This is a genomic window from Bifidobacterium aesculapii (assembly GCF_001417815.1).
GTDB lineage: Bacteria > Actinomycetota > Actinomycetes > Actinomycetales > Bifidobacteriaceae > Bifidobacterium > Bifidobacterium aesculapii.
On the sequence record NZ_BCFK01000031.1, the window covers coordinates 1 to 56,958 of the forward strand.

General features: G+C 64.0%; 56 protein-coding genes, 3 tRNA genes, 2 pseudogenes and 1 riboswitch (1 of these 62 only partly in view). Of the genes and pseudogenes, 56 read left to right on the top strand and 5 right to left on the bottom strand.

The window, feature by feature from the left end; translation table 11 throughout:
- Window positions 1–255 precede the first annotated feature (255 nt).
- The 11 genes from BFAL_RS04385 (at window position 256) to BFAL_RS11555 (ending at window position 8,802) form a co-directional block, all read left to right on the top strand.
- Entirely contained in the window at window positions 256–528 is a 273-nt protein-coding gene (locus BFAL_RS04385; protein WP_055427216.1) for a Rossmann-fold NAD(P)-binding domain-containing protein, read from the top strand.
- Between the two features lie 468 nt (window positions 529–996).
- Window positions 997–2,394 (top strand): MFS transporter, encoded by a 1,398-nt coding sequence (locus BFAL_RS04390; protein ID WP_055427350.1) that lies wholly within the window; start codon window positions 997–999, stop codon window positions 2,392–2,394.
- A gap of 398 nt (window positions 2,395–2,792) precedes the next feature.
- Complete coding sequence (locus tag BFAL_RS04400) at window positions 2,793–3,107, top strand: cupin domain-containing protein (protein ID WP_055427351.1); 315 nt, start codon at window positions 2,793–2,795, stop codon at window positions 3,105–3,107.
- Window positions 3,108–3,211: 104 nt separating this feature from the next.
- Window positions 3,212–4,174 (top strand): 3-hydroxyacyl-CoA dehydrogenase family protein, encoded by a 963-nt coding sequence (locus tag BFAL_RS04405; RefSeq protein WP_055427218.1) that lies wholly within the window; start codon window positions 3,212–3,214, stop codon window positions 4,172–4,174.
- An 816-nt stretch (window positions 4,175–4,990) separates the two neighbouring features.
- On the top strand, window positions 4,991–5,374 hold the full coding sequence (locus BFAL_RS11220; RefSeq protein WP_055427219.1) for an ABC transporter permease: 384 nt from the start codon (window positions 4,991–4,993) through the stop codon (window positions 5,372–5,374).
- 140 nt (window positions 5,375–5,514) lie between these two features.
- Window positions 5,515–5,587, top strand: a tRNA-Asn gene (locus BFAL_RS04415).
- Window positions 5,588–6,015: 428 nt separating this feature from the next.
- Window positions 6,016–6,228 carry a helix-turn-helix domain-containing protein gene (locus BFAL_RS04425; protein WP_055427221.1) on the top strand — a complete coding sequence of 71 codons (213 nt, stop codon included), beginning with the start codon at window positions 6,016–6,018 and terminating at the stop codon, window positions 6,226–6,228.
- Window positions 6,229–7,005: 777 nt separating this feature from the next.
- Window positions 7,006–7,200 (top strand): hypothetical protein, encoded by a 195-nt coding sequence (locus BFAL_RS04430; RefSeq protein WP_055427222.1) that lies wholly within the window; start codon window positions 7,006–7,008, stop codon window positions 7,198–7,200.
- Window positions 7,201–7,235: 35 nt separating this feature from the next.
- Complete coding sequence (locus BFAL_RS04435; RefSeq protein ID WP_152973536.1) at window positions 7,236–7,514, top strand: hypothetical protein; 279 nt, start codon at window positions 7,236–7,238, stop codon at window positions 7,512–7,514.
- Window positions 7,511–7,939, top strand: a complete 429-nt coding sequence (locus BFAL_RS11550; RefSeq protein WP_055427224.1) for a helix-turn-helix domain-containing protein — start codon at window positions 7,511–7,513, stop codon at window positions 7,937–7,939. The genes BFAL_RS04435 and BFAL_RS11550 overlap by 4 nt, the downstream gene beginning before the upstream one ends.
- Window positions 7,940–8,046: 107 nt before the next feature.
- Window positions 8,047–8,802 carry a hypothetical protein gene (locus BFAL_RS11555; protein WP_236691670.1) on the top strand — a complete coding sequence of 252 codons (756 nt, stop codon included), beginning with the start codon at window positions 8,047–8,049 and terminating at the stop codon, window positions 8,800–8,802.
- A gap of 185 nt (window positions 8,803–8,987) precedes the next feature.
- Here BFAL_RS11555 and tnpB read toward each other — a convergent pair whose 3' ends face one another.
- Window positions 8,988–10,286 carry an IS607 family element RNA-guided endonuclease TnpB gene (gene tnpB / locus BFAL_RS04450; RefSeq protein ID WP_055427226.1) on the bottom strand — a complete coding sequence of 433 codons (1,299 nt, stop codon included), beginning with the start codon at window positions 10,284–10,286 and terminating at the stop codon, window positions 8,988–8,990.
- A complete protein-coding gene (locus BFAL_RS04455) occupies window positions 10,279–10,860 on the bottom strand; it encodes an IS607 family transposase (protein WP_055427227.1) in 582 nt (193 codons plus the stop codon). The genes tnpB and BFAL_RS04455 overlap by 8 nt, the downstream gene beginning before the upstream one ends.
- Before the next feature lie 119 nt (window positions 10,861–10,979).
- Here BFAL_RS04455 and BFAL_RS04460 point away from each other — a divergent pair, with 119 nt between their 5' ends.
- The 10 genes from BFAL_RS04460 (at window position 10,980) to BFAL_RS04510 (ending at window position 21,704) form a co-directional block, all read left to right on the top strand.
- Entirely contained in the window at window positions 10,980–11,912 is a 933-nt protein-coding gene (locus tag BFAL_RS04460; protein ID WP_055427228.1) for a hypothetical protein, read from the top strand.
- Between the two features lie 535 nt (window positions 11,913–12,447).
- Window positions 12,448–13,032, top strand: coding sequence for a TetR/AcrR family transcriptional regulator (locus BFAL_RS04470; protein WP_236691673.1), 585 nt, complete (start codon window positions 12,448–12,450; stop codon window positions 13,030–13,032).
- 143 nt (window positions 13,033–13,175) lie between these two features.
- The gene (locus BFAL_RS04475; RefSeq protein ID WP_055427231.1) at window positions 13,176–13,976 is read left to right on the top strand and encodes an AzlC family ABC transporter permease; all 801 of its coding nucleotides are present in this window, start codon (window positions 13,176–13,178) and stop codon (window positions 13,974–13,976) included.
- Window positions 13,973–14,305 carry a branched-chain amino acid transporter permease gene (locus BFAL_RS04480; protein ID WP_055427232.1) on the top strand — a complete coding sequence of 111 codons (333 nt, stop codon included), beginning with the start codon at window positions 13,973–13,975 and terminating at the stop codon, window positions 14,303–14,305. Before BFAL_RS04475 ends, BFAL_RS04480 begins: the two co-directional genes overlap by 4 nt.
- A 37-nt stretch (window positions 14,306–14,342) precedes the next feature.
- Window positions 14,343–15,320, top strand: a complete 978-nt coding sequence (locus BFAL_RS04485) for an AEC family transporter (protein WP_055427233.1) — start codon at window positions 14,343–14,345, stop codon at window positions 15,318–15,320.
- A gap of 169 nt (window positions 15,321–15,489) precedes the next feature.
- The gene (locus BFAL_RS04490) at window positions 15,490–16,194 is read left to right on the top strand and encodes a L,D-transpeptidase (RefSeq protein WP_055427234.1); all 705 of its coding nucleotides are present in this window, start codon (window positions 15,490–15,492) and stop codon (window positions 16,192–16,194) included.
- A gap of 135 nt (window positions 16,195–16,329) precedes the next feature.
- Window positions 16,330–17,160, top strand: coding sequence for a histidine phosphatase family protein (locus BFAL_RS04495; RefSeq protein ID WP_055427235.1), 831 nt, complete (start codon window positions 16,330–16,332; stop codon window positions 17,158–17,160).
- 170 nt (window positions 17,161–17,330) lie between these two features.
- A complete protein-coding gene (locus BFAL_RS04500; protein WP_055427236.1) occupies window positions 17,331–18,638 on the top strand; it encodes a uracil-xanthine permease family protein in 1,308 nt (435 codons plus the stop codon).
- A gap of 219 nt (window positions 18,639–18,857) precedes the next feature.
- Window positions 18,858–19,571: an SDR family oxidoreductase gene (locus BFAL_RS04505; protein ID WP_055427237.1), complete on the top strand. Its 714-nt coding sequence runs from the start codon at window positions 18,858–18,860 to the stop codon at window positions 19,569–19,571.
- 198 nt (window positions 19,572–19,769) lie between these two features.
- Window positions 19,770–21,704, top strand: coding sequence for a DEAD/DEAH box helicase (locus BFAL_RS04510; RefSeq protein WP_055427238.1), 1,935 nt, complete (start codon window positions 19,770–19,772; stop codon window positions 21,702–21,704).
- 70 nt (window positions 21,705–21,774) lie between these two features.
- Here the strand turns inward: BFAL_RS04510 and BFAL_RS04515 are convergent, their stop codons facing one another.
- Window positions 21,775–23,064 (bottom strand): alpha-amylase family protein, encoded by a 1,290-nt coding sequence (locus BFAL_RS04515; protein ID WP_055427239.1) that lies wholly within the window; start codon window positions 23,062–23,064, stop codon window positions 21,775–21,777.
- 192 nt (window positions 23,065–23,256) lie between these two features.
- Here BFAL_RS04515 and holA point away from each other — a divergent pair, with 192 nt between their 5' ends.
- The 19 genes from holA to BFAL_RS04605 all read left to right on the top strand — a co-directional run bounded on the left by holA (window position 23,257) and on the right by BFAL_RS04605 (window position 40,412).
- A complete protein-coding gene (holA, locus tag BFAL_RS04520; RefSeq protein WP_055427240.1) occupies window positions 23,257–24,225 on the top strand; it encodes a DNA polymerase III subunit delta in 969 nt (322 codons plus the stop codon).
- 2 nt (window positions 24,226–24,227) lie between these two features.
- On the top strand, window positions 24,228–24,806 hold the full coding sequence (tsaE, locus tag BFAL_RS04525; protein ID WP_152973542.1) for a tRNA (adenosine(37)-N6)-threonylcarbamoyltransferase complex ATPase subunit type 1 TsaE: 579 nt from the start codon (window positions 24,228–24,230) through the stop codon (window positions 24,804–24,806).
- A gap of 70 nt (window positions 24,807–24,876) precedes the next feature.
- A complete protein-coding gene (tsaB, locus tag BFAL_RS04530; RefSeq protein WP_055427242.1) occupies window positions 24,877–25,683 on the top strand; it encodes a tRNA (adenosine(37)-N6)-threonylcarbamoyltransferase complex dimerization subunit type 1 TsaB in 807 nt (268 codons plus the stop codon).
- A complete protein-coding gene (locus tag BFAL_RS04535) occupies window positions 25,683–26,285 on the top strand; it encodes a GNAT family N-acetyltransferase (RefSeq protein WP_055427243.1) in 603 nt (200 codons plus the stop codon). The genes tsaB and BFAL_RS04535 overlap by 1 nt, the downstream gene beginning before the upstream one ends.
- Complete coding sequence (gene tsaD / locus BFAL_RS04540; RefSeq protein WP_055427244.1) at window positions 26,282–27,325, top strand: tRNA (adenosine(37)-N6)-threonylcarbamoyltransferase complex transferase subunit TsaD; 1,044 nt, start codon at window positions 26,282–26,284, stop codon at window positions 27,323–27,325. The genes BFAL_RS04535 and tsaD overlap by 4 nt, the downstream gene beginning before the upstream one ends.
- Window positions 27,326–27,479: 154 nt before the next feature.
- Window positions 27,480–27,552: transfer RNA gene (locus BFAL_RS04545), tRNA-Asn, on the top strand.
- A 186-nt stretch (window positions 27,553–27,738) separates the two neighbouring features.
- Window positions 27,739–27,912, top strand: coding sequence for a hypothetical protein (locus tag BFAL_RS11225; protein WP_160319031.1), 174 nt, complete (start codon window positions 27,739–27,741; stop codon window positions 27,910–27,912).
- A gap of 183 nt (window positions 27,913–28,095) precedes the next feature.
- Window positions 28,096–30,150, top strand: coding sequence for a threonine--tRNA ligase (thrS, locus tag BFAL_RS04550; RefSeq protein ID WP_055427245.1), 2,055 nt, complete (start codon window positions 28,096–28,098; stop codon window positions 30,148–30,150).
- Between the two features lie 154 nt (window positions 30,151–30,304).
- Window positions 30,305–31,060, top strand: coding sequence for a YebC/PmpR family DNA-binding transcriptional regulator (locus BFAL_RS04555; protein ID WP_055427246.1), 756 nt, complete (start codon window positions 30,305–30,307; stop codon window positions 31,058–31,060).
- A 7-nt stretch (window positions 31,061–31,067) separates the two neighbouring features.
- A complete protein-coding gene (gene ruvC / locus BFAL_RS04560) occupies window positions 31,068–31,652 on the top strand; it encodes a crossover junction endodeoxyribonuclease RuvC (RefSeq protein WP_055427247.1) in 585 nt (194 codons plus the stop codon).
- A 124-nt stretch (window positions 31,653–31,776) separates the two neighbouring features.
- Entirely contained in the window at window positions 31,777–32,400 is a 624-nt protein-coding gene (gene ruvA, locus BFAL_RS04565; RefSeq protein WP_055427248.1) for a Holliday junction branch migration protein RuvA, read from the top strand.
- A gap of 120 nt (window positions 32,401–32,520) precedes the next feature.
- Complete coding sequence (gene ruvB, locus BFAL_RS04570) at window positions 32,521–33,603, top strand: Holliday junction branch migration DNA helicase RuvB (RefSeq protein ID WP_055427249.1); 1,083 nt, start codon at window positions 32,521–32,523, stop codon at window positions 33,601–33,603.
- Between the two features lie 49 nt (window positions 33,604–33,652).
- Window positions 33,653–34,084 carry a preprotein translocase subunit YajC gene (locus BFAL_RS04575; protein WP_055427250.1) on the top strand — a complete coding sequence of 144 codons (432 nt, stop codon included), beginning with the start codon at window positions 33,653–33,655 and terminating at the stop codon, window positions 34,082–34,084.
- Between the two features lie 3 nt (window positions 34,085–34,087).
- Window positions 34,088–34,669, top strand: coding sequence for an adenine phosphoribosyltransferase (locus BFAL_RS04580; protein ID WP_055427251.1), 582 nt, complete (start codon window positions 34,088–34,090; stop codon window positions 34,667–34,669).
- A 96-nt stretch (window positions 34,670–34,765) separates the two neighbouring features.
- Entirely contained in the window at window positions 34,766–35,971 is a 1,206-nt protein-coding gene (gene sucC / locus BFAL_RS04585) for an ADP-forming succinate--CoA ligase subunit beta (protein WP_055427252.1), read from the top strand.
- Complete coding sequence (sucD, locus tag BFAL_RS04590) at window positions 35,971–36,894, top strand: succinate--CoA ligase subunit alpha (RefSeq protein ID WP_055427253.1); 924 nt, start codon at window positions 35,971–35,973, stop codon at window positions 36,892–36,894. Before sucC ends, sucD begins: the two co-directional genes overlap by 1 nt.
- Window positions 36,895–36,902: 8 nt before the next feature.
- Window positions 36,903–38,486: a cell division protein PerM gene (locus tag BFAL_RS04595; RefSeq protein ID WP_152973538.1), complete on the top strand. Its 1,584-nt coding sequence runs from the start codon at window positions 36,903–36,905 to the stop codon at window positions 38,484–38,486.
- Complete coding sequence (gene purH, locus BFAL_RS04600; protein ID WP_055427255.1) at window positions 38,473–40,104, top strand: bifunctional phosphoribosylaminoimidazolecarboxamide formyltransferase/IMP cyclohydrolase; 1,632 nt, start codon at window positions 38,473–38,475, stop codon at window positions 40,102–40,104. The genes BFAL_RS04595 and purH overlap by 14 nt, the downstream gene beginning before the upstream one ends.
- Before the next feature lie 20 nt (window positions 40,105–40,124).
- A complete protein-coding gene (locus BFAL_RS04605) occupies window positions 40,125–40,412 on the top strand; it encodes a hypothetical protein (protein ID WP_055427256.1) in 288 nt (95 codons plus the stop codon).
- On the opposite strand, the gene BFAL_RS04610 is transcribed toward BFAL_RS04605, so the two are convergent.
- Window positions 40,326–41,315, bottom strand: coding sequence for an MIP/aquaporin family protein (locus BFAL_RS04610; protein ID WP_055427257.1), 990 nt, complete (start codon window positions 41,313–41,315; stop codon window positions 40,326–40,328). The two genes, BFAL_RS04605 and BFAL_RS04610, sit on opposite strands and share 87 nt — an antisense overlap.
- 153 nt (window positions 41,316–41,468) lie before the next feature.
- Here BFAL_RS04610 and BFAL_RS04615 point away from each other — a divergent pair, with 153 nt between their 5' ends.
- The 9 genes from BFAL_RS04615 (at window position 41,469) to BFAL_RS04655 (ending at window position 48,998) form a co-directional block, all read left to right on the top strand.
- Window positions 41,469–42,245 (top strand): pseudouridine synthase, encoded by a 777-nt coding sequence (locus tag BFAL_RS04615; protein WP_055427258.1) that lies wholly within the window; start codon window positions 41,469–41,471, stop codon window positions 42,243–42,245.
- Window positions 42,242–44,371, top strand: a complete 2,130-nt coding sequence (der, locus tag BFAL_RS04620) for a bifunctional cytidylate kinase/GTPase Der (RefSeq protein ID WP_055427259.1) — start codon at window positions 42,242–42,244, stop codon at window positions 44,369–44,371. Before BFAL_RS04615 ends, der begins: the two co-directional genes overlap by 4 nt.
- A 264-nt stretch (window positions 44,372–44,635) precedes the next feature.
- Window positions 44,636–44,712: transfer RNA gene (locus BFAL_RS04625), tRNA-Pro, on the top strand.
- A 463-nt stretch (window positions 44,713–45,175) separates the two neighbouring features.
- Entirely contained in the window at window positions 45,176–46,237 is a 1,062-nt protein-coding gene (locus BFAL_RS10635) for a tyrosine-type recombinase/integrase (protein WP_160319032.1), read from the top strand.
- 442 nt (window positions 46,238–46,679) lie between these two features.
- Window positions 46,680–47,012 carry an HNH endonuclease gene (locus BFAL_RS04635; RefSeq protein ID WP_055427260.1) on the top strand — a complete coding sequence of 111 codons (333 nt, stop codon included), beginning with the start codon at window positions 46,680–46,682 and terminating at the stop codon, window positions 47,010–47,012.
- A 254-nt stretch (window positions 47,013–47,266) separates the two neighbouring features.
- Window positions 47,267–47,482, top strand: a complete 216-nt coding sequence (locus BFAL_RS04640; RefSeq protein ID WP_055427261.1) for a hypothetical protein — start codon at window positions 47,267–47,269, stop codon at window positions 47,480–47,482.
- Window positions 47,454–48,080 (top strand): hypothetical protein, encoded by a 627-nt coding sequence (locus BFAL_RS04645; protein ID WP_152973539.1) that lies wholly within the window; start codon window positions 47,454–47,456, stop codon window positions 48,078–48,080. Before BFAL_RS04640 ends, BFAL_RS04645 begins: the two co-directional genes overlap by 29 nt.
- A gap of 199 nt (window positions 48,081–48,279) precedes the next feature.
- Window positions 48,280–48,732: a hypothetical protein gene (locus tag BFAL_RS04650; RefSeq protein WP_055427263.1), complete on the top strand. Its 453-nt coding sequence runs from the start codon at window positions 48,280–48,282 to the stop codon at window positions 48,730–48,732.
- Entirely contained in the window at window positions 48,729–48,998 is a 270-nt protein-coding gene (locus BFAL_RS04655; protein WP_055427264.1) for a hypothetical protein, read from the top strand. The genes BFAL_RS04650 and BFAL_RS04655 overlap by 4 nt, the downstream gene beginning before the upstream one ends.
- A gap of 1 nt (window position 48,999) precedes the next feature.
- Here BFAL_RS04655 and ybiA read toward each other — a convergent pair whose 3' ends face one another.
- A complete protein-coding gene (ybiA, locus tag BFAL_RS04660) occupies window positions 49,000–50,274 on the bottom strand; it encodes a riboflavin biosynthesis intermediates N-glycosidase (RefSeq protein ID WP_160319033.1) in 1,275 nt (424 codons plus the stop codon).
- Between the two features lie 1,284 nt (window positions 50,275–51,558).
- A riboswitch (guanidine-III (ykkC-III) riboswitch) is annotated at window positions 51,559–51,619 on the top strand.
- Between the two features lie 14 nt (window positions 51,620–51,633).
- On the opposite strand from ybiA, the gene BFAL_RS04670 reads away from it, so the two are divergent.
- The 7 genes and pseudogenes from BFAL_RS04670 to BFAL_RS11860 all read left to right on the top strand — a co-directional run.
- Complete coding sequence (locus BFAL_RS04670) at window positions 51,634–51,954, top strand: DMT family transporter (RefSeq protein WP_055427266.1); 321 nt, start codon at window positions 51,634–51,636, stop codon at window positions 51,952–51,954.
- A gap of 201 nt (window positions 51,955–52,155) precedes the next feature.
- Window positions 52,156–52,494 carry a DMT family transporter gene (locus BFAL_RS04675; protein WP_055427267.1) on the top strand — a complete coding sequence of 113 codons (339 nt, stop codon included), beginning with the start codon at window positions 52,156–52,158 and terminating at the stop codon, window positions 52,492–52,494.
- Between the two features lie 238 nt (window positions 52,495–52,732).
- A complete protein-coding gene (locus BFAL_RS04680) occupies window positions 52,733–53,200 on the top strand; it encodes an aminoacyl-tRNA deacylase (protein ID WP_055427268.1) in 468 nt (155 codons plus the stop codon).
- 280 nt (window positions 53,201–53,480) lie between these two features.
- A complete protein-coding gene (locus BFAL_RS11425; RefSeq protein ID WP_201780444.1) occupies window positions 53,481–53,816 on the top strand; it encodes a hypothetical protein in 336 nt (111 codons plus the stop codon).
- A gap of 199 nt (window positions 53,817–54,015) precedes the next feature.
- Window positions 54,016–55,458 carry a UTP--glucose-1-phosphate uridylyltransferase gene (locus BFAL_RS04690; RefSeq protein WP_055427270.1) on the top strand — a complete coding sequence of 481 codons (1,443 nt, stop codon included), beginning with the start codon at window positions 54,016–54,018 and terminating at the stop codon, window positions 55,456–55,458.
- Between the two features lie 124 nt (window positions 55,459–55,582).
- Window positions 55,583–56,300 (top strand): annotated as a pseudogene (locus BFAL_RS11855) (helix-turn-helix transcriptional regulator); the annotation flags it as partial.
- Window positions 56,301–56,380: 80 nt separating this feature from the next.
- Window positions 56,381–56,958: pseudogene (locus BFAL_RS11860) on the top strand (helix-turn-helix transcriptional regulator); its annotated part runs 547 nt beyond the window's last position; the annotation flags it as partial.

The window sequence follows — 56,958 nt, forward strand, 5'->3', positions numbered from 1 at the left end:
GGTCCGCGGTTCATGTTGCGTTGCATCGCGTCCACGATTCGCCCGCCGTAGCCGGCTTCCAAGAGAAGCCGGTACTGCGGTCTCACCAACCTGCTGCTGCCGCTGCTGGCGAAAAGCCCGTCCGCACGCATCGTCACCGTATCCAGCGAATCATACCGGCAGGCGGGCGCGCCCCGACTCGACGACATCGAGCTCGAACACGCCTACTCGCTCGTGCGCGCCTACGGCTCTTCAAAACTGTATGTGTGGTGTCTGATGCGGCAGTTCGACGCACGGCTCAAAGCGGACGGCGTCGGCAACGTCACCGTGAACACCGTCGAACCGGGTTCCGCCGTCACCGGACTGCAACGCGAATCGCTGCGCAAGTCGCCGTTCATGCTGCCGCTCGTCATCCTGTGGATGCCGTTCATGCGCACCGCCGCGCACGGGGCCCTCACCAGCGTGCTGATGGCCTCCTCCCCGAACGTCGAGGGGGTGAGCGGGCAGTTCTGGGGCAATCGCAAGCCCAAACGCATCAACCGGAAATAGATTTCGCCGGAAGGGGAGAAGATCGTCTGGGAGTACTGCGCGAAGGCGTGCGCACCGTATCTGGACGGATTGGAGACTCCGATTGATCTTGCCTGACGGCATCCGGCGGCCGTCGACTGTGCGTATCGCAGCCGCGGCGGCTGTGGAGACATGACGTGAACGGTCACGCCATGTCTCCACAGCCGTATACGTTCTGAAACCATGTGTTCCCTGCTGATGACCATGTGCCCGCAGACCGGTGGCCTGCCGGGCAGATACGAGTACTGAGGTCCGAACCGCGACCGTTCGGACCTAGGCGAAGCCATACCCGAATGCATGTATGGCGCACCCGGGCATCGTCATCGAATCACAGGCGCGACGCGAAACGTTCCGCGTGCATGCGCCCAATGAAGAAAGACAAAGAACACATCCATGTCTCAGAACAACCATGCCGCCGACCCGACGGCATCGTCCGCACCGGACGAGTCCATGACATTCCAATCACAGACCGCGACGGCGGGCGCGCCGGAAACGGCACTCGCACACGACCCGCGCGAGGACGGCTGGACGCGCCGCGTCGCGCTCCTGCTCGCAGGACAGGCGTTCTCCCTGCTCGGCTCAAGCATCGTCCAATACGCCCTATGGTGGTGGATCGTCCTCGAATCACGCACCGGCGCATCCATGCTGTTCGCCACCCTGTTCGGCGTGGTGCCGCAGGCCATCGTCTCCATGTTCGGCGGCCCCATGGCGGACCGGTACAACCGTAAAATCCTCATCATGTTGCCCGACCTCATCATCGCGGGCGTCACCGTGTTCCTATCCGTGAGCTTCGCGCTCGGATGGGCGAACCTCGCGGTGATCTTCGCGGTCCTGTTCATCCGCTCGGCGGGCGGCGGCATCCAGATGCCCGCGGTCCAATCGTTCATCCCCGACGTGACGCCCGCCGGCCGGCTCCTGCGAGTCAACTCGATCTACGGCGTCATCAATTCGGCGAACATGATTGTCGCGCCGGCGCTCGCCGCCGTGCTCATCAACATGGTGCCGTTGTGGTCGATCCTGCTGGTCGACGTGGCGACCGCAATCATCGGCGTCGGCTTCGTCGCGCTGATCCGCGTACCGGCGAAACGGTCGACGGACGCCGTCACCGCGGCCGAAGGACCGACCCAGGCCGCGACGGATGTGGCGGGGGAGCCGCTGCCGGACGTGTCGTTGCCGCTCGCCGTCCTCAAACGCACGCTCGCGGACATCAAGGACGGATTCGCCTATGCGATGGGCCACCCGTACCTCAAAGGCGTAATTCTCGGCGACGCGTTCACCTGCTTCATGTCCGTCGCGCCGATGAACCTGACGCTGCTGCTCATGACCCGCGAATACGAAGGCATCGACCTGAACCTGGGATTCGTGAACCTCACCACCGCCTCCGACAAGCTCGCCGCCAACGAACTCGGATTGAGCGTCGGCATGCTGCTCGGCGGCGCGCTCATGTCCGCGTTCGGCTCGAAACTGCTGCGCAGGGCCCACGCGCAGATGCTCATGGTGTCGTTCGGCATCGCGATGGTGGGCGTCACCGTCATCGGATTGGGCACGGCGACGAATCTGCTCGCGTATCTCATCATCGACCTGTTGAACGGCGTCGCCTCCGCCCTGTGCGTGGGGCCGATGCGCACGATCATGCAGTCCGAATCCGACGAGTCGATGACTGGACGCGTGTTCGGCCTCGACACCACTCTCTCCACGTTCGGCATGCCGCTTGGCATGCTTGTCTTCGCGCCGCTCGCCGACGTGATCCCGATCGCATGGGTGTTCATCGCCGGAGGCCTCCTCACCCTGCCCGTCGCGGGGTATGTGCTGTATCTGACCCGACGCGGCGTATCCGCGCGAGCCTGAGTCGCGTCCGACAGTCCGTCCGCGTATTTGAGCGTCCCGTCCTTCGTGGTGACATGCAGGTCGCCGGGCTTGTCCGCGGTCACGTCGCCGGAGGCGACGATCTTCGTGTCCGTGAGGATGGGCGTGTTCTTGCCGCGGTACTGGTCGGCCTGCTCGCTGGTGTACGGGCCGTACACGTCGACGTGCGCATTGACCGTCACGTTCTTGTTGTCGGTGTTGGTGAGCCAGTCGGGTTGGCCGTCGTTGTCGAGGTCCTTGGCGCCGAGCGTGGCCTTGCCCCGCGCGAGTTGACATGATTAAGCTGGAATGAGTTCGGCTCAACATGGACGACGCAAAGGAGATCCGACATGAACGACAACAAGACGACTACTGGAGCTGAGACCAATGCCGATCGGCCGATGGTGATGGAGCACATCGACGCGCTCGCCCCAATGGTGGAGGTGCAGCCGGAGGCCACGGTCTCCCGCACCGTGATGCAGGTGGAAGGGGCGAATGTGGTGCTGTTCTCCTTCGACAAAGGACAGGAGCTGAGCGAGCATACCGCCGCCATGCCGGTGCTCGTCCAGTGCCTCGAAGGACATCTCAAGGTGACCGGCGGCGGTCGGACCGTGGACCTCATGCCCGGAGGCATCCTGCACTTCCCGACCCGACTGCCCCACGCGGTCTACGCCGAAGAGGCATCGAAGATGATGCTCATCATGATGCGTCACTGACGTTGGCGGCACTGGCTATCGGAGGGCATGGCATGGGAGCCGGATCGAACGCGAATACGGAAATGAAGGAAACGAAAGTATCAAAGAAAACGGAGGAAACGAACATGGTGGTAGACATCGATGGCATACGGACCGTCGCCAACGTGGGCACGGGCACGATGGGCCACGCCATCGCATTGCAATTCTCCATCGCAGGCTACGAGACGCGCCTCGTCGGGCGCAGTGAAACCTCGCTGGACCGTGCGATGGCGAACATCCGCGCGGATGCCGAAACGTTCGCCGGCGCGGGACTGCTGCGCGACGGCGATGACGTCGACAAGGTGCTGGCGCGCATCACGCCGGTCGTCGGCTATGAGCGGGGAGTCGCCGGCGCCGACTTCGTCATCGAGGCAATCGCGGAGAACCTCGACGTCAAACGTGAGGCGTGGCGGGAGATCGAACGGTTCGCACCGGCCGACGCGATCTTCGCGACGAACACCTCCGGCCTGAGTCCGACCGCCATCGCCTCCGTGCTCGAGCGGCCGGAACGGTTCGTGGTCGCGCACTTCTGGAATCCGGCGCAGCTCATGCCGCTCGTCGAAGTCGTGCCGGGTACACAAACCGATTCGGCTGTGCTCGACACGACGGTCGAGCTGATGCGCCGCATCGGCAAGAAACCGGCGAAGCTCAACAGGGAGTCGCTCGGGTTCATCGGCAACCGGCTGCAGATGGCCGTGCTGCGCGAGGAGTTCCACATCGTCCAGGCGGGCATCGCCGACGCGGCCACCGTGGACGACGTGATGAAGTACAGCTTGGGGCGCCGCTGGAATCTCGTCGGACCGGTCGCGAGCATCGACTTGGGCGGACTTGACGTGTTCTACAACATCAGCACCTACCTGTTCGACGACATGGACAATGGCACCGGCCCGAGTCCGCTGCTCGCCGAAAAGGTCAAGGCCGGCGATCTCGGCGCGAAAACCGGTCGCGGCTTCTTCTCATGGCAGGGCGAAACCGGCAAGCGCATCATCGAACGCCGCGACGCCGCCCTGCTGCAATCCCTGAAGGACGACGCAGCCGAAGGGGAGTGAGCATGGGATCGGACGGTCGGTGAGATGGACTGTGCTACGAACGTGATGACGCATATTTCGCTCCACATAAGCTGGCTAAGGTTCATATTTTTCGCCGCCAGGCGCTGATCTGTCTGAGCTATCTCGTTTACGAGGGGTTGATACGGGGCGCCGCGGGCATCTATTGGGCTTACGAGGGGTGCCTGGACCGGGGTTTCGCGGGGATTCCAAGCCGTGAGGGCCGGTATTTCGCCATGCGTACCCGGGATATCGGGGTTTGGGCACCCCTTGTAACGAAGATAGGTGTTCGCGACATGCGCAATGTACCCCTTGCAACGAAGAAGGCCCTTCGTCATGCGGCCGTGCAGGGTCACGCAAGGACGGCGCGCGTTCTGCGGTGGCAGCCCAGCCCCGAGCCTGTATTCAATGTCTATACGGCAAGCTGAGCGGTGTTTTCCGCAGTGTCTATTCCTTGCCCCCTCACATCTTCGGGACCCCACCCGCCGCTGCGGCAACCTAGCACCCCACGACACAAACTCGCGAAGGCGCAGTTTATATACCATCTTCACTTGCTGGAGATGAATCTTCACTCGTGGAGAGTGAGGATTGGGATTGGATGGTGTTTCCCCGGGGCTATGCGCGGGCGGTGTCGGTGTGCCCGTGGGTGTTGGTCGTCCGGTTTTCCTCAGCTCCGGCTCCGGCGCGAACTCCCGCGTTCCGGGGCGCGATGCGGGGGAACAGCTCCTCGGAGACGAACCGGCCGAATTCGGTGGGGGCGATGAGATCCGGCTCGTTGAGCATGGCGCGGAGGATGCCGATGATGCCGGAAAGGTAGAAGTGCCTGAGCAGTTCGAGGCGCCGTCGCTCGATTGGGTCCTCGCCGTGGTCGTGCTCTACACGCTTGCCTCCACGAACATCTCCGAACGCGAACGCGAGCTCGCCACCATCAAGGTGCTCGGCTTCCGCAGGAAGGAGGTCCACGGGTACGTGAACAAGGAGCTGTTGATGCTCGCCTGCTTCGGCATCGTGATCGGCCTGCCTTGCGGCCGGGGACTGCTCGGCTTCCTCCTGAGCCAGCTCGACCTGCCGGGCATGAACATCGTGCCGAACGTGAAGTGGTACTGCTACGCGCTCGCCGCGCTGCTCGCACTGTCGTTCACGCTGATTGTGGAGAGGCGACGAACCGGTCGCTCGACCGCATCGACATGGTCGGCGCGTTGAAGAGCCCCGAGTGACGGCACGCCCATCGGCGGCCCGTTGCGTCGCGACACGGGTCGCGGCGCAACGGACTTGCTTTTTGAGAAAGACCATGTTACAGTACTTGACTTGTGCGCGGAAGCGATTCCGGGTACAAGCCATATTCCTGCGTAGCTCAGTTGGCAGAGCATCCGACTGTTAATCGGACGGTCGCTGGTTCAAGCCCAGCCGCAGGAGCTTCCCAGAAGCCATCGGCGTGTCGCCGGTGGCTTTTCTGTTATCGCCCTGAAGCTGATACATAAGATCGCCGTTCAACAGGGATTCCACGGAGGCGTTTAAAAACAGCGAGGCATTTACGAGGTCGATGACAGACCAGTTCGTTTTGCCTGACATCTTCATCGACATAGCGGGTTTCTTCAGTCCAAGGGCGTCAGCCAGGGCGGCTTGCGTTTCATTTCTGGCCGCAAGCATGACTCGCACATTGAACGCGATTGTCGCGGACAGCTGTTTCTCGTCGTCTTTTGTCATCGGGATGTTCACGGCGTGCCTCCTTGTATTCAAACGGATTTCAATAATTCCTGATTGAATTGTAGATACCCAATTTGCGTTCAGTCAAATTGAATATTATGATGTAGTTCAAGATTAATGAATGGAGGTTGAGAAATATGACTAGTCCGATTGCTGCATGGCTCTCCGAGCGTCATATGACCCAGCGCCAACTTGCCGCTGAGATGGGACTGGCCCCGTCTTCGATTTCGATGAAGATCAACGGGGATACCTCATGGCAGCAGAAGGATTTGGTCTTTTTCAGCCAACGCTACGGCTTGTCGTCTGATTTCGTTCTCGGCCTGGTCCCGCGTGAGGGGGTGTTGGTGTGATGGTCTGATTCTTCTTATTTCTTCGACAAGGAAAAGTCGTTAAAACCCTCGTGATAACTCAACGCGGGATGGATGCCGTTTTTCCGTCCGTCCCGTTGTCAGCCGGGGACCGGACGGCCGTTGGATCTTTCTCCTTCGATCATTGTTGCGCGGCCGGTGGCCGGAGCGGGGTCAAGCTCCTTCTCCTCCCTCGTTTCGTGGTTCGATTCCACGCCCCGGCACGCGGCCCGTGTGCCGCCGCCGGTCTGAAGAGGCGCCGGCGGCGACGCGCGCGGCCACAAGCCGGGATATCGGCCGACGGGGGTGAGTGCCCGTCACTGGTCGAGGGTGTCCGCCTCCCCCGGTCCGCCGTCTTGACTTTTCCTTCTCGGGCGGGTCGGGGATGGGCGTGGCAGGGGTTCGAATCCCCTTCCCGGCGCGGCGGCCGTCATGGCGGCCGATATCGATAACCGAATATCGCTCGAAAGAGTGTGAGTGTGTGGGACGGGCCGGACCCCTATCGGGGCCTAGGAAACCTCGGGGTCCGGCCTGTCCTGCGCGACAACCTTCGTGGGGCGGCCAATGGCATTGGCGTGCCGGCCTCCCCGCGCCGACATCGAAAGGCAGGTCATCGCGATGACTGACTTTAGCAGCTCCGCACGGGATCGCCACCCCGTGCTTGTCTCCAAGGTTAATCGACGTGCGTCGGCCGCACGGTCCCGCTTCGCGGCGGGCGTCGGTCCGTCGTACCGCAAGGACGGCGCCTGTGCGTGCGTCCGGTGTTGTGAGGAGTGGACGATGATGTGGACTCTCGACCAGTTGGACACGCTCGTTCGCGCGCGTGATCTCGCGCGCCGCGAGGCCGAGGTGGAACTGTCCTGCGGCTGGGGCGGCGACGCCGTACGTTTCGCCCGTGCGGCGGAACTGCTGTTCGCGGCCAATCTCGTTGACGAGATGCTGTACCAGTCCCCGAAGCCGATGGGGGTGTCGTGATGTGGTGGCCTTGGGAATGGGGGGCGCGCGACTGGATGCTTTGCGCGACGGTCGTGCTGCCCGTGCCGGCGTGGTGGGCGTTGCGCTGGCTGCTGCGCCGTCATCGGCGCGTGCGTGACGCGTCGATGATGGCGACCGGCCTGCTGCTGGCGTGTCCGGCGGTGGACGTGCTGATCGCCTGGGCGGTGTCCGGCGACGTGTACGAACCGCTGCTGTTCGCTGCCGTCGTGTGGCTGTTCGCCGGCGCCCGCATGACGGTCGAGGGTATGGACGCGTCCGATGGGGGCCGCCACGGAAGGAGCACGAGGAAATGAGCGTGAACGCCGTTGATTGGGCTTTGCGGATGGCGCCGGTGGACGGCGCCCATGACGGGCATGCGCGTCTGCTGATCGCTTTGGCGAACGTCGCGGACACCAAGGGCCGTGACGCGCACCCCACGCAAAAGCAGATGGCGACGTGGTGCAGGTGCAGCGTCTCGACCATCAAGCGCCGTCTGGAGTGGCTGGAGGCCCAAGGGCTCATCCGCAGGGGGGACCAGCGTCTGGTCTCGCACTTCGGCGTGGGGCATCGTCCCGTCGTCTGGGATCTGTGCCTCGACAAAACGTCGGACGAGCCGATCGATTTCGACACGAACGACCTCGACTCCGTGGTCGGCGGACGCCCCCGAACCGGCGGAAACCCCGGTCCACACGTGAACCGGGGTTCACAGCTGTGGCCTGTACCCCAGTTCAACAGGTGAGCTACAGTACGTCCCTAGTACGTAATAACCCCTCTGCCCCTTCGGGGCATCTCCCCGCAGACGGGGAGACCCCCGAGGCGGACGAGACCGAAACCGGAGGCGTGGGCGTGGCGTCGCCGGGCGACGCCGGCGACGACGTCGCCGAACCGTGGTCGGACGGTTCGGCCGTCCCCGCGCCCCCCGATCCCGTCGCGGCCCCCGTGGAGCCCGAACGCGCGCTCTGCGACCGGCTGGCTGCCCGCCGGTCCCGTCTGCGCCTGTCCGCGCCCACACCGACCAAACGCGACGTGACGGCCGTGGGCCGGCTGCTCGCCCGCCTCGCCGCAGACGGCGAGACCGACCCGAAACGGCTCGCCGGCGACGTGATCGATTTCGCCCTCAAACGCGACTTCTGGCTCAAACAGGTGCGCACGGGCCGGGACCTGGCTCGCCTGTTCGACCGGATCGACGACGACCGGCGCGTGGCCGGCCTCGTTCAGGCCATGACGCCTGGCCGCATGATGGGCCTCGCGGCCCCCGACATCGACCCCGAAGTACGCCCGGCCCCGACGCCGGCCGAACCGCACCGGCACACGGCCGCATGCCGGCACGTCGAGGCCCTGCTGGACTCGTCCGACGCCCGCCGCGCCGAACCCGACACGTTCCGCCGCCGAGAACTCGCCGCCGAGACCGCCGACAGGCTCAACCACGGCGCGACGGACGACGAAACCAAACGGTGGATTGCCGACACGCTCATGGAACGAGCCGAACGCCATCGCGCCGACATGGAACGCCTGCGCGAATTGTGCGCCGCGAACGGCGGCAGCATGTTCGCCGGCTCGAAACGATCCAGCCACGCCGCGACGGGGGGTGAGCTGCGATGAGCGAAGGACCCGACAGGGAATGGAGGCTCGACGCGCTGTGCGGCCGTCTCGCCGCCGGACAACGCGACCGGCAGGTCGGCGAGCTCATCGACCGCATGTGGGGGCTCTCCGACGGCGACGACACCGCCGCCGACCGGGACCTCAGACGCGGCGCCGTCCGCATCTGCGACATGTGCCGTTGCAAGCTAGTTTGTTTTGGCTTGCAGGACGGTCTTGCGGCCGTCCGCTCCAAGGCTCATGCCACTGTGGTGGCTGCTTGGTTCGCATTTCACCGCGGTTTGCCCGGCATCCCATGGGACGCCGGGTCTTACGTCCGCTCCATGCGCGTTTAGGGTCTCCGGGGCACTCCCGGCGACCTTGATGTTGATCGCGGCGTTCAGGTCGCGGTCCATGATGAGGCCGCATCCGTCGCACCGGTAGACGCGCTCGTCGAGAGAGAGCTTGGCTTTCACCCTCCCGCAGTCCGAGCATATCTTGCTTGACGGATACCAGCGGTCGACGACGTGCAGCCGTGCGCCGGTGCGTGCGGTCTTATACTCCAATTGACGGCGCAGCTCACGGAAGGACGCGTCCTCGACCGCCTTGGCGAGCCGATGGTTTCTGACCATGCCGCCCACGTTCAGATCCTCGATCGAGATGTCCGAGTAGATGGAGGCGAGCCGTGTGGTCAGCTTGTGCAGCAGGTCGCGGCGTTGGTTGGCGACCCGCGCGTGCAGACGGGCCACGCGTTCGCGCGCCCTGCGCCGACGGTTAGACCCCTTTGCCTTGCGTGACAACGCTTTCTGGGCACATCTCAATCGACGTTCGTTCGTCTTCAGGGTGTGTGGGTTGGCGATGACGACCCCGTCGGAAAGCGTCGCCAGCGTCCTGATGCCCAGATCGATGCCGACCGCACCGCCCTTCGGCGGGGTCGCGGGCGCGGGATCGGCCCGTTCCACGGTCAACGAGGCGCGCCAGCGTCCCGCATGCCGGCTGACGGTCATGCGCAGCACCCGACCATCGCCGACCCGCTTCGCCACGTTCTCCATGCAGTGCACGCGGCCGATCCGGGGCAGTCTCAACGCCCTGGGATCACCGGGGATGAGACCGTACGAGCCGGTCGTGTACGCGAACCGGGGCGTCGCACGATCCTTCGACCGGAACCTGGGGAAGCCGACGCGACGTCCTTTGCGCTGCCCCTTGCGGCTTTTCGACCAGTTCCTCAGGGCGTTCGACAGGGCTTCCAATCCGCTGTTGTAGGCTTCCTTGCTGTTCTCCCGCCACCACGGCACACCGTCCTTGTCCACGGCCAGCGTGTTCTTGGTTTGGTTCCACCAACGTCGCAGGGAATACAGGGACCACTCCGGCTTCTCCTCGGCTTCGATGCATGCCTTGACGCGGGCGAGCCCGGCGTTGAACGCGAACCGCGCCGCCCCCGCATGCGAGGACAGCAAACGCCCCTGCGCCGGTGTGGGGTCCAACGCGACCTTGACCGCCTCAAGCATCACGCGCCGCCCTCAACGCCGCCTCCGCCTTGTTCCTGGCGGCACGACGGCCATACAGGCGCGCGCAGAACGAGGTCAGCACCTCGGTCATGTCGCGCACCAGATCATCATCCAGCTCCGAATCGTCCACGACGATCAGCCTGCGCCCCGCAGCCTTCAACGCGCTTTCGACGAGTCCTGCATTCATACGCGCCAGCCGGTCCCGGTGCTCGACGACGATGGTGCCCACCGTCGGGTCCGCCAGAATGCGGTTGAGCTTGCGACGCCTGTCGTTCATGCCGGAACCGGTCTCCAAGACGACCTCGGGGGATTCGATGCCCATGCTGATGGCGAACGCCTTCAACCGGTCCGCCTGCCGCGTCAAATCTGCCTTCTGATCGGATGAGGAGACGCGCGCGTAGCAGACCGTACGCGAACCCGCATTGGGAGCAGATGGCCTCTCATACTTCGGATCGTGGATGAGCCACACGCTCCCCGACCGTTCGAACGGGACCGGCATACGGTTCTCACGACACCACTTCCACACCGTCTGCTCGCTCAACCCCTCACGAGCCGCCCATTCCTTCGCACGCATGAATAAATCATAACACGCCAGAACAAAGCAAATCAAACCAACAAAGCATCAACTGACTACCCTTCCGGCGTGCATAATTATCAAGGAAGATCAATAAAAGGAAACCGAAGGAGCCGAACATGAACGACCTGCGGACGCCGGCGACGGAGCCGGCACCGACCCATGACGACGGGAAAACGGAGAAGACGGTCAAACACCGCCCGAAGTGGCTGGTTCCGGCCATCGCGGCCGCGTGCGCGCTGGTGCTCGCCGCCGGCGGCGTCGGCGGGTACATGGCGTGGAACGCGCACGAACTGGGCGTGGCGGAATCGGCGTGCGCCGAGGCTGCGGACGAGCTGCGCGTCGCGGCGAACGAGTACGCCGCGCTCGTCAACGGCGACGCCGCCGACATGGCCGCCGTGAAGACGGCCGACGTGAAGGACGCGAAGACCGTCACCACGCTGGCGGACGCGTTGAAGACGCAGACGCCCGAATACTCGGGGTGCGTGGCCGACGACAAGACGGGACTGGACGCGGCCACGGCGAAACTCGGCGAACAGACCACATGGTACGCGAGGCATGTGAAGAGTCTCCGGTCGGCGGTGGACGCGGTGTCCGCGTCGAAACTGGGGAAGACCATCGACACGGCGAACGCGCTCCTGAAATCCTCCGACGGGAAAGTGCAGGACAACGCGACGCGCACCGCGTTGGAGAAGGCCGTGAAGGCCAGGGACGCGGAAGCCATCGCCACGGCGTCGAAGAAGGTCAACGACTCCATAGCCGCGAAGACGAAGGCCGACGAGGAAGCCAAGGCGAAGGCCGAGGCCGAAGCCAAGGCCGCCGCCGAAGCCGCCGCAGCGGCCGCCGCCGCGCAGGCGCAGTCGTACACGCCCACGTACTCGTACGGCTCTACGGGAGGGTATTCGTCCGGCTCGTACACGCCCACGTACTCCGGCGGCTCGTCCGGTTCGTCCTCGTCCGGTTCGACGGAGACCATCGCGCCGCCGGTCAGCGGCGGCCATGGATGCGGCGACCAATGCGCCGGCAACGGGGACGGCATATACCATCACTGACTGATTCGGGTTTGCGCCCGGCCCGCCACACCACGGGCCGGGCGCTCCCATATCCCGTCCGTGTCAGCGTCATCCGGTGTCCGGGCGGCTGTGTGATACTTGCGCTGGGCGGCGTCCGGCGTGGTGGTTCCGACGGCGCCGCCCTCCTTCCGGCCGGCCCGCCCCATCATGGGGCGGCCGGCCTTTTCCGTCGATCCCCGCGTCCGTATGACGGGGAAACGACGGACCGTCATACCCCAATCTTTCTTTCAATCTTTCAACCTTTCAATCTTGTTTTCTTTCTCGGGTGTGTGGTCGGGTGGTCCGCGAAGCGGGAACGCGCGGCCGCGTCCTGTGTCCCACAATGGGTAATGGCGTCCGCGAGAGGCGGGCGTTTGTTGAAGGTTAACCGGACGGTCACTGGTTCAAGCCCAGTCGCAGGAGCCCATCGGAAGCCGCCGGCACGTCGCCGGCGGCTTTTCCGTTCTCTCCCGTACCATACGGGCGCATGCCGATGCCTCGATGCCCGGTGAAGGATTTATCATGACGTGTGACCATGTATCGGGCGACCATGGAGAGCGAGGCACGTATGGGCGAATCGTCACGCAGGTTCGATCCGGACCGCAAGAGCCGCATCATCGACGCCTGTCTCGCCGTCATCGCCGAACGCGGCGTGGCCGGAGCGTCACACCGCGTCATCGCCGCCGCAGCGGACGTGCCATTGGGTTCGATGACCTACCATTTCGACGGTCTGCACGATCTGCTTCATCAGGCGTTCGACCGGTATGCGCAACAGTGCATCGACAGGTTCCACGAGCGCATGGCCCAGGCGCGGGACGTCGACGAAGCGTGCGAACAGATCGCGCGACACGTCGAAGGCGATCTGCTCGCCACGCGGCATGATCTGATCGTGAACCTCGAACTGTATACGCTGGCGGCACGCGACCCCGCATACAGGGACATCTCCAACCGGTGGATGGCCGCCAGCCGCCGTGAACTGGAACGGTTCTTCGACCCGCCTACCGCGGCGATGCTCGACGCGCTCATCGAAGGGCTCACGCTGCACCGTGCGCTCGGCGGCGACTCCCTCGACCCGAAGAACATCCGCGAATCCATCCGTCGCACCGCCCACATGCCATAAGCGCCCGAAACGGATCCGAATCCCTCTCCGCCGTCGTACGGCCATCCGACCGCATGGATGACCGTACGACGTCACATCCCCCCGAAGCGTGATAGCATATCCGCCGCAATCGGTTCAACGCACAACGGAGGAGAGACACTGCCATGCAAACCGCAGAACGGCGCGGCATACGGCTCGAAGCGTTGAAGGCGGCGTTCCCATTGACCGTGCCGATCGCACTGGGATTCCTGTTCCTCGGCTGCTCGTACGGCATGCTCATGGGCACGAAAGGCTTCACCTTCATCTGGCCCATGTGCATGAGCATGTTCATCTTCGCCGGCTCCATGGAATTCGTCACCGTCAACCTGCTGCTGTCCGCATTCAACCCCATCGCCGCGTTCCTGCTGGCGCTCATGGTCAACGCACGCCACCTGTTCTACGGACTGTCGATGCTCGGACGATTCAAAGGCCTCGGATGGAAACGCCCATACCTCATCTTCGGCATGTGCGACGAGACATTCGCCATCAACTCCTCCACCCGAATCCCCGAAAACGTGGACCGCGGCTGGTTCTACCTGTGGGTCACGCTCCTCAACCAGCTGTACTGGGTGACCGGCGCCACACTCGGCGGCGTGATCGGCTCGAACATCCCATTCGACACGCAAGGACTCGACTTCGTCCTCACCGCATTGTTCCTCGTCATCTTCCTCGACCAGTGGACGGGAGCCAAACGCCGCGAACACCTGAGCGCGGCCATCGGCATACTCGCCTCGATCGCATGCCTCACCCTCTTCGGCACGAAGAACTTCATGATCCCCGCGATGGCCGCCATGATCATACTCTTCACCCTGCTGCGCCCATACCTCGACGACCCACGCGACGAATCCGCCGACACACCCCCGGAACACACAACCCAAACAGATCCGACGACAACCACAACACCGGAAAAGGAGCACACACGGTGACGATGACCATCATGCAGGGAGTGCTCACCATCGCCGCCGTCGTGGCTGGCACAATGCTCACCCGATTCCTGCCGTTCCTCATATTCCCCGAATCGAAAGAACCCCCACGGCTCATCGACTATTTCGGCAAAGTACTCCCATACGCGATGACCGGCCTGCTCGTCGTCTACGCATTGCGCAACACACCCATCCTCACCGGCGACCACGGCATACCGGAACTCATCGCATGCCTCGCCATCATCACACTCCACATGTGGCGACACAACATGCTGCTCTCCATCGCAGGCGGCACCATCATCTACATGATGCTCGTCCAACTCGTATTCTGAACACCGAACAACGAGAGAAACGAGAGAGAAGAGACCAATGCAACAGTTCGACATCGTACTCGGCCAAATGATCGGCATGGCCGTGATGATGCTCGTCGGCTACATCTGCGTGAAAACCAAAGTGATCGGCGAAACCGCACTCAACGGCATCTGCGCACTGATCCTCAAAGTCGGCATCCCACTGCTCGTCTTCTCCAACGCAGTATCCGGCACCACACGCGCCGACCTCATCGGCTCCGACGCGATCATCATACTGACCCTCCTCATGTACGCGCTCCTCATCGGCCTGTTCACCGCACTATCGCATCTGCTACGGCTCAAACGCGAACGTGGGCGCATGTTCCGCGGCTGCTTCGCATTCGGCAACGCCGGATTCATCGGACTCCCACTCGTCATCGCACTGTTCCCCGCCAAAGGCGCGCTCTACTTCGCACTCATGTCCATCGTCGACCAATTCCTCCTCTGGACATACGGCGTATGGACCTGCAAAAAAGTCGACGACCACCAATCAACCGCCGACGAACGCCCCGCCCACGGCTGGCTCGACCGACTCGCCCCACTCGTCAGCCCCGCACTGATCGCCGTCGCGCTCGCCGTCGCGCTCATCCTCGCCGACGTCACCGTGCCCGGCGTGGTGCTGGCCCCGCTCAAGGCGCTCGGCTCGACCGCCTCCCCGTTGTCGATGCTCTACCTGGGCGGCCTGTTCGCCATCCGTGATTGGTCCGGCATCCTGAAGAAGTACGAGCTGTACGTCGGCATCGTCGTCAAGATGCTCGCCTTCCCGGTCGGGTTCTACGCGCTGCTGACCTTCGCGCCCACGGCGCTCGGGCTCACCCCCATGAACCAGGACATGGTGCACATGATGACCATCATCTCCGGCTTGCCCACGATGAGCACGATGGTCATGTTCGCCGAGCGCGAGCACAACCAGCCCGAATACGCCATCGGCATGGTGCTCGTGACCACCGTGGCGAGCCTGTTCACGCTTACCGCCGTCTCGTTCCTCGTGTTCTGAACGGTTCGGCGGCGGAAGGCCGGGCCGTGTGCGCCGAGCGCCGATCCCGTGCGCAGGGTCGTCGCAGACACGTATCATGGGTACAGTATTCCGGCGGGAAGGTTTGGGCCGGGCGTCGCTCGGATGGGCGATGCAGTTGGATTCGCATGGTCGCATGGGGGGAGAGAGCATGGCTGGACGTCGATCGGCGTACGTCGGATTGCATCGCAGGCGCACCGACTGGCTGCTGACGGTGGAGGCGGCGTTGTGTGTGCTGCTCGCCGTCATATTGTGCGGCACCGTCGCGTTGTGGCAGGCGCGCGCGGCTTCGCGTGACGCGGCGATATCCGCCGCGCGCGAAGCTGACACGATGTCCCGCGTGGAGACGGCCGCCGCGAAATCACTCGACCGCAGGGCCGTGCCGGCAGTGAACGAGACGCTCGCCAGACAGCGCGAAGCGGAGGAGCAGCGCGCACGCTGGACGAACCCGACCGGAGGCGCTCAGCCCGATCTCGCGCAATACCCGGCCATCAGCGTGGACGTGAGCATCGCCGAACAGAAAGTGTACGTGAAGTCGAACGGGCAGAGCATCTACACGATGACCGCCAGCACCGGCATGGACGACGCCACCCCGCGCGGCACCTACACGGTCGACGCGCGCGGCACCCACTTCTACAACGCCTCGGAAGGCATGGGCGCCGACTACTGGGTGCGCTTCTACGGGCCGTACCTGTTCCACTCCGTGCCGACCGGGCAGAATTTCGGCGAATACCTGGAGGACGAGGGCGCCAAGCTCGGGCGACCCGCCTCGCACGGATGCGTGCGTCTGAGCGTGGCGGACGCGAAGTGGCTGTACGACCAGCTTCCCGACGGCACTCCGGTCACCATCGCCTGAATTCCCTGAATTCTCGGTGAACTTTACGCCGGCCGGCACATGAATCGTAGGTGCGGGCCGGCGTTTTCGGTTAATCTGATACACCGTTACCCATTCGGATGCATGATCCGATCGACGACGAAAGAGGGGAAATCCATGAGCATGCCGCTCGACCTCTACGTGATCCGCCACGGCGAATCCGAGGCGAACATCATCGTCCAGGCGGGAGACCGCGGCGACAATTCGCTCTACACGCAGGACAACGTCACCGTCCCCGACCGGTCCTGGCGCCTCACCGCCACCGGACGCAAGCAGGCCGACTGCATCGGCCGGTGGCTCGTCGGCCAGCAGCAGCTGTTCGACCGCTACCTCGTCTCCCCGTACGTGCGCACCCGCGAGACCGCGGCCACCATGGCCCTGCCGAAGGCGAAATGGGAGGAGAACCGCGTCATCCGCGAACGCTCCTGGGGAGAGATCAACACCATCACCAAGGACGAGTTCAAGACCAACTACGCGCGCAACTGGATGTTCAAGAACACGGACCCGCTGTACTGGCGGCCGCCGGCGGGCGAATCCATCGCCGACGTCGCCGAGGACCGCGTGCACAACGTGCTGAACTCGCTGTCGCGCAAATCCGACCTCGGCAGCGTGGTCATGGTCTCCCACGGCGATTTCATGCTCGCGCTGATGCTCACCCTCGAAGACCTTTCGGACGAGGAGTTCCTGCACCGCGCCGCATCCCCGGACTGGGCGATCACCAACTGCACCTGCCTGCACTACACGCGCCGTGATCCGGAGACCGGGCGCACCGCCAAGCGCATGCACTGGGAGCAGACCGCGCGCCCCGTCCTCAACGGGGAGACCGGCAAGTGGGAGATGAAGGTCGATCCGTGGCGCGAGTTCAAGCGCCCGTACCTGTCGAACGGCGATCTGGTCGACGTGGTGCATGCGGTCGACCCGCATCTGCTCGACTACTACGGCAAGTGACGGGCGGTTCTCCGGCATGCTGCGCGGTGCCGCGGCATGGGCTCGCGGCATGCCGAAGAACCCCGTGACACCGGTTCGGAACGTGCGGCGCATGCGAAGCGGCTACAATGGCTTCGACTCGCGGGGATGAGGTATGCCCCGCGGCGGAGAGAAGCTAAGGAGAGCCGCTTATGAGCGAACCCAAAGCCAAAGGCAACATCTTCACATGGCAGCTGCACGGTGACGGCAAGACGCTTGCCCCGGGAGAGGTCGTCGAACCGGACGAGCGCCTGACATGGGCGCGTACGGCCGGCATCGGCGCGCAGCACGTCATCGCCATGTTCGGCGCGACGTTCCTCGTGCCGATCCTGACCGGATTCGACCCGTCGACCACGTTGTTCTTCACCGCCATGTCGACGGCGCTGTTCCTGCTCATCAACAGGAACGTGCTGCCCAGCTATCTCGGTTCGTCGTTCGGCTTCATCGCGCCGATCACGGCCGTCACCAGCGCGCATAAGGGCATCGCGGTCGCCAGCTTCGGCATCATGGTCACCGGCCTGCTGCTGGCCCTGATCGGCGTGCTCGTGCATTATGCGGGCGCCAAGTGGATCGACATCATCATGCCGCCCGTCGTCAACGGCGCCATCGTCGCGATCATCGGCTTCAACCTGGCGCCGAGCGTGTGGAACAACTTCCAGGCGGCTCCCGACACCGCCATCGTGACGCTGCTGGCCGTGCTGCTCATCGCGGTGCTGTTCAAGGGCCTGCTCGGCCGACTCAACATCCTGCTCGGCGTGATCGTCGGCTACGCGTACGCGTGCTTCCGCGGCCAGGTGGACTTCTCCGCCATCGGCGAGGCCGCCTGGGTCGGTCTGCCGCACTTCCACACCCCGCAGGTCGATTTCACCATCCTGCCGATGTTCCTGCCCGTCGTGCTCGTGCTCGTCGCCGAGAACGTCGGCCATGTGAAGTCCGTCGCGCAGATGACCGGCCGCGACTACGACGACCAGATGGGCACCGCCCTGCTCGCCGACGGCCTCGGCACGACGCTCGCCGGTTTCGGCGGCGGTTCCGGCACCACCACGTACGGCGAGAACATCGGCGTGATGGCCGCCACCAAGGTGTATTCGACCGCCGCCTACTGGTGCGCGGCCGGATTCGCGCTGATCCTGTCGCTGTGCCCGAAGTTCGGCGCCATCATCAACACGATCCCCGCCGGCGTGCTCGGCGGCGTCACCACGCTGCTCTACGGCATGATCGGCATGATCGGCATCCGCATCTGGGTGGAGAACAAGGTCAACTTCGACAAGCCGCTCAACATCATGGTCGCCGCCATCACGATGATCATCGCGATCGGACAGTTCGCGTTCACCGTCAACGGCATCTCGTTCAACGGCATCGCCATCGGCACGATCGTCATCCTCGTCGCCTACCACGGCCTCAAGGCCATCGGCAAGGCCACCGGCACCATCGAGAAAAACGATCCGGACATCCTATAACCCATAACCCGACCATACCCGGTCATACCCGGTCATACCCGGCGCCATCCATTCCCATGGTGCGGTGAAATCCCCATGGTGCGGTAGGCCCAAACGGCGGAATTCCGCCGAAATGGAGAAACGCCCTTACCGCACCATGGGGATTGCGCGTATTGCGGGGCGCGTCTGGCCGATCCGATAGCCTGATGCCGCACGGACACGCCACATAAGGAGGTCATCATGGCGGATGCAACGAACGGCAAGCGGATCGCGATCGTCACCGGAAGCGCCCTCGGACTCGGCTTCGAGCTGACCCGTCGCCTTATCGACGCGGGCTGGTTTGTGGCCGGCGTCGACTTCAACGCCGAACGCCAGGCGGAACTCGCCGAGACTTTCGGCGCCGACTCGTATCAGGCGTTCGTCGGCGACGTGTCCGACGAGGCGTTCGTGAACGACGCCATCGCACGGATCGCGGACCTCGGCCACATCGACCTGCTCATCAACAACGCCGGCCAGCCGTCCTTCAAGACGCCCACCGCATACGAGGCCGCCGACGTGGACAAGTGTCTCAAGGGACTCAAGGGCATGATCCTGTGGTCCGTCGCCACGCTCAAGGCGGACGGCGAGCAGGACCTCAAGATCGCCAACGTGATGAGCACCGCGGCCACGCGCGGCAACGCGAACGAATCCGTGTACTGCGCCACCAAGTGGGGGGAGAAGGGCTACACGCAAAGTCTGAAGGCCGCGTACAAGGGTACGAGCGTGAAGGTCGTCGGCGTGTACCCCGGCGGCATCGACACCGCCTTCTACCGCGACAGCCACGACTACGTGTCCGAGGAGAAGCAGCACACGTTCATGGATCCCGGCCAGCTCGCCGACGTGATCCTGTTCAACCTCGTCAACGCGGCGAACCTCACCGTCTCCGACATCCTCATCGAACGCAACTACGTGTGACGTCGCGCCGCGCACGGCGGAACCGTGGGGCGTGGAGGCCGTACCGGGCCGCCGCGCCCCACGCGTGTCCGATATGCGCCGGACCGGCCAGGACAAGGCGGCGTCGAGGGCGCGAAAGGACGCAAAGTATCGGCCTTACGCTAATGTTGCATGGTTTGCGCAAACCGCGCATCATTCCTTATGACATGAAAGGCCGCTGTGCCAGATACCACTTTTTCCGCGCCCGTCGTCGAGACGCGCGCGCCATCCTTCTACGAGCTCGGCGTTCCCGAGCCGTTGTGCCGCGTGCTTGACGCCGACGGCAAGACCGAGGCGTTCCCCATCCAGGCCGACACGCTTCCCGACTCGCTGGCCGGACGCGACATCCTCGGCCGCGGGCGCACCGGCTCCGGCAAGACCCTCGCATTCTGCATCCCGCTCGCCGCGCGCCTGTGCGAGGCGGCCTGGGATCCCGGCATGTCCATGGCCGAGTTCCGCCGCAACGTCAAGCATGTGCGCCGCCTGCGCCTCGCCGAACGTGAGGAGCACGGCTTCCTGCCGCATCCGCGCGGGCTCATCCTCGCGCCGACGCGCGAGCTCGCCAACCAGATCAACGACGTGCTCGTGCCGCTCGCCCAGATGGCCGGCATGACCACCACCACCGTGTACGGCGGCGTGAAGCAGAACCGTCAGGTACGCGACCTCCAGTCGGGCGCCGATGTCGTCGTCGCATGCCCCGGCCGGTTGGAGGACCTGCTTCGTCAGAAGCGTCTGACGCTTTCCGACGTGAAGGTCGTCGTGATGGACGAGGCGGACGAGATGGCGGACATGGGCTTCCTGCCGCCGGTGCGCCGCATCCTCGCCCAGATCCCCAGGGAATCGCAGCACATGCTGTTCTCCGCGACGTTGGACCACGGCGTCGACGCGCTGGTGCGCGAGTTCCTCCACGAGCCGAAGACGCACAGCGTGGACGCTCCCGAAGCCGTGGTCGACACGATGACGCAGCACGTGTTCGAGGTCCCCAAGGACGACAAGTTCGAGGTGGTGCGCCAGCTGGCCTCCGGCAAGAGCCGGCGCATCCTGTTCACACGCACCAAATACCAGGCGAAGAAGCTCGCGAAGAGCCTGACCAACAGCGGCGTGCCCGCGGCGCAGCTGCACGGCAACCTCAACCAGAACCAGCGCGACCGCAACCTCGCCGCGTTCGAGAACGGCGACGTGAACGTGATGGTGGCCACCGACGTGGCGGCGCGCGGCATCGACGTGAGCGACGTCGAGCTGGTCGTGCAGGTCGATCCGCCGGACGATCCGAAATCGTTCGTGCACCGTTCCGGCCGTACGGCGCGCGCCGGCCATTCCGGCGATGTGGTCACGCTGGTGCTGCCCGCCCAGCGCCGTGAGGCCAGGCGCATGTTCAAGGCCGCGGGCATCGACGCGAAACCCGTCCAGGTGCGCCACGATTCCCCCGAAGTGCAGGCGCTGGTGGGGGAGCGCGCCGCCATCGTCAAGGACTGGAGCCTCGAAGATTCCCAGCCCGCAGGCAATCCGCGCCGGCGGAAGGCCGCGAACGGCGAGGGCCGTTCCGGCGTGGGCCGCCGTACGGGCGGCGGCGTGGTCGTCGCCACGGCAGAGAGCCACGACGACGTGCAGGAGTCGGACGTGCGATCCGCCGCCCGCGCGCGGCGGCAGGATTCCCGTCGTGCCGACTCTGCGGCGCGTGGAACCGGTTCGTCCCGTGACTCCGAGCCGCGTCGCGAGCGCCGCAGGCCGAACCGCATGGAACGTCGCGCCGGCATGCGCGACGTGGAGGCGGAACGCCGGGAACGCAGGTTCGAGACGGATGGCGCGCGGCAGGCGCGTCGCGCGGAACGCCGAAGCGCCGAGGACGCGAACCACGGCGGAACCCGCGACGACGACCGCAATGGAAACCGCAACGGCAACCGCACGCGACGGGGCTCCGACCGCAACCGCGGGCCCGTGGAAGGCAACGGCGGCAAGCGAATCCACCGCAGGAACGAGAACCGTATCGTGCAGGACGAACGTTCGGAGGCCGCCAAGCGGCATGACCGCCGCATGATCGCGAAATACGGTTCCGCGCAGGGGCCTGCCCGCCGTCGCGCGAATCGCGGCAACACCCCCTTCCGCCACCGCTGACCGTCATCTTCCGCGGCCCGTGCCCGGTACCGGCATTGACCGACACCGGGCACGGGCCAGCGGGCCGCGGTCAGTATCGGTAGAGCACGGTGCCGCCGGCGTCGCTGATGCTGAACGCAGGCTCCCGCTCCACGCTCAGCTCCACGCGCAGATGAGTGTGCCCGTCCGCGGCGACCGAACGGTAGACGAACCGCCTGTTCTCCAGCACGTCCTTCTCGACGCGCGCATCCAACAGCCACGGGTTGCGCCGTCTCAATGCGATCAGCGCCTGATGCAGCCGGTACATCGGCTCGCCGAGACGAGACAGCTGCTCCGGCGTGTCGGGGAACTTCGGGCGGATGTCGTCATCGCCGCCGAGACGATCCTCCTTGACGCCGACGTACCCCTGCTCGTCGCCGTAGTAGATGCTGGGGACGCCTCCGACCGTCATGAGCACGGCCAGCGCGAGGGCGGCCCTGCCCGCCCCTATCTCCGAGACGATGCGGGTCACGTCGTGGTTGCCGATGAACGTCTGGGGGATGAACGTGTCGAGGAACGCGTTGTGGCGGGTGAGGTTCCAGTCGAGTTCGAAGAAGTTGTCGGACTGCAGCGCGTGACGTATGGACTTCCACAGTTCGTACTGCGTCACCGAATCCATCGTGGAATCGGCGACGATGCGCGGGTAGTCGCCGTGGATGACCTCGCCGAACACCCAGGAATACGGGTGCGCGGACATGACCTGCGGCAACGTCCGCGCCCAGAACGGCGCGGGCACCGCATAGGCGGCGTCGAGTCTCCATCCGGAGGCGCCGCGGTCGAGCCAATGGTTCATCACGTTCGCCACATAGGCCACGGTCGCGTCCGAGGTGTGGTCGAGGTCGACGAGATCGCCGTGGCCTTCGAACACGTCAAGCGTCGGAGCGCCTTCCCCGTCCGTTCCGGCCTTGACGAGACCATGCCACGGATTCTCCTGCGGCGCGAGTGTTCCGGACGCTTCGTCAAGGGCCGCCTGGACCGCGGGATGACGGCGGGAGACGTGGTTGAACACGCCGTCGAGCACCACCGAAAAGCCCATGTCGCGGCAGGCTGCGATGAGACGGTCGAACGCCGCGTCGCCGCCGAGACGCACGTCGACGTGCATGTGGTCCAACGTATCGTACCCGTGCGAGGCGGATTCGAAGATCGGGCCGAGCAGTAGCCCGGACGCGCCGAGGTCGCGCATGTACGGCAGCCATTCGATGATCGAGTCGAGACCGCGCCCGTGGAATTCGCGGCGGCCCTGGGGGCGGATGTCCGCTCCGCAGAATCCCAGCGGGTACACGTGCCAGAACACGCCGTACCGTACCCAATCGGGGAGCGTCTTCGCGTTTCGCGTGGTCATCGGGAACCTCCTGTCCTGTTCGCTTCGACCGACGCGCGCCGCCCGAAGCATGTCGACGACGTGTCTATTTTCGCATGCTCCGCCCGGAGCGATGGCCGGGACGCGCCGGGCCGTCACGCAGCGCCGCCCCGGCCGCGTCCCCGTCTATGGACTTGGCCGGCGTTGTCCAGCGGATGTGGGGTGATGGGGGTCATGGCAAGACAGTCTGGGAATGCGCCGGTGATCGTCGTATGCGGGGGAGACCCGTATCTGAACGGCGAGATGGCGCGCGAACAATGCGACGAGGCGCTTGCGCGCAGGCCGGACGCGGAATTCGTCGAACTGGATGCGGCGGCGACGGGCCGCTACGCGTTCGACGAGGCGGTGAGCCCGTCGCTGCTCGCCGACGTGTCCGTCGTGCGCGTCGACAACCTCCAATCGGCCGATGACGGGCTCGCCGACGCCATCGCCGACTACTGCCGTCAATCCGCCGACGATCCGACGGGATCCAGCGTCGTCATCTGCCGTCATGAGGGAGGGCAGAAAGGCAAGCGCGCGCTCGACGGCATCCTGCGTGCGGGGGCGTGCAAGGTTGAGGTCCCCGATCTGAAGAAGCCCGAAGCGAAACTCAACTACGTGGTGCAGCGTTTCGAACGGCAGGGCCGCCGCGTCGACCCCATCGCCGCCCAACGGCTCGTCGACGTGCTCGGCGGCGACGTCGGCGAACTCACCGCCATGTGCGGCCAATTGTGCTTCGACTTCGACGACGATCCCATCGGGCTCGACCGGGTCGACCAGTACCTCACCGCCAACGCCCAGGTCACCGGATTCAACGTCGCGGACGCGGCCATGGCCGGCGACGCGGCTGACGCCATCGTCAAGATGCGGGCCGCCGTCGAGCAGGGCGTCGAGCCGGTCGCGCTCATCGGCGCGTTGGCGTCGAAACTGCGCGACGTGGCGAAGGTCGCCGCGTTCAACGCGGGGACGATCGGCGCCTCGGAACTCGGCATGCCGCCTTGGAGACGCAGATACGTGCGCCTCGGCGGATGGACCACTCCCGGCATGGCCGCATGCATACGCATGCTCGCATGGGCGGACGAGGAGTGCAAGACGAACGGCGGCGACCCGATGTACGCCCTGGAACGCTGCATCGGTTCAATCGCGACGAAAGGAAGATCATGAGCATGGGCACCACACGCGACGCGAATGCGATCACCATCGAGGTGCCGACCGGAGACGCCATGCGCGCGCTCGGGCGGCGCATTGCCGGACAGGTGCACGGCGGCGACGTGCTGTTGCTGTCCGGCCCGCTCGGCGCGGGCAAGACCACGCTGGCGCAGGGGTTCGGCGAAGGATTGGGCATCGCGGAGCCCATCGTCTCGCCAACGTTCACCATCGCCCGCGAACTCGATGGACGATTCGCGGACGGCGGCCCCGCGCATCTGGTGCATGTGGACGCATACCGTCTCGGCGGATCCGACTATGCGCCGGGGCAGGCCGCGGTCAACCGTCTGCTCGACGAACTCGAATCCCTGGGACTCGACGAGGAGCTCGAGGACACCGGCGACGACACCGTCATCCTCATGGAGTGGGGCGAACAGATGGTTGCGGCACTCGCCCCGGAACGGCTTGAGATCCACATCGAACGCCCGACCGAAGCCGCCGGCGCGCAGGCGGGCCCCGACGACGAGCTCACCAGCGACGGCATGCGCGTCGTCACGCTGGTGCCGGTCGGGCCGCGATGGGAGGGATTCACGCTCTGAACGCCGCGCGCGGCTCGGTGTACACTCTTACAGGTCCGAAGACCACGAGGATTCCAACGGGGAGGGATGCATGGGCTGCACATTGGTGATCGACACGTCGTACGGGTCGACCGTGGGCGTCGTCGGGAGGGAGCCGATCGTCGAGACCGACTCGCGCACCCACGTCGAACGGCTCCAGCCGAACATCGCGAAGGCGGTGACGGAGGCGGGGTTCACGCCACGCGACATCGACACGGTGATCGTCGGCACCGGTCCGGCGCCCTTCACCGGCCTGCGCGCAGGTATCGTCACCGCCAAGGCGCTGGCGTTCGCCACCGGGGCGACGCTCATCGGCCATGACATCCTGCAGCCGCAGGCGCAGTGGAATCTCATCCGCCGTTCGGGCGCCGAAACATTGGGAGATCCGGGAACACGCCATGTGCTCACGCTCGCCGTGAACGACGCCAGGCGCCGGCAACTGTACTTCGCGCTGTACGACAGTCCTCTCGGCCGCGACGCCGATGGCGCGGCCGAGGCGCGACCGCTCATCGCCATGGACATCGACTACCCGTCGTCGATCGTGGAACGCGTGAACGAGGCCGTACGCGACTACGCGTCCGGCACGGATCGCGACATCGTCGTCGACGTGATCGGCCATGGCACGGCGAAATACGCCGATGCCCTGCGCGGCATCGAACGCCTCGGCGACATGGACGACGCCTCCGTGCTCGACCAGGGCGCACAAGGGCTCTCCATCTTCGCGGCGGACGCCGTGACCGCGCACGGGAACAGCCCCCAGGCGCCCGTCGAACCGCTGTATCTGCGCCGCCCGGACGCACAGGTGCCCGCACCGCTCAAGCATGTGCTCGGCCACGAGGGCGCGGAAAGGAGGGACTGATGCTCGTCCCGCTCGAAGACCTCGACCGCGAGACCGCGGTCGCAGCCATCCGCTCGCTGGAGATCGAACTGTTCGGACGGCACGCATGGAGCGAGAACGCCATCCGGCAGGAACTCGCCGCGCCCGCCCGCACCTACGTGTTCGACTGCGAGCGCGAACAGGGAGACCCCGACGGCTACGGTTCCGACTCCCGCGTGCAGGGGCCCGACGGCTGCGTGCCGGGGGTCTTCCGCGGCTTCGCCGGATATTGGTATGACGGCGACGATGCGGAGATCATGGACATCGGCGTCGCCACGAAATACCAGCGCCGGGGGCTCGCCGGAGGCATGATGACCTGGCTGATCGGCAGGGCGCGCGAGCAGGGCGCGCGGCGCATGCTGCTCGAGGTCGCGGTGAACAACGAGGCGGCCCTTGCGCTGTACCGGCGGTTCGGATTCGAGCGCATCGGCCTGCGCAAACGGTACTACCAGCCGGAAGGCATCGACGCATATGTGATGGCGTTGGACCTCGAACCTCGCGTCGTCGGCTTCACGGCCTCGGCAGACGGCGAGGACGGAGCGGACGCGCGGCACACGAACGAGAAAGACGAGGGGACGAAATGAGCGAACCGATCGTACTGGGCATCGAATCCACCTGCGATGAGACGGCCGCCGCCGTCGTCCAAGGGCGCACGCTGCGGTCCAACGTGGTCGCATCCTCCATGGAGGAGCACGCGCGCTACGGCGGTGTCATCCCCGAAATAGCCTCGCGCGCCCACGCCGAGGCGTTCGTGCCGTGCGTGTCGGAGGCGTTGGCGCAGGCGGGCCTCGAACTGTCCGATGTGGACGCGATCGCCGTATCCGCCGGCCCGGGGCTCGCCGGGTGCCTTGCCGTGGGAGTCTCCGGCGCGAAGGCGCTCGCATGGGCGGGCGGCAAGCCGTTGTACGGCGTCAACCACGTGATCGGGCACATCGCCGTCACGCAGCTGCAGTTCGGGCCGTTCCCCAAGGACACGCTCGCGCTTATCGTCTCCGGCGGGCACACGTCGCTGCTGCACGTGGAGGATGTGGCGAGGCGTGTCGACGTGGTCGGCACCACGTTGGACGACGCGGCGGGCGAATGTTTCGACAAGGTGGCGCGTCTGCTTGGTTTCCCGTATCCGGGAGGCCCGCACATCGACCGTCACGCGCGTCTCGGCGATCCGCACGCCATCCGCGTGCCGCAGGGGCTCACGCAGGGCAAGGCCGGGGCGAAACACCCCTACGATTTCAGCTTCTCCGGCGTGAAGACCGCGGTCGCCCGCTGGGTAGAAGGCGAGCAGGCCGCCGGACGGGGCATCCCCGTCGACGACGTATGCGCGTCGCTCGCCGATTCGGTGGCGACGGTCCTCGCCAAGAAGGCGATGCATGGATGCCGCCAGTACGATTCCGGCACGCTCATCGTGGGCGGCGGGTTCTCCGCGAATTCGCAGCTGCGCGCGAAACTGCTTGAATACGGGCGCTCGAACGGCGTCGAGGTGCGCATCCCCGAATTGAAGCTGTGCACCGACAACGGCGCCATGGTCGCCATGCTCGGCGTGAACCTCGTCGAGGCTGGCGTCGCGCCCAGCGATCCCGGGTTCGCGATCGATTCGGCCATGCCGCTGACCAAGGTGGTGATGTGACGGCGAAAGAGCCGGGGCGCGGTGCCGCCATCGCGATGTCGATATGACGGAAAACCGTTGCGGCGCAACGAGACACGCCGGATTTACGTTTCCGGCGATGATGCTGTAAAGTACACGTCTTGTGCGCACGGGAGAGATCCTGTGCGGAGAGCATTCCTGCGTAGCTCAGTTGGCAGAGCATCCGACTGTTAATCGGACGGTCACTGGTTCAAGCCCAGTCGCAGGAGCTTGATGGAAGAGCCTTGGATTTCGTCCAGGGCTCTTCGCATGTCGAAGTGGATGCGCGACGTTGCCGCTACCTCGTGAATCCCTCCGGCGCGTCGCCGATGACCAGCCGGCCGCCGACGGTACCATCAAGACAACGACGAAAACGATTCACGGCAGGGAGGCCGTCGATCATGGACGTGAGGATAATGAGAATCGAGCGTGGCGTGTTCGCCGTGCTGCACAACGGCGTGGGGGCCGGAACCGTACGCAAGCAAAGCTTCGGCGTCAGACACATGTGGCTCGCCGACGGCGCGAACGGCGCGCAAGGCGTGTTCCCTTCGAAGAAGGTCGCCGCCCAATGGCTCGTGCAGCGTGCCTGACGGGTGCGCCGCGCCGTGGACGTGCCATGGGCGCGCTCCGACGTCGTCGGCGTTCATCCTGATGTTCGCCTGACGAACCGGGTTTGCGCATGTCGCCGTTCGGTCCTACAGTGTGCAACTGTTGATCAGACAGTCCAGGCCTGCACATTAGTAACGCGGACCCAGATAGCAAAGGACACCATCATGGCGCAAGGCTCCATCTCCATCACAGTCAACGGCGAATCGAAGGAGGTGGAAGCAACCACCACCGGCGTCGAACTCTTCGCGGACGACAAGAACATCATCGCGGTTCGTCTCAACGGCGAACTGCGCGACCTGTACACGCCCCTCGCGGACGGCGACACGGTCGAATCCGTCGCGCTCGACTCCGAGGACGGCCTCGGCATCATGCGCCACTCGGCCACCCACGTCATGGCGCAGGCCGTGCAGGAACTGTTCCCGAACGCCAAGCTCGGTGTCGGCCCGATCATCAAGGACGGCTTCTACTACGACTTCCAGGTCGACCAGCCCTTCACGCCGGACGATCTGAAGAACATCGAGAAGCACATGCAGCGCATCATCAAGTCGTCGCAGTCCTTCCGCCGCCGCGTCGTCTCCGAGCAGGAGGCCCTCGAGGAGGAGGCCGACCAGCCGTTCAAGATCGAGCTGATCGAAGACAAGGAAGCGCACCTCGACCCGTCCACCGCCACCGAGATCTCCGGCAAGGAACTCAGCTTCTACGACAACGTCGACCGTGACGGCAACGTCGTGTGGAAGGACCTGTGCCGCGGACCGCACCTGCCGAACACCCGCTTCATCAAGGCGTTCAAGATCGAACGTTCCGCCGCCGCCTACTGGCGCGGCAGCGAGAAGAACCCGACCATGCAGCGCATCTACGGCACCGCCTGGGCCTCCAAGGAGGATCTCAAGGCGTACCAGACGCGCCTGGAGGAGGCCGCCAAGCGCGACCACCGCAAGCTCGGCGCCGAGATGGACCTGTTCTCCTTCCCGGAGGAGATCGGTCCGGGCCTCGCCGTGTTCCACCCGAAGGGCGCCGCCGTCATCAACGCGATGGAGGACTACTCCCGCGAGATGCACCGCAAGCACCACTACAGCTTCGTGCAGACCCCGCACATCACCAAGGGCGGGCTGTACGAGACCTCCGGCCACCTGCACTGGTACAAGGACGGCATGTACCCGCCGATGCACCTCGACGAGGAACGGGACGCGGACGGCAACATCACCAAGCCGGGCGCCGACTACTACCTCAAGCCGATGAACTGCCCGATGCACAACCTGATCTTCAAGTCGCGCCAGCGCTCCTACCGCGAGCTTCCGCTGCGCCTCTTCGAGTTCGGCACCGTGTACCGCTACGAGAAGTCCGGCGAGGTCCACGGCCTGACCCGCGTGCGCGGCCTCACCCAGGACGACTCCCACATCTACTGCACGCGCGAGCAGATGAAGGACGAGCTGACCAGCCTGCTCACCTTCGTGCTGAACCTGCTCAAGGACTTCGGCCTGTCCGACTTCTACCTGGAGCTGTCCACCAAGGATCCGGACAAGTACGTCGGTTCCGATGAGATCTGGGAGGAGGCGACCAACACGCTGCGCGAGGTCGCCGAGGCATCCCACCTCGACCTCGTCGCCGATCCGGGCGGCGCCGCCTTCTACGGTCCGAAGATCTCCGTGCAGGCGCGCGACGCCATCGGCCGCACCTGGCAGGTCTCGACCATCCAGCTCGATTTCAACCTGCCGGAGCGTTTCCAGCTTGAGTACATCGCGAAGGACGGCACGCACCAGCGTCCGGTGATGATCCACCGTGCGCTCTTCGGTTCCATCGAGCGTTTCTTCGCCGTGCTGCTCGAGCACTACGCGGGCGCGTTCCCGGCGTGGCTCGCCCCGGTGCAGGTGCTCGGCGTGCCCGTCGCCGACGAGTTCGCCCCGCACCTCGCGGGCTTCGTCAAGAGCCTCGAGGACGAGATGGTCCGTTGCGAGATCGACTATTCCGACGACCGTTTCGGCAAGAAGATCCGCAACGCCTCCAAGTCGAAGGTGCCGTTCATCCTCATCGTCGGCGAGGAGGACATGAACAACAACGCGGTCAGCTTCCGCTTCCGCGACGGCAGCCAGCTCAACGGCGTCCCGGTCGACGAGGCCCGCAAGGACATCCTCGACGTGATTGCCAAGCGCGTGCAGGTCAACTCCGCGGACGACTTCAACGCCGTCGTGAACGGCGGGGACGCACCGCAGGCCGAGTGATTCCGGGCGCCACGCGCGCCCTCCATGACGCCGGACCGGCCGGGGATTCGCGGCCGGTCCGGTCCGGCCTATGGCCGTACCGCCGATGTTGTCGGCTTAACGCAATACAATCTATTCGTTTGTCACATACCCGTTCAAACCTGCTAGGAGCATTATGTCAGGTCATTCCAAGTGGGCGACCACCAAGCACAAGAAGGCCGCCATCGACGCCAAGCGCGGCAAGCTCTTCGCCAAGCTCATCAAGAACATCGAGATCGCGGCCCGCATGGGCGGCGGCGATCCGGACGGCAACCCGTCCCTGTACGACGCCATCTACAAGGCCAAGAAGGCCTCCATGCCGGCCGACAACATCAAGCGCGCCGTCAAGCGCGGCTCCGGTGAGGAAGCCGGCGGCGCCAACTACGAGGACATCGTCTACGAGGGCTACGCGCCCGCCGGCGTTGGCCTCATCATCGAATGCCTGACCGACAACCGCAACCGCGCGGCCGCCGAAGTCCGTTCCACCCTGACCAAGGGCAACGGCTCCCTGGCCACCTCCGGCTCCGTCTCCTTCAACTTCGAGCGCAAGGGCCAGATCGTGGTTCCGTCCGAAGGCGTGGACTACGACAAGCTGTTCGAGGCCGCCGCCGAGGCCGGCGCCGAGGACGTCCAGGACGACGGCGACGTGTTCACCGTCATGACCGACCCGTCCGACGTGCACACCGTCCGCCAGGCTCTGGTCGACGCCGGTTTCGAATACGATTCCGCCGATCTGGTCATGGCGCCGAAGAACGAGGTCGAGCTTTCGCTCGAGGACGCCCAGAAGGTGTCCAAGCTCATCGACAACCTCGATGACCTCGACGACGTGCAGAACATCTACTCCAACTGGACCGCCTCCGACGAGGTCATGGCCCAGCTCGACGCGGAGTGATTCTGCGGTGATCATCCTAGGCGTCGATCCCGGGCTCACGCGCTGCGGGGTCGGCGTTATCGAAGCCGGCGCCCATCGCCGGCTTTCGTTTATCCACGTGGACGTCGTGCGGTCGTCGCCCGACGTGTCGCAGGATCTGCGTCTGCTCGCCATCTACAACGGGCTGGTGGAGAAGATCGAGACGTACGCGCCCGACACCGTCTCCATCGAACGCGTGTTCGCGCAATCGAACCGCAACACGGTGCTCGGCACCGCGCAGGCCGCCGGCCTCGCCATGCTCGCCGCGGCACAACGCAACATTCCCGTGGCGCTGCACACGCCGACCGAGGCGAAACTCGCCATCACCGGCAACGGGCATGCGCAGAAGGTGCAGATAGAGCGCATGGTGACGCGCATCCTGAACCTCAATACGATGCCGACGCCCGCCGACGCCGCCGACGCGCTGGCGTTGGCGATCTGCCATGCGCTCAGACCCGCCGGGGCGCTGCAGGGCGGGGAACGCGAAGAGCATCTCACTCCGGCGCAACGCCAGTGGGCGGAAGCCTCCAAGAAGGTCACGAGGCGGCGGTTCAACGCCGATCGCGGCATGTAGCGTCTCCGGCGCGGTATCTCCTGCCGACGATGCGATCACGGCAACGGCGGTGGGAACCGACGCGATTTCATGGAATCCGCAGTGATGGTGTACACTATCGAACAGTTGTTCGAGAGGAGTCGTCATGATCGGATCGCTGCGGGGAGAGGTCGAGACGGTGGATGCATCCGCCGCGCTCATCGCCGTCGGAGGGGTCGGCTATGAGGTGCGCATGCCCTCGGCCGATCTCTCACGGCTGCATGGCGGCATGGAGGCGCACGTCTACACATATCTCAACGTCTCCCAGGACGCCATCACCCTGTACGGGTTCCTCGAACCGGCCGCCAAGCGCACGTTCCTGCAGCTGCTCAAGGTCTCCGGCATCGGGCCGAAGGTGGCGTTGTCCCTGTTGTCCACGCTCAATCCGGGCCAGCTCGCCAAGGCCGTGGCCGACAACGACGCGACGGCGCTTGCCAAGGCACCGGGTCTCGGCAAGAAGGGTGCGCAGAAAATCATTCTGGAGCTCAAGGGGTCCATCGACCTCGAAGACGTCGAAGGCGCGACGGCCGCCGTCACCACCGCCAAGCCCGAGGACAAGGGCGCGCTGCAGGTCGTGGAGGGGCTCATCTCCCTCGGCTGGCGTCAGCAGGATGCGGAGCATGCGGTGCGCCAGGCCTGCGAGGCCAACGGGATTCCCACGCCGCTCAGCGCGCAGGACGTACCCCGCGTGCTCAAGCTCGCCCTGAATTCCCTGGACCGCGGACTGTAAGCGTGGGGCGCGCGTCATGACGCATATGTCCACCGCGCCGGGATGCGGGAATGCCCTGGATGCCCTGGCGGGCGTGTTCCATACGACCGGACGATTCGATGACGGAACGGAGGCGAACGGATGAACGAACCATATATCAGCGGTTCCGTGCAGGAGGGCACGGAGAACATCGGGGCGAACGAGGAGTCGCTGCGCATGGTCTCCGCGCAGCCGGTCGGCAATGAGCCGGTCAGCGACGAGGAGCTCCGCCCGCACGTCCTGGACGGTTTCATCGGCCAACCCAGACTCAAGGCGCAGCTGCAGCTGTTCCTCGACGCCGCCCGCAAGCGCGAGGTCCCGCCGGACCACATCCTGCTTGCGGGGCCTCCGGGCCTCGGCAAGACGACGTTGGCGATGATCGTCGCGAACGAGCTCGGCGTGCCGATCCGCATCACCTCCGGCCCTGCCATCCAGCACGCCGGCGACCTCGCGTCGATCCTGAGCTCGCTCGACGCGGGGGAGGTGCTGTTCGTGGATGAGGTCCACCGCCTGCCGCGCGCCGCCGAGGAGCTGCTCTACATCGCCATGGAGGACTTCCGCGTCGACGTGATGGTCGGCAAGGGTCCCGGCGCCTCGTCGATTCCACTCACATTGCCGCGGTTCACGATGATCGGGGCGACCACGCGCGAGGGCATGCTGCCGTCGCCGTTGCGTGCGCGCTTCGGATTCACCGCGCATCTGGACTTCTACCCGGTCGAGGAACTCGAGAAACTCGTGGCGCGCTCGTCGACGGTGCTCGGCCTCGTGCTCGACGAGGAGGCGGCGCACCAGTTGGCGTTGCGTTCGCGCGGCACGCCGCGTATCGCCAACCGTCTGCTGCGTCGCGTGCGCGACTGGGCCATCGTCCATGATCTGCCCACGGTCGGCGCCGAGGACGTCAAGGAGGCGTTGGCCCTCTACCAGATCGACGCCGAGGGCCTGGACCGTCTGGACATCGCCGTGCTCAACGCCATCGTGCGCAACTTCAACGGCGGGCCGGTCGGTCTGAACACGCTCGCCGCCATGGTGGGCGAGGAGTCCGAGACCGTGGAGACCGTGTGCGAGCCCTATCTGGTGCGCGAGGGATTCCTCGTGCGCACGCCGAAGGGACGCGTCGCCACCGAGAAGGCCTGGGCCCATCTCGGGATACGGCCGAAAGAGGATGTTGTCAATAAGCTTTTCTAGACTTCTGTGGTTGGACCACTCGTTTCCCGATCGGAAGGATTTCCCCTCAATGGATGCCAATATGCTTTTCATCGTCGTGCTCGTCGTCGTCATGGGCGGCATGATGTGGTTCCAGTCCAAGAAGAACAAGGAGCGCCAGCAGGAGGTCAAGGATTTCCGTGCCAACCTCCAGCCCGGCACGGAGGTCATCACGATCGGGCAGGTCATCGGCAAGGTGGTGTCGGTCGACCAGCAGTATGAGGAGATCGTCATCGATTCGGAAGGCTCGCTGATGCGTTTCAGCTTCGCCGGCATCGCCAAGGAGTACACGCGTCCCGCGTTCGTCTCCGATGACGAGGTCGACGAGAACGGCAACCCGCTGCCCGACGACGAGACCCCGCAGCAGGAGGCCGCCGAGGCCGAGAACGCCGGTCAGGTGGACATCGACAAGGCCGTCGAGCAGAACAACGATGAAGCCGACGCCGTGAAGGAAGCGAAGTAGACCATGGTTGACAGCGACATCGTCATCAGGGACCTGGCCAAGGTCGGATCCGCCGATGCGCAGTATCTCGTATCGTTGATCCGTTCCGTTCCCGGCTTCCCGAAGCAGGGGATCATCTTCCGCGATTTCATGCCGGTGCTCGCCGACCCGCGCGGACTGGATATCCTGATGCGCGCCATCGAAGCGGCGTTGCCGCTGCCGGCGGAGGGATTCGACGCGATCGCGGGTCTGGAATCCCGCGGATTCCTGTTCGGTCCCACCCTCGCCCATCATCTCGGCAAGGGGTTCATCGCCATCCGCAAGGCGGGCAAGCTCCCTCCCGAGACCATCGGGGAATCGTACGATCTTGAATACGGCACCGCAAGCGTCGAAATCGAGACCGATGCGGTCAAGGACGGCCAACGCGTGCTCATCGTGGACGATCTCATCGCCACGGGAGGCACCGCCAAGGCGGGCGCCGACCTCATCGCCAAGGCTGGCGGCACGGTGGTCGGTTTCAGCTTCGTCATGGGACTCGACGGGCTTGACGGACTCGACAAGCTGGGGGAGGTGCCGACGTCGACGCTCGTGTCGATGCCGGCCTGATTCCCCGACGGGTCAAACATACAAACGTTCCTCGCCGGCATCCTCGACACGATGCCGGCGATGGCGGTTAATCAGTCATCACTACACGGGACAACAATGGATTTATACGAATATCAGGCGCGTCAGCTGCTTGAAGAGCAGGGCATTCCCACGCCGAAGGCCATCTATGCGCAGAATTCCCATGAAGTCGCCGAAGCCGCGGAGCAGCTCGGCTACCCCTGCGTCGTCAAGGCGCAGGTCAAGATCGGCCACCGCGGCCAGGCCGGCGGCGTCAAACTGGCGAAGACGCGCGACGAGGCGATTCTCGAGGCCGAAGGCATCCTTCCGATGACCATCCACAAGCACAAGGTCAACGGCGTCCTCGTCGCGGAAGGCAAGAACATCCTGCACGAGTACTACGTGTCCATCTCCGTGGACCGCACCTCTCGTGATTACGACGTGCTCGCCACCGCGAACGGCGGCACCGAGGTCGAGGAGGTCGCCAGGGAGCATCCGGAAGCCGTCAAGCGCCTGCATATCGAGGCCCTGGACGACTTCGACCTCGAGGCGGCCACGAAGATGGCCGAGAGCATCGGCTTCTACCATGCCGACGTCGATCAGGCGGCACAGATTCTGCTCAAGATGTGGAAGTGCTTCAAGGAGAACGACGCCACGCTCGTCGAGATCAACCCGCTCGCCAAGATCGGCGACCCGGACGACGAATCCTCCAAGAGCCTGTGCGCGCTCGACGCGAAGATCTCCCTGGACGACAACGCCGCATTCCGTCATGACGGCTGGAAGCGTTTCGCCGATCCGATGGCCAACGACGAGTTCGAGCGCCGCGCCAAGGAGCATGGTCTCCATTACGTGCACCTCAACGGCCAGGTCGGCGTGATCGGCAACGGCGCGGGCCTCGTCATGAGCTCGCTCGACGCGGTCTCCGGCGCCGGCGAGGAGCAGGGCACCGGCATCAAGCCCGCCAACTTCCTCGACATCGGCGGCGGCGCCTCTGCGGAAGTCATGGCGACGAGTCTGGAGATCGTGGTCTCCGACCCGCAGGTGGAATCCGTGTTCATCAACGTGTACGGCGGCATCACCTCCTGCGAGCAGGTCGCCAAGGGCATTCTCGAGGCCATCGGGAAGCTGGGCGGCACGAAGCCGATCGTCGTGAGGTTCGACGGCAACGCGGCGGCCGAGGGACTCGCCATCCTCGCCGAATCGAACAACCCGAGCGTGCACGTCGCACAGACCATGGAGGAGGCGGCCCATCAGGCCGCCCGTATCGCGGCCGATGCCATCGCATCGAAGGAGGCCAACAACTGATGGTGCTGTTCATCGAAGACGACGCCCCGGTCATCGTCCAGGGCATGACCGGTCATCAGGGCATGACGCATACCGCGCGCATGCTCAAGGCCGGAACCAACATCGTCGGCGGCGTCAACGCCCGCAAGGCCGGATTGGACGTGACGTTCCCCGCCGCACGCGACGGCGAGGACACGACCATCCATGTCTACGCATCCTGCGCCGAGGCGAAGGCGGCCACCGGAGCCAAGGCCTCCGTGGTGTTCGTGCCTCCGCGTTTCGCCAAGGACGCCGTCATCGAGGCCATCGAGGCGGGCATCTCGCTCATTGTGGTCATCACGGAAGGCATTCCCGTCGCCGATTCCGCGTATTTCGTGGAACTCGCGCTGCGCCACGGCGTGCGCATCGTCGGCCCGAACTGTCCCGGCCTGATGACTCTGGCCTCCACCCCCGACAGCCACGGGGTGAACCTCGGCATCATCCCGGACGGCATCGTCGGACGAGGGCCACTGGGATTGGTCTCCAAGTCCGGCACGCTCACCTACCAGCTCATGGGCGAACTGAGCGACATCGGCTTTACCGCGTGCCTCGGTGCCGGCGGAGACCCGATCGTCGGCACCACGTTGCTTGAGGCGCTGCAGGCGTTCGAAGCGGACGAGCACACGAAGGCCGTCATGATGATCGGCGAGATCGGCGGCAGTGCCGAACAGGACGCCGCGCAGTGGGCCGCCGAGCACATGACCAAGCCGGTCGTCGCGTACATCGCAGGATTCACCGCCCCGGAAGGCAAGCAGATGGGCCACGCGGGCGCCATCGTATCCGGAGGCAAAGGCACCGCGAAAGACAAGAAGGAAGCGCTTGAGGCCGTCGGCATCCGGGTCGGACGTACGCCCGGGCAGGCCGCCGCCATCATGCGTGAGGTGCTCGCAGGTCTCGATAAGTGAGCCGATTCGTGACATCGCCACGCGTCAGGGCGCTGTTCAAGGGCGTCGTCGCATCCTTGGGTGCGATGGCGCTCTATGCCATATCTCTGGGCTGTTTCATCGCTCTGATGCTGCTCGTCATCTCCATGGAGGAGGGTGGGGAGAATCTGCCGTCCTCGACCATGCCGCTGACCGAGATGGTCATCCTGCTCAGTCAGGGGGTCGGGTTCACCGCCGGCTCCATCGTCCTGACCATCATGCCGTTGCTGTTGACGATACTGCTCGTGGCATTGGTGGCCCAGTGCGCCGCGAGGGGGAGCATCGGCGTTCTCGGTTGGCTGAGCGGACTGGTGGTGTGGACCACGGTCAATCTGATCATCGCAGGCGGCCCTTCGGTGGAACTGCATGATTCGCCCGTGATCATCGCCGTGAAGACGTCGCTGGTATGGACCGTCGGTTGCCTGCTGTCGGCACCGCATGCTTCGTCGGAGGCTTTGGCGCGCCTGCGCGAGTGGATTGCGGCGCGTGTGCCGCACAAGGTGCTGGGCCTGCTGTTCGCCGTCGCCGCCATCGCGGGACTGCTCTTCGCCGCGGTGCTGGTGATATCCACGGTGGTGTGCGTGTTCTGGATCATCCGCGGCTGGCCGACGATGACGACATTGTTCTCCTATGACGGCATGGAGAACGGATCGCGCGTCCTCACCTCCCTTGCGTCGGCTGCGTGGCTGCCCAATCTCATCGTCTGGGCGGCATCGTGGATCATCGGCGAAGGCTTCCATATCGGCGAACTCGCCACGTTCACGATGTGGGGAGGCCAGTCCGCCGGGTTGCCGCCGTTGCCCGTGTTCGGTCTGATGCCGGAGGCGATTTCCGACGAACATATCAGAATCGCCCTGCAGTGCATGGCCCCTGCGGCGGCGTTCGTCATCGGCATGTTCGCGATGCTGATCCCCGGCGACGGACGTGTGCGCCCGGTCCGTCCCGGCGACACCGAGGGCACACGACGGCTTGTGGCCGTCATGGCGCGTCATCTGGCCGCGTTCCTGCTCGCTCTCGCTTGTGCCACCGGTGCATGGATGCTGTGCTTCCTTTTGTCCGACGGCGCGCTCGGCACACGGCGTCTCGCGCATGTGGGCGTCGACGTGACCGCCTCCGGCCTCGCCATGGCGCGTTTGCTTGCCTATGGTCTCGGAACGGCGTGGCTTGCCGTCATGGTGGTGGTGTCGGGCATCTACGGGATACACTGGATTATCGCACGGCGTTCCGTGTCCAGGAACGCCGACGCCGTATCCGATCCGGATGGACGCCCGGATGAGCAACCGGCTGGAGACGGCGACGGTACGGCTGATGACGAATCCGGAGCGCATGATGCGGAGCACGCGCCGCAGAACGAAAGAACCGGCCGCGCTCCCGCGTCGGAACGGCGCATGCCACGTTCCATACGCTCCGACCGTTCCGTCCGCACGGAATCGTCCGATGAACCGGCATCCGGCAAACGTCGTGCCGCACGCACCGTGAGGTCGTCCGTGGACGCGGATACGACCGCCGGCGACATGCGGGCACGTCATGATCGTGATCAATCAACCAAGGAGGAAACCGATGACAACAACTAACCGTCCGATCAAACGGGCGTTGGTCTCCGTCTTCCACAAGGAAGGCATCGAGGTGCTGGCGCAGGCGTTCGTCAAGGCGGGCACCGAAGTGGTGTCCACCGGCTCTACCGCGAAGCGTCTCGCCGAACTCGGCGTGCCCGTCACCGAGGTGAGCGAGGTCACGGGATTCCCCGAGTGCCTCGACGGCCGTGTCAAGACCCTTGACCCGCATATCCACGCGGGCATCCTCGCCGACATGACGAACCCCGACCACGCCGCCCAGCTCGAGAAGTTCGGCATCAAGCCGTTCGACCTGGTCGTCGTGAACCTGTACCCGTTCGCCGACACCGTGCGCTCCGGCGCCGACGAGCCCGCCGTCATCGAAAAGATCGACATCGGCGGCCCGTCCATGGTGCGCGGCGCCGCGAAGAACAGCGCCACCGTCGCCATCGTCACCGACCCGGCCGACTACGCGCTCGTCGCCGCCCGCGTGGAGAACGGCGAGGGATTCAGCCTCGAGGAACGCCGTTGGCTCGCCGGCAAGGCGTTCGCGCACACCGCCGCCTACGACGCGACGATCAACGAGTGGACCGCCAAGCATTGGCCGAAGCCCGCCACCATCGCCGAAACCGACCATGACGACGAGGATCAGCCGGTCGACGCCGCGAAGTTCCCCGCCGCGTTCACCCGCACGTGGAACCGTTCGCACACGCTGCGCTACGGCGAGAACTCGCACCAGCAGGCCGCCCTCTACCTCGACCCGCTCGACCAGACCGGGTTCGCGCACGCCGAGCAGCTCGGCGGCAAGCCGATGAGCTACAACAACTACGTGGACGCGGACGCCGCGTGGCGCGCCGTGTGGGATCTCGCCCCGTCCATCGCCGTGGCCGTCGTCAAGCACAACAACCCGTGCGGTCTGGCGATCGGCGCGACCGCCGCGGAAGCGCACCGCAAGGCCCACGCCTGCGACCCGGTGAGCGCGTACGGCGGCGTCATCGCCTGCAACACCACCATCACGTTGGAGATGGCGGAGAGCGTGCGCCCCATCTTCACCGAGGTCATCGTCGCCCCCGCTTATGAGGACGCGGCCCTCGAACTGCTCAGGACCAAGAAGAAGAACCTGCGCATCCTCAAGGTGGCGGAACCGCCGAAGGGCCACACGCAGTTCCGTCAGATCGACGGCGGCCTGCTGGTGCAGGACATGGATCTCATTAACGCCACCGGCGACGACCCGAACGCGTGGAAGCTCGTCTCCGGCGAGCCGGCCGACGCGGACACGCTCAAGGATCTGGTGTTCGCATGGCGCGCCATCCGCTGCGTCAAATCCAACGCGATCCTGCTCGCTCACGATCAGGCGACCGTCGGCATCGGCATGGGACAGGTCAACCGCGTCGACTCCTGCCATCTGGCCGTCGAACGCGCGAACACGCTTGCCGACGGCGCCGACCGCGCCACCGGATCCGTGGCCGCGTCCGACGCGTTCTTCCCGTTCGCGGACGGTGCCGAAACGCTGATGAACGCCGGCGTCAAGGCCATCGTGCAGCCCGGCGGATCCATCCGCGACGGCGAGGTCATCGAAGCCGCCCAGAAGGCGGGCGTGACGATGTACCTGACCGGCACCCGTCACTTCTTCCACTGATCGGCATAAGGCGGACCACCGTGAAGAACCATCCCTTCGTCTCCGAAGCGCATGAGGGCAAGCCCTGGTTCGAGTGGATCGTCGCCGGTCTGGTGGTCATGTCCGGCGGCATCGCCGCGTTCGGATACACGATGGCCGCCACGGTGGTGATTTCCGTGACGGCCATCGTGACCGGGCTCATCCGTTTGATCCTTAAGGACCGGAGCCCTTGGAAGGTGCGGTCAGTCGCGTTCGACTCCTTCATCGGCATCTGCCTTGGCGTCGGACTGCTCGCCACCTACTTCAGCGTGTACGGCATCGTCCTGTGACGGCGCCTCACCGGCCTTCGTCTGCGTGACGGATTCACCGTCCGCGGCGGCATCGGCATCAGCCGTCGTCTCCAGCGCATACTGCGCGGGGGCGGCGGCTTCGTCGTATGCACCCAGCTGGGACGGATCGTCGCCCTTCGGCTTGGGGGCGGAGATCATCTGCTGCACCACCATCGCCAACGCGACCAATGCCGCGGCGAGCACGGGGCAGATCCAGAACACCCACAGCTGGCTCAGAGGCTCGACCTGCAGTTTCTGGTTCTGGGCGAACAGCGCGATGCCGGTGGCGCGGGCCGGGTTCAGCGCCGCTCCGGTCACCGGGAAGGTGAGCGCCGCGCCGACCGTATAGGCGACGCCCGTGGCGAGGGCATAGCGCTTCGTGCCGTACGTGGCCATGGCGACGCCCACGATGATGATGCCGGCCACCAGTTCCACGGCGATGGCCTGGGTGACGGAGAAGTTCAGCCCATACTGGTTGAGCGTGCTGTAGGATACCGAGCCCTTGTCGAAACCGTTGACCGCGGTCGTGAACCACTGCTGCAACGTGACGTTATCCGACGTCGGCAGCAGGAACTTGATGAGCATGCCGGCCAATGCCGCGCCCACCACCTGGAAGACGATGTAGAGCACGCCGTCCACCGGCTTCGTGCGTCCCGTGACCATCGCGGCGACCGTCACCGCGGGATTGAAATGCCCTCCGGACACGGATCCGAGCGCCAGCGCCGCAGCCGCGTAGGCGAGACCGGTGGCGAGGGCGAGATATGCGAGATTCAGCTGGAAGATGACCGATCCGAACGTGCTGAACACGTAGATGGCGAAACAGACCAGGAAGGTGCCGGCCAGTTCGGCCCCCACTCGGAGCGGCCACGGCTGCTTCCCGTCGGTGTTCTCTTCAAATGTCATTGTCGTTGTCCTTCAATCGCTTTGTCGAAGTTTGGTCCTAGGGGCGCGGCCCGGCGGGCCACTGACAGTCTATCAGCAGCATTCCGGGCCGTATCCGGGGGGTACGGTACCATATTCTCTTTGGAAATACCCCTAGGCCACGTTGGGAGAACGATGCCAAACGCATATTCCCGCGCCATGAAAGCGCATGAAAACAACAATCAAGAAGGAATCCGACTGCAGAAGATCCTTGCCCAGGCCGGATTCGGTTCCCGCCGCAAGTGCGAGGAGATGATCACCGAGGGACGCGTCGAAGTGGACGGCGAGCTCGTCACCGAGCTCGGCACGCGCGTCGATCTGGCGCATCAGCAGGTCCGTGTCGACGGATCGAGGGTGCGCATCAACCCGAACCACATCACCCTGGCGCTCAACAAGCCGCGCAGGGTGCTGTCCGCCATGGACGATCCGAAGGGCCGCTACACGCTGGCCGACATCGTCGGCGACAAGTACGAGCGCATCTTCCACATGGGGCGCCTCGATTACGATTCCGAGGGCCTCATCCTCATGACCAACGACGGCGAACTCAGCCAGCATGTCATGCACCCCAAGTACGAGGTGGAGAAAACCTACATCGCGACGATCGAGGGCCGCATCTCCGGCACCGTCTGCCGCCGTCTGGTCAAGACGGGCGTGCAGCTCGACGACGGCTGGATCAAGCTCGACCACTGCGCCATCATCGACGCCAACCGCGACGCCACCATCGTCAAGGTGGTGCTGCACTCCGGCAAGAACCGCATCGTCCGCCGCATCTTCGGCTCGATTGGCTTCCCGGTCAAGCGCCTCGTGCGCACGCAGATCGGCCCGATCAAGCTCGGAGAGCTGAAGTCCGGCTCCTATCGTGTCCTCAGCCAGGCGGAGGTCCGTTCCCTGTCCAAGGCGGTGGGCCTGTGATCCGCGTCGCCATCGACGGTCCCGCCGGAGTCGGCAAGTCGTCGACGTCGAAGGCGCTGGCAAAATACTACGGTTTCGCCTATCTCGACACGGGCGCCATGTACCGCGCCTGCGCGTGGTGGTGCCTGAAGCAGGGCATCGATCTGGACGCCGAGCAGGTCGACGAGCGCGTGGTCACCGAAGCCGTGGGCGAGTTCTTCACCGGCGACCATTTCGATATCGCCGTCGACCCTGATGCTCCGGCCGTGACGGCGGACGGCGAGGACATCTCCGAGCAGATCCGCTCGTCGGAGGTCTCCTCGCACGTCTCCAAGGTGTCGAACATCATTCCGGTGCGCAACGTGCTCATCGCCGCCCAGCGCGCGTACATCGCGCGCGAGGCGGACAAGGAGTCGTTCTCCGGAGGTCTCGGCATCGTCGCGGAGGGACGCGACATCACCACCGTGGTGGCGCCCGACGCCGAGGTGCGCGTGCTGCTGACCGCGCGCGAGGAGGTCCGTCAGGCGCGTCGCACGGGTCAGGCGGTCTCCGGCGTGGGCGCGGAGGACGTCGCGGCCCGCGATCGGATGGATTCGAAGGTCACGAACTTCACGACCGCCGCGGACGGCGTCGTCACCGTCGACAATTCCGACATGGATTTCGCGCACACGCTCGACACGCTGATTGCCCTGGTGGACGCCGCCATCGAGGAGCAGGAGTACGCGCGCTACGCCGCGAATCTGGAAGGATACGACCTTGACGAAGCCGATGAGGCCCTGATCGAGGACCGTACCGACGGCGCGGTCTCCGTCCAGCCCGGACCGAAGCAGGTCGGCGTGCTCGCGATCGTGGGCCGTCCGAACGTGGGCAAGTCGTCGCTCGTCAACCGCATCCTGCGCCGTCGCGTCGCCGTCGTGGAGGACACTCCGGGCGTTACGCGCGACCGTGTGAGCTATGACGCGGAGTGGGCCGGCACCGACTTCAAACTCGTCGACACCGGCGGTTGGGAAGTCGATGTCGAGGGAATCGACTCCGCCATCGCCTCGCAGGCCGAGGTCGCCGTGAATCTCGCGGACGCCGTCGTGCTCGTCGTCGACGGGCAGGTCGGTCTGACGGACACCGACGAGCGCATCGTGAAGATGCTGCGCGCCTCCGGCAAGCCCGTCACACTCGCCGTAAACAAGGTCGACGACCGCGAAAGCGAGTATCTGGCCGCCGAATTCTGGAAGCTCGGACTCGGCGAACCGTACGCGGTCTCCGCGATGCACGGCAGGGGAGTGGGCGAACTGCTCGACGCGGCGCTCGACTCCCTCAGGAAGGCCGAGAAGACCTCCGGCTATCTCACGCCCTCCGGGCTGCGCCGCGTGGCGCTGGTGGGCCGTCCGAACGTGGGCAAGTCGTCTCTGCTCAACCAGCTGGCGCACGAGGACCGCACGGTGGTCAACGATCTGGCCGGCACCACGCGCGATCCCGTCGATGAGATCATCGACATCGACGGCGAGGACTGGCTGTTCATCGACACGGCCGGCATCAAACGCCGCCAGCATAAGCTCAAGGGCGCCGAATACTATTCGTCGCTGCGCACGCAGGCGGCCATCGAACGCTCCGAGCTCGCGCTCGTCCTGTTCGACGCGTCCCTGCCGATCTCCGACCAGGACCTCAAGGTGATGAGCTCCGCCGTGGACGCCGGCCGCGCCATCGTGCTCGTGTTCAACAAGTGGGATGCGATGGACGAGTTCGACAAGCAGCGTCTCGAACGCTTGTGGATCACCGAGTTCGACCGTGTCACCTGGGCGCAGCGCGTGAACCTGTCGGCGAAGACCGGATGGCACACCAACCGTCTCGCCAAGGCCATGCGCGAGGCGTTGGAATCGTGGGACAAGCGCGTGCCCACCGGCAAGCTGAACGCGTTCCTTGGGCAGCTGCAGTCCGCGCACCCGCATCCGTTGCGAGGCGGCAAGCAGCCGCGCATCCTGTTCGCCACGCAGGCTTCGACGCGCCCGCCGCGGTTCGTGATCTTCGCCACCGGATTCCTTGAACACGGCTACCGTCGTTTCATCGAACGCTCGCTGCGCGAGGAGTTCGGTTTCGAAGGTTCGCCGATTCAGATCTCGGTGAATATCCGCGAGAAGAAGAAGCGCAAGTAGCGGACGGCCGGGAGATCGGATGGTCGGTGACCAGGGAAGGCCGTCTGGGGATGGCTGTCCGGTCGGTATCGGCCATTGTGGTGCATAGCTCATGGGGGCGGGTGTCTGGTGATGCCCGCCCCCATGTGTATGCATATGTATGCGAATGTGGATGTGTACGTGGGGTCCGAGGCCCGCATGAAGTCGATCCAAACCAATCTGACACGCCGATTTGCATTCCTCTGATCATCTGGTAAATTAATCGACTGTTGCAAAAAGCAACATCGGACCATAGCGCAGTTTGGTAGCGCACTTGACTGGGGGTCAAGGGGTCGCGGGTTCAAATCCCGCTGGTCCGACCAGAAAGCCCGGAATCTTAACGATTCCGGGCTTCATTACTGTTGCGCGAAAACACTCCAGACACAATCAGACACGATGACTTCTTTTCCTGTTCGCGCCCCTTGACGATTCATCTCGCTGCACGGTCGTTGCAGAATTCATGTGGAAAGCACATGAAAGGCGAAAGGATGAACCGGTATGGCGAGAGTATTCATTGACGATCGATGGCTCAAGAGATCTCCTGACGGTATGCCGCCCAGTTCGGCTGCGACCAGGGCCCTGTCCTCTGCCAAGGATCCCATGAAGGCGAAAGTTCCTGAAAAATGGCGTACGACCGTCTACGGCATCGGAAGGCGATGGCGTTGCCGATGGCTCGTCACCGACAATGACGGAATCAGGAGGCAGAGGAGCAGGTCGTTCGGGAGAAGAAGCGATGCGGAGGCGTTCAAGGCGGCCCTTGAAGACGATATCAGGCGTGGACGTTACATGGATCCGAGCGGCGGGGACGCGCTGTTCGCCAAGATCGCGCGATCTTGGCTGGAGAGCAAAGCCAACGTAAAGGGGAGCACGCTGCTGCGTTACAAGCGTGAGCTGCGCTGCTATGTCCTGCCCATGTGGGGGAGCAGGATGCTGCGTGAGATTACACGGGATGATCTGCAGCGTTGGGTCAACTCGCTTGCTACCGGCGACTATCCGGCGAAGCTGCCCGGCAAGCGCCAGCCTCGCCCCTTGTCCCCGCGCTCCATCCGCAGCATCGTCAAGGTCGTCATGGCATGCACCCTCGACCATGCGATTGAGGACAAACTTATCTGCGACAATCCCGCACGCAAAGTCAGTCTGCCAAGAATCGTCACCAGCGATGACGACATGGTTGTTCTCACCATCGGCGAGGTGGAACGACTCGCCAGATCGGCTGAAGACATAGGAGGTGACGTGGACGGGCTGCTCGTGCGCTTCCAGGCGTCCGTGGGCACGCGCATCAACGAGGCGCTGGCTTTGCAGGTGCAGGATCTCAACCTCAGGAAGGGCATCGCAAGGGTCCGGCGCACGTGGACGCGCAACCTCGAAGGCAAGCTGGAGCTCGGCACGCCTAAGAACGGCGAGGCCCGTACCGTCGCCATCCCGGACTTCCTCATCGAACCACTCGAGCGGCAGATTCGAGGCTGCGTGAAGGACGATTTCGTGTTCCGTGCCCCGCGCGGCGGGGCCATCGACGACGGCAACTGGCGGACGCGCGTATGGCGCAAGGCGCTCGAACACGTCGGCATGGATGACGAGGGCGTGACCATCCACTCGCTGCGCCACACGTACGCGAGCATCGCCATCGCCAACGGCGCCGACGTCAAGACCCTGCAGAAACAGCTCGGCCACGCCACCGCTACCATGACCCTCGACACCTACGCCGCCCTGTGGCCCGACAGGCTCGACAACGTGGCACACGCCGTCAGCCAAGCATGGCAGCCACACATCAGAACCACCGAAAAAGACAAGCCCGAAAACCACAAGCCGGAGGAGAAATCGCCGGTCACACTCGAACAAGCCGCATAGCGCAACAACACCACCCGACAAATACGCCGTTACACCCAAAACGTTGAAACAACAACGTTTCCAACACAGGTGTAACGGCGTAACGCGTATAACGCCACCCATATACCCAACACCGACACCGCACCCCATAGAAACACCCGTTACACCCGTTACGGAGTTACAGAAGCGAAAAGAGCCAAGACAAGCCAAGGGGCCTTAGCCGAAACGGATACCTCGCACCAGCCGTTACATCCCGATACGACAAGAGCCGGAAATATCTAGTTCCACGTCAAGCCGGTTGAAAAAACCGCTCAACGCAGCAAAAATGATAGTGTTGCCAAATTCTCGAAGCACGAGAGGCAACCCCAGACTTACGGCCCCACAAAGGCCAACCACCCCCACGGCCTTTCCTCCTTTCACCGTGGGGGTTCATTCATATGCCACACCTTTATCAGGAGGGCCCATGGCCAAGCGTCGAGGCAACCCACGGTACGCCAACGGCGCTCGCAGACGGGCTGTGCGCAGACGGGTACTGGCCGCTTATGACACGTGCCATATCTGCGGCAAGCCCGTTGACACGACGCTGCCCGCACGTGATCCGTGGAGTGCGGAAGTGGACAAGCTGTTGCCGGTGTCGAAGGGCGGAAGTCCGTACGAGTTCGCGAACTGCAAGCTGTCGCATCGCGCGTGCAACGAGCTGAGAAGCAACAAGAGCATCGAATGGGCCAGACAAGCCGCCCGAGGGGAAGCCTGCGTCAAGGCGACTTCGGTGCCGTTCCGCACCTCTACATGGTGACGACGCCGCTCGGCACCGTGGGGAGGTGATCCCACCGGCCGGCGCCGGGCGCACCCCTGTGTCATAGCGCCGCTCTCTCCCCGATTTTTTCCAAACAGACCTATCGCATTATGCTTGAACCGTCTGCTTCTCTACTCGCCCCTATAGGAGCTTGGTGTGAGAAGTAACAGCGGGGACTCCACGTGACCAGCTTTCAAGACTGGAACATAAATCGAGGGGTATCCCCGCTTTTTTCTGCCGTTCGGAGGCCGCTCATGGACGAGTACCTGACTTTGTTGCGTCGTACGTTGAAGCGGCTTGAGCAGGCGGTGTTCGATCTGGATACGCCGCCGCGTGACTTGGCGGCGTTGTCGCGTCGGTTGCTTGAGGTGAGTCGGGAGATCGAGCGGTTGGAGGGCAAGGACGGTGTTTCGGGCCCGTCGGTTGCGGTGGAGGTCGAGGATGATGGGTTCGACGAGGAGGCTGTCTGACGTAGCCCGGCACGTGGTGCTGCCGCGTGGCATCGTTTCGACGGGCTGGCCGAAGGTCAAGGCGCAGGCGCGCATGTGCGGCATCGAGTATGACGACTGGCAGGACGGTCTCGGCCGGTGCATGCTGGGCAAGAAGGCTGACGGCCTGTATGCGGCGGGCATCGGCGACGTGGTCATCTCGATCTGTCGTCAGGTGGGTAAGACGTTCACGATCGGCACGATGATCGTGATGCTGTGCATCCTGAGTGAGTACCCGTTGAAGGTGCTGTGGACGGCGCATCGGAGCCGTACGAGTGACGAGACGTTCAAGTTCATGTGCTCGCTGGTCAGGAAGCCGGCGATAGCCCGGTACGTGGATGGCGAGCCGAGACGGGCGAACGGACAGCAGGAGATCGCGTTCACGAACGGGTCTCGTATCCTGTTCGGTGCTCGTGAGAACGGTTTCGGGCGTGGTTTCGACAACGTGGACGTCGAGGTGTTCGACAAAGCGCAGATTCTGGGAACGCGCGTTGGACGACATGATCCCCGCCACGAACGCCGCACGGAACCCCTTGATCATCTACATGGGTACTCCGCCCAAGCCGTCGGATCCGAGTGAGGTGTTCTCGGGGCGTCGTCGTGACGCGTTGCATGGGGACAGTGACGACACGTTGTATGTGGAGTTCAGTGCCGACCGTGACGTGGATCCCGAACGCATGGAACCATACCTCTAAAAAACAAAAACAAAACCCCAAACACAAACAATTCGACACCGCAAATTCACTCAGAAAGAGTCGAACAACGCGACGATCCGGGCCATGCGCGAGTACCCGCCCGGCAGCCGCTTCTTCGTCGCCGGCCCATGGAAGAACGGCAGTGCACACATCTGGAACGCCGAGATCGTCCAGATGCCCAGCGGCTGGAAATCCGTACGCATGTACGACTATCAGCCCGGCGACTACACGAAATACGGGTACAAGAACGGCAAGATACCCGACTGCTATCCCGACGACATCAAGGAAGGGCAGCTGCGGTTCCTGCGCGTGGACGACATGGAACCCACCGACAGCCTTCTCGAAGGCGGCCGGCCGAGCTTCACTGACGCGCCCGCCTACGCGAAACCATGGGTCGGCGATCCTGACACCGTGCGAAGCTGGAGCGAGTGGAAACTCCAACGAACCCACCGCGACGACACCTCGTGGCGGCGTCATCAGGACGAGTACGACAAATGGGCCGAATCCACGCCACCAAGTCAAGGAGGACAAGCATGACCGATAAAGTCACCAGCTACCATCAGGCGCGGCAGATCGTCGAACTTGCCAACAACGGCATCCCCACCAGCCGCGAAGGCGGAGAGGACGCCGACTACTACCACGTGCCCGTGGATCCCGACTTCGCCATGCTCGACGACTGCGACTGGTACGTAAACAAGAAGACCGGCAAGGCCGAACGGCACTATAGCTCACCGCTGATGCCCGCCGGCCCCGGCAATATGGCCGGACGCAATATGGAAACAGTGCATGATGCAGAGGAATGATTCAGGAAGCATGGGTCGGCAATGGAATTGACCGTTCGACGACACTATCCAATAGCCTGAAGGCTTCGTCAGAAGGCATTTGAAGCCGTTGAACTCGCCCGTCCTCGAACACGGCGACCGGCATGGGGCCTCCTTGGGGAATCGTCCATCCGCGATCGTCCTTCGGCTGATAGAATCCGAAGATCCAACCGTTTCTCAACCGGTGAACGTTGACGATTTCGGCGCTATTCCTGTAGAAGGCGTTCGCCATCGCGTATGCCCGCTCATAGGTGATCTCGTGGGCTCTTCGATTCCGTTCCAGTTCCCGGCCGATGTCGCGGAGCCGTTTGAGAAGGTTGAGGAGCCATCCCTTATCCAGTGACTCGCATACCGTCCCCTCGCCGAACCGCTCCCGTCGGGTCAGCCATGTCATCAATGCCTGTACCTGTTTGGCATTGAGCTTGGAATAGTCGCCCGATCGCAGTGTCTTCCACGGCTCGATGCCGGAATCCTCCAGTACCGTATAGCAGTCTGTGCATCCGGCGGTCGCATAGACGAGATCCCACCATTGATCCACCGCGGGCCCGTAGGCGCACCAGCCCATGGGGATCACGCCTTCCTCACGGGGCTTGGGGTAGACCCACTCGTACAGTTCCTTCGCTGGCCTATCCAATTGTGGAATCAGCCTGACGAAGGGCGCGTACTGGAAGTCGAACGGCGTGGTGTCGGCGTTCAGGATGTCGCGTACGTCCATGAGCAGGAAGCCGAGCTTGTTCCGGCCATTCCAGTTGTCGGAGTTCTTCCACCGGTCATCGATCCGCCCGTCCTTGGTCTGCTTGCCGAGCTTGACGCCCCAGATGGCGTCGAACGGCGAGCACTCGACCAGAACCTGATCGCCCGTATCCTTCAGCCGTTGCGCAAGTTCGGGGTTCTGGGAGAACTTGAACACCAGCGCCTCGAACATGTAGCCGGATGATTCCTCGTCCCAAGTCTCTTCGTCGAAGCCTTGGACGCTGCGGCCGATCGCCTTGTATTGGTAGGGCTTTAGGCCCGGTTTCATCACGGCGTCCATCGCTTTCCGGTCGTCGAACCTCCATGCCTTGCGGAACATGAACCATTGTTCGCTGCACTCGAACTTCAGTTCGGTCACCGAACCATCGACTTCTTTCCAATCGACAATGAAAGGCGCCGCATGGAAGTTGGAGGCCCAATCCTCCCCGTTCCAGAAGCCGAAGTAGCGGCGCACCGGCCCATTCCATTCCTCACTATGGAGCTTATCGATGTCGTTCCTGCCCATAGCGGCATCACGCCATGCTTGCGCCCCATTCACAGTCCAAATCGGTTTCATCATTCACCTGCCGATCCCATGAACCATCAATGCCCCAAGTATAAGTCCCGCTCATCGCGGAGCCTCTTACAACTTCTACATATAAGTGGCCCCACTCTCCCGTGGTGGAGGATGGGGCCGTCTATGTCGTTGTCAGTTTGCCCGGTCGCGCAGCAACGGCACGATATCGCGTAGGGTGACATACCCGTGTGGGTCGGGGGTGAGCGTTTCTGGCGGATCCATGTGCGGATGCTCGCGGCTGGCAGCCGGATGCCGGCCTTCGCGCATTCGCCGCTCGTCTGCTTCGGCGTGCCCTTCTTCTCCGACTTGGCGAGCCGGTCCAGGAGCCGGTCGGCGACGTAGGTGCGGTTCACCTCGGCACCACAGGAGCGGCATGCACCCATGTGGGCGTGCGGCGCGCCTTGTTATTCACGCCTTTCATCAGGGGAGTGGTCGTTAGTCGCCAGAGATGACTGAGCGTGTTCCGACGGGATCTCGCGTAGCGACGAGAAGGGATGCACTCGCCGCAAGAGTAGTGCATTCGGTTGGCGCGTCGGGTAGAGTCCCCTCATAAAGGGTGATTCGCACTGCAGTGGTGTCTTCGTCAATGGCAGCCCGTACGCCGTGGCACTGCGGATCGCCCATGGTGAAGAACACACGGATCGAGTGGTTCGAGACCACTTCATATCGGCTCCATGAGGATACGCGCTCGTTATGGAGGTCGGTACGCTGCCGTATATCGTTCGTGGATTGTGCTGGCGGCTTCGCCGCGGGATCGTACCCGGGATTTGTGGTAGCGGAGCCGGAAGGGGACTCACCCCCGCCGTCGGTGCAGCCCGTCATGGCAATAACGGCCAAGACAGCTGCCGCCAGCACTGCCGTGAGCCGGCGTAGGCGAATCGGATTATGATCATTCATGGCTGCGTGTTCACCAGTCCTTGTCGGCGGCGACGAACAGGTCGTTGACGCGACTGTCGAAGTATGGTCCTCGGATGCATACGGTACTGTCTTTAGACCATTCAAGGTGGCACTGCGGACGTATCCGAGGCCGCTGGTGTTGCCGCACTGGTCGAGTCATGGACCGCCGGATGAGCCACCACCGAAGTTGCAACAGGGAATGTGGTTGAACTTGTAGGTGCTGATCCAGCGGTACCGCTTGTACCCCAGCAGGGCCATATGCTCTGGCCCCCATTAAGATCTGTCGGGTAGTCGAAGAGGCCGCCTCGGCATAATACGTGTGTGCTATGCTGATTGGCAGAGCCTGCGCCGGCTCCCGGACGATGGACAAGTACCCGGTTCGACAAGACTTGCCATGTTTAGAGGAGCGTAATGGCCATGTCTTGGTTCGTTCTCATTCTTTCCGGCATATGTGAATCCGTGTGTGCGATCGCGCTTGATCGTTCCGAGGGATTCTCCAGAATCATCCCCACAATGGTATTCGCTGTCGGTCTTGCCGTCAGCATGGGCGGGCTCGCGTACGCGATGAAGCACATTCCCATCGGAACCTCGTATGCGATATGGGTCGGCATCGGGGCGACGATCACTGCGGTATACGGTATGGCCAGCGGTGAGGAGACCGTCTCTCTGATGCGCGTCCTACTCATCGGCGGATTGGTGGCCTGCGTCATTGGGCTGAAGCTTATCGATTAACCGGTTCTTCCGGTTTTGGTGTGTATGTGCCGTGCAGGCGGTAGCGAGGATGGCATCAGGGCGAGACCGTCACGGTGGGTTACAGAGGTGAGCCGCGGCAAGGCGTTTCCGTTTTTGCGGTATTAGGACAATGGCGTTTTGTCCAGCGCGGACTGATAGGTTGTCCTTGGTTTGCAGCGAGATTGCAAGTAGGAGATGGGCATGGCATTGACGTGGCTGATGCTGTTCGGAGCTATTTTCTGCGAGGTGGCGGCTACGCTGTCGCTGCGCGCCTCGGAAGGGTTCAGCAGGCTTGTCTGGGTGGTTCCGGTAGCGCTGGGTTACGGCGTTTGCTTCTTCCTGCTCGCGAAGGTTCTGGATCGCGGCATGCCGACCGCGCTGGCCTATGGTGTGTGGTCGTGCGTCGGCATCATCGCCACCGCGATCATCGCGCATTTCGCCTTCCAGGACCCGTTGAACTGGCGTATGTGGCTGGGCATGGCAATTATGATTACCGGTATCATCGTGCTGCAATGGGGCAGCCACACGGCCGTCCAGTGAATCCGGTGATCATGCCGAAGACGGCAGTCAGTGCCAGCCGTATTCTTCCCATGCGTGGAAGGATGGGGGTGAGATTCAGGAAGGAGACGGCCCGATGATTGTTGATGAACGCATAGACGACGGTACGTCGTTCGATTGGGAAAGAGTGCCAGCCGACTACGCGAAATGCCGTGCTTGTTATGAAGAGCGATGCTAAGCAGGAGATTCTCATTGACCGAGGGACCGGGGGCGCGAGAATATGGCCAGTTATGAACAGATCAAGCAGTTCGCGGATCAGCATCCCGACCAGGCCCGAATCATAGAACATGAGACCGCGATCGTCGACTTGGAATCCGGCGCGAAGGTGTTCGACATCGCCAAGGCCGCGGCCACCTACATCGTCGAGGCCAATGAGGGCGTGTTCGCCGTAGTCGCTTCCGCCACGGGGCACCTGAGGTGGCGTCAGCTCGGCCGTGCCTTGGGATTGCATCAGATCCATCTGGCTTCACCGGAGCTGGTCAAGGAACGCACGGGGTACGACGTCGGCATGGTCGGCCCGCTGTTCCTGAACGGCGTGCGCATGTTCTTCGACGACAGGCTTCTGGAGCATGACACGGTGTACTGCGGCACGGAGGACGCGCACCACACGCTCGCCATCGCGCCGACACTCATTACCGACAACAACGACATCGCCGGCTACTTCGACAGCGACGAATACCTGAAGTAGGCAGCCGTATTGGGTAGAGAGGCTTCATCGTCGCCTAGGGGTTTGGCACCGTCGGAGCATTGCATGCGCACAGACATGGAGATACCATGGACTTTGACGAAGGGAGTCCATCATGACCTCACCGAATCAGCCGGAGCCACAGGGGGTTCCGCAGCAGGTGCCTCAGGGGCAGTCCGGTGCGTACGCAGGGACCAATCCGGAATACGGTGCATATCAGACGACGGGCGGTCCGGCACAGCAGCCATACCAATATCCGCAATACCAGCAGGTCCCGCAAGGAATGGGATCTCAACAGCAGGGCGCGTACGGGTATCCGTATGCGGCGGGTGCCCCTCAGCAGCAGTATGCGCCGTATGGGTATCCTCAGCCCGGGTACACGAATCCTGCGGACAGCGGATCATTCGGATGGGCCGTGCTCGGATTCTTCATTCCCGTCGTCGGTCTCATTCTGTGGCTCGTATGGAAGGACCAGCGTCCACTCGATGCCGCGAAGGCCGGCAAGGGCGCGCTCGTATCGGTGATCGTATGGGCCGTCTTCATGGTGCTGTATTTCATTTTCGTCATCGTCATCGTCGCCATCGCCGTATCGGCGTCCAACGCGTGGGCGTTCCTTTAGGTTTGCGGAATCCATCTCCAGCATCTCCAGCATGTCCATAGGCGGCTCCGAGACGGAGTCGCCACCTGCTATCCGCTTGGAACATGTGGGATGCTCCCGACCAAAATCCACCATATTCACCATTCCGATACCTTCAGTTATCGACGCAGAACGACCGGCAATCCAACATCCGGTAGACTAGTCGATTATCGAACAAGTCATGAAGGAGAGTCAATTGTCAGACGTATTCGATAAATCCGCAGAGAAAATGCGTGCCCATGGCATGAGTGAAATGGCCATCAGCCAGTTCAGGCACCTTTATGATGTATGGCGCAACGACGAGGGGTCCACGTGCATCCGCGAAGAGGATGTCGAACCGCTGACCGGAGTCCCGAGCTTCCATGACATCTATGAGACCATCGATCATGAGAAGGCGATCGAAGCGTTCTCCAAGACCGCGTTCCTCAAGCTCAACGGCGGTCTGGGAACCTCGATGGGACTTGACTGTGCGAAGTCGCTGCTGCCTGTGCGCCGCCACAAGGCCAAGCAGATGCGGTTCATCGACATCATCATCGGGCAGGTGCTCACCGCGCGCACGCGTCTGGGCGTCGACCTGCCCCTTACGCTGATGAATTCGTTCCGCACCTCCAAGGACACGATGAAGGTGCTCCACCACAACCGCAAGTTCCATCAGACGGATATTCCGATGGAGATCGTGCAGCACATGGAGCCGAAGATCGATGTGGCGACCGGCGAGCCGGTCTCGTTCCCCTCGAACCCCGATCTCGAATGGTGCCCGCCGGGCCATGGCGACCTGTATTCCACCATCTGGGAATCCGGTCTGCTCGACATGCTTGAGGAACACGGCTTCAAGTATCTGTTCATCTCCAATTCCGACAATCTCGGCGCACGTCCGTCACGTACGCTGGCGCAATACTTCGAGGACTCCGGCGCCCCGTTCATGGTCGAGGTCGCTCGCCGCACGGAGGCCGACCGCAAGGGCGGCCATATCGTTCGCGACCGCAAGACCGGCCGTCTCATGCTGCGTGAGATGAGCCAGGTCGCCGCCGAAGACAAGCATGACGCCCAGAACATCGACAAGCACCCGTACTTCAACACGAACTCGATCTGGGTCCGCGTCGACGCGCTGAAGGCGATGCTCGCCGAACATGATGGCGTGCTCCCTCTGCCGGTGATCCTCAACCACAAGACCGTGGATCCCACGGATTCCTCCACCACTCCCGTGATGCAGCTGGAGACCGCCATGGGCGCGGCGATCGGCCTGTTCGAGGGCGCGATCTGCATCCAGGTGGACCGCATGCGGTTCCTCCCGGTGAAGACGACCGACGACCTGTTCATCATGCGTTCCGACAGGTTCCATCTGACTGACTCCTATGAGATGGAGGACGGCAACTACATCTTCCCGAACGTCACGTTGGATCCGCGCTACTACAAGAATATCCATGACTTCGACGAACGGTTCCCCTACAACGTGCCGTCCCTCGCCGCGGCGAACTCGGTGACCATCGAGGGGGATTGGACCTTCGGCCGTGATGTGATCCTGTTCTCCGATGCGAAGCTCTCGGACACGGGCGAGCCCCGCTACGTTCCCAACGGGGAATACGTCGGACCGCAGGGCGTGGAACCGGACGATTGGATCTGAAACGCAAAAAACGCTGCCGATTTTTGCGAAAAGGCGACGACAGCGAGAAAAACACCGTAATATAGATGGAGGTTGCGCTACACAAGCGCAGTTGAAAACTAACCTTAACGATACGTGAGGACTAATGGCAGAGGGTAGCACCGGAAGGCGGCGGTTTTCGGACAAGTGGGGCAAGCATGAGCTTGACGTGTTGGCCGTGTTGTCATCCGCCTTTCCGCAATGGCTCACCTCCCGGCAGATCGCGCAGCGTGTGAAGGCATATGCCGATTCATACGGGGAGTTGGCGGATCAGGCGGCGAAGGCCGCGTTCGCCAAGCAGTTCCAGCGCGATCGTGCGAAGCTCGCCGCAATGGGCATCGCCATCGAATCCCGGCAGCCGGAGTACTCCTCGAAATCGGAGGGGCAGGATTTCGCCTCGTACCGTCTGCAACTCGGCGATGAGCCCCGTGTGCGTCTGAGGTTCGAGCCCGAGGACATGTCCGTGCTGGCGGCGGCCAACTATCTCGCCCGTTCGATGTCCATGTCGAGTGAGCATGAGCAGCAGGTCTCCTCCGGCACGCATGCCTCGCGGACCGCCCCGCGCGTGCCGCAGACGCCGATTCCGGGGCTGGGGCTTGACTCCATTGCCCCGGGACTGGGCACGCAGTCGATTCCCGACGCCTTGGTGAAGGTCATCGATTCGCGTCGTTTCGCGGCCACCATCGATGTGGACGGCGAGCACATCAACGTCGCCTACACCGATTCGGACGATTTGGCTATGTACGTGCTGGAGCATCCCGGTGCGAGCATCGTCAGCCCTCAGGAGGCGGCTGAGGCCTTCCATCGAAGGCTCAAGGCCGCGGAGAACCTCCTGTCCGTCGACGAAGCCGACCGGGACCTGTCCTCGCTTTCGTCGGATACGGCTGACGCCAAGGACATCACCGAACCAGACGAAAGCGAATCGGGCAAGTCCCACGGCAAGAAGTCGTCGTTCCAGACCGGCAGCGAGGTGGACCGGCGACTGCGTCTCATGCTGTTCCTTTCCGCCCATCTCGGCGAGGAGTTCTCTCTCGAGGAGCTTGCGGTGCGTTTCATCGGCAAGGCGAGGACTCCCGAAGAACTCAAGAAGGCCGTCAACGTCATCCATAAGGACATCAACACCCTCACCACGGTTTCGGATGACGGGGAAATGGCCGGCAGCCAGTTCTTCGACATCGACTGGTCGCTGCTGGACGCGGAGGGCATCGTCTCCGCCACCAATTCGCTCGGGCTGGAACGTCTGGCCGGCATTTCGCCGCAGTATCTGAGCATGCTGACCGCTTCCGTGAGCTATCTTGCGCATTCGCCGCTGCTGCCCAACGACCAGCGCGAGAAGGCCGAAAGCCTGTATCATCGTCTGCACCAGCACGTCAAGCCCGGTCAGACTCCGTGGCTGAGCCTGACGGGATTCGAGTTGGAGCCGCATAATTTCGGCACCGTCAAACGTGCCGTCACGTCCGGTATGCTGCTGGACATGACATA

Coding starts and splice junctions, on each gene's coding strand:
- sucC (WP_055427252.1), top strand. CDS start 34,766: ATGGATTTATACGAATATCAGGCGCGTCAGCTGCTTGAAGAGCAGGGC.
- BFAL_RS04575 (WP_055427250.1), top strand. CDS start 33,653: ATGGATGCCAATATGCTTTTCATCGTCGTGCTCGTCGTCGTCATGGGC.
- BFAL_RS04490 (WP_055427234.1), top strand. CDS start 15,490: ATGGCTGGACGTCGATCGGCGTACGTCGGATTGCATCGCAGGCGCACC.
- tnpB (WP_055427226.1), bottom strand. CDS start 10,286: ATGCTTGAGGCGGTCAAGGTCGCGTTGGACCCCACACCGGCGCAGGGG.
- BFAL_RS11225 (WP_160319031.1), top strand. CDS start 27,739: ATGAGAATCGAGCGTGGCGTGTTCGCCGTGCTGCACAACGGCGTGGGG.
- ybiA (WP_160319033.1), bottom strand. CDS start 50,274: ATGGGCAGGAACGACATCGATAAGCTCCATAGTGAGGAATGGAATGGG.
- BFAL_RS04390 (WP_055427350.1), top strand. CDS start 997: ATGACATTCCAATCACAGACCGCGACGGCGGGCGCGCCGGAAACGGCA.
- BFAL_RS04555 (WP_055427246.1), top strand. CDS start 30,305: ATGTCAGGTCATTCCAAGTGGGCGACCACCAAGCACAAGAAGGCCGCC.
- BFAL_RS04425 (WP_055427221.1), top strand. CDS start 6,016: ATGACTAGTCCGATTGCTGCATGGCTCTCCGAGCGTCATATGACCCAG.
- BFAL_RS04670 (WP_055427266.1), top strand. CDS start 51,634: ATGGCCATGTCTTGGTTCGTTCTCATTCTTTCCGGCATATGTGAATCC.
- BFAL_RS04615 (WP_055427258.1), top strand. CDS start 41,469: ATGCCAAACGCATATTCCCGCGCCATGAAAGCGCATGAAAACAACAAT.
- ruvB (WP_055427249.1), top strand. CDS start 32,521: ATGAACGAACCATATATCAGCGGTTCCGTGCAGGAGGGCACGGAGAAC.
- BFAL_RS04635 (WP_055427260.1), top strand. CDS start 46,680: ATGGCCAAGCGTCGAGGCAACCCACGGTACGCCAACGGCGCTCGCAGA.
- BFAL_RS04385 (WP_055427216.1), top strand. CDS start 256: ATGCGGCAGTTCGACGCACGGCTCAAAGCGGACGGCGTCGGCAACGTC.
- thrS (WP_055427245.1), top strand. CDS start 28,096: ATGGCGCAAGGCTCCATCTCCATCACAGTCAACGGCGAATCGAAGGAG.
- BFAL_RS04580 (WP_055427251.1), top strand. CDS start 34,088: ATGGTTGACAGCGACATCGTCATCAGGGACCTGGCCAAGGTCGGATCC.
- BFAL_RS04495 (WP_055427235.1), top strand. CDS start 16,330: ATGAGCATGCCGCTCGACCTCTACGTGATCCGCCACGGCGAATCCGAG.
- BFAL_RS04655 (WP_055427264.1), top strand. CDS start 48,729: ATGACCGATAAAGTCACCAGCTACCATCAGGCGCGGCAGATCGTCGAA.
- purH (WP_055427255.1), top strand. CDS start 38,473: ATGACAACAACTAACCGTCCGATCAAACGGGCGTTGGTCTCCGTCTTC.
- BFAL_RS11550 (WP_055427224.1), top strand. CDS start 7,511: ATGAGCGTGAACGCCGTTGATTGGGCTTTGCGGATGGCGCCGGTGGAC.
- BFAL_RS04500 (WP_055427236.1), top strand. CDS start 17,331: ATGAGCGAACCCAAAGCCAAAGGCAACATCTTCACATGGCAGCTGCAC.
- holA (WP_055427240.1), top strand. CDS start 23,257: ATGGCAAGACAGTCTGGGAATGCGCCGGTGATCGTCGTATGCGGGGGA.
- BFAL_RS11425 (WP_201780444.1), top strand. CDS start 53,481: ATGGGATCTCAACAGCAGGGCGCGTACGGGTATCCGTATGCGGCGGGT.
- BFAL_RS04430 (WP_055427222.1), top strand. CDS start 7,006: ATGATGTGGACTCTCGACCAGTTGGACACGCTCGTTCGCGCGCGTGAT.
- BFAL_RS04515 (WP_055427239.1), bottom strand. CDS start 23,064: ATGACCACGCGAAACGCGAAGACGCTCCCCGATTGGGTACGGTACGGC.
- BFAL_RS04405 (WP_055427218.1), top strand. CDS start 3,212: ATGGTGGTAGACATCGATGGCATACGGACCGTCGCCAACGTGGGCACG.
- BFAL_RS04680 (WP_055427268.1), top strand. CDS start 52,733: ATGGCCAGTTATGAACAGATCAAGCAGTTCGCGGATCAGCATCCCGAC.
- BFAL_RS04435 (WP_152973536.1), top strand. CDS start 7,236: ATGCTTTGCGCGACGGTCGTGCTGCCCGTGCCGGCGTGGTGGGCGTTG.
- BFAL_RS04675 (WP_055427267.1), top strand. CDS start 52,156: ATGGCATTGACGTGGCTGATGCTGTTCGGAGCTATTTTCTGCGAGGTG.
- BFAL_RS04505 (WP_055427237.1), top strand. CDS start 18,858: ATGGCGGATGCAACGAACGGCAAGCGGATCGCGATCGTCACCGGAAGC.
- ruvA (WP_055427248.1), top strand. CDS start 31,777: ATGATCGGATCGCTGCGGGGAGAGGTCGAGACGGTGGATGCATCCGCC.
- BFAL_RS04460 (WP_055427228.1), top strand. CDS start 10,980: ATGAACGACCTGCGGACGCCGGCGACGGAGCCGGCACCGACCCATGAC.
- tsaE (WP_152973542.1), top strand. CDS start 24,228: ATGGGCACCACACGCGACGCGAATGCGATCACCATCGAGGTGCCGACC.
- BFAL_RS04640 (WP_055427261.1), top strand. CDS start 47,267: ATGGACGAGTACCTGACTTTGTTGCGTCGTACGTTGAAGCGGCTTGAG.
- BFAL_RS04470 (WP_236691673.1), top strand. CDS start 12,448: ATGTATCGGGCGACCATGGAGAGCGAGGCACGTATGGGCGAATCGTCA.
- BFAL_RS04485 (WP_055427233.1), top strand. CDS start 14,343: ATGCAACAGTTCGACATCGTACTCGGCCAAATGATCGGCATGGCCGTG.
- BFAL_RS04400 (WP_055427351.1), top strand. CDS start 2,793: ATGGTGATGGAGCACATCGACGCGCTCGCCCCAATGGTGGAGGTGCAG.
- BFAL_RS04475 (WP_055427231.1), top strand. CDS start 13,176: ATGCAAACCGCAGAACGGCGCGGCATACGGCTCGAAGCGTTGAAGGCG.
- BFAL_RS10635 (WP_160319032.1), top strand. CDS start 45,176: ATGGATCCGAGCGGCGGGGACGCGCTGTTCGCCAAGATCGCGCGATCT.
- BFAL_RS04610 (WP_055427257.1), bottom strand. CDS start 41,315: ATGACATTTGAAGAGAACACCGACGGGAAGCAGCCGTGGCCGCTCCGA.
- BFAL_RS04650 (WP_055427263.1), top strand. CDS start 48,280: ATGCGCGAGTACCCGCCCGGCAGCCGCTTCTTCGTCGCCGGCCCATGG.
- tsaD (WP_055427244.1), top strand. CDS start 26,282: ATGAGCGAACCGATCGTACTGGGCATCGAATCCACCTGCGATGAGACG.
- tsaB (WP_055427242.1), top strand. CDS start 24,877: ATGGGCTGCACATTGGTGATCGACACGTCGTACGGGTCGACCGTGGGC.
- sucD (WP_055427253.1), top strand. CDS start 35,971: ATGGTGCTGTTCATCGAAGACGACGCCCCGGTCATCGTCCAGGGCATG.
- BFAL_RS04690 (WP_055427270.1), top strand. CDS start 54,016: ATGAAGGAGAGTCAATTGTCAGACGTATTCGATAAATCCGCAGAGAAA.
- BFAL_RS04455 (WP_055427227.1), bottom strand. CDS start 10,860: ATGCGTGCGAAGGAATGGGCGGCTCGTGAGGGGTTGAGCGAGCAGACG.
- BFAL_RS04535 (WP_055427243.1), top strand. CDS start 25,683: ATGCTCGTCCCGCTCGAAGACCTCGACCGCGAGACCGCGGTCGCAGCC.
- BFAL_RS04645 (WP_152973539.1), top strand. CDS start 47,454: ATGATGGGTTCGACGAGGAGGCTGTCTGACGTAGCCCGGCACGTGGTG.